This is a genomic window from Paenibacillus sp. J22FR5 (genome assembly GCF_059691975.1).
In genome coordinates this window covers 287,884-345,554 of record NZ_JCAUAN010000002.1, presented here as the reverse complement: position 1 = coordinate 345,554, position 57,671 = coordinate 287,884, and the positions used below count along the sequence as shown (strand labels likewise).

Here is a 57,671-nt window from a genome sequence, read left to right as displayed (position 1 = left end):
GCACCTCCATAATTCGCTGACCCAGCGAATCATTTTTCACAATATAATATTGCAAATGAATATGGTACTTCGCGGCCTCTATTTTGCTTATCAAATCGTTAAATTTCTCCACACCATCTGTGAAGATATGAACGTCATTATCCTGCGACAGAAATGAATCATTCGTTGCGACATTCAAGTAGATTAAATATCGGTAATCGCCCAGCATCGGATCTTGATAGGGAAAACTCCCATCCATCAACTGCTGACGCTGCTCGGTAATCACAGTCTGCATACGTTCTAGCATACGCTTATTCCATTTATACAGTTTTCTGCGACTCAAATTTTGACCCAACATCACGTAGAGTAGAAAGCCCAGAATAGGAATGAACAACAGCACCATTAACCAAGACCATGTTGCTGCCACATTACGACGCTCTAAGAACACCACGGTGAGCGCCAGTAAAATATTTACGACGAACACCACGGTCAATACATGCGATAGCCAATCCACGCCCACGACCCACCACTCCAAACCTCTAATAAATCTGCTGATCCTATTATACCTGAATTTTATAAATTACGAAAAAAACCTCCTCATTCTTTCGAATCAGGAGGCCATCTTCCTTACCTTTATGTGGTCATTTCATTGTAAATGACGATATATTGTTGAGCCGATTTCCGCCAACTAAAGTCGCCTTTTTTCATATTTTGTTGAATCTTCATCCAACTGTCACGATCATTCTTATAAAAGAACACCGCACGCCTAATGCTGTGCAGCATATCGTGAGCGTTATAATGTGTGAAGGAAAAGCCCGTGCCTTCCCCTGTAAACTCATTATACGGCTGTACCGTATCCTTTAATCCACCGGTTTCCCGCACGATTGGGACGGAACGATAGCGAAGTGCAATCAATTGCCCAATCCCACATGGCTCGAATTGCGATGGCATTAAGAAGAGATCTGATGCTGCATAGAACTGATGAGCTAACGCTTCATCGAAGTAAATATGCGCTGTTACTTTCGTAGGATGTGTGCGTGCAGCATCTCTAAACATTTGCTCATAAACAGGCTCACCCGTCCCAAGAACAACAAGCTGAATGTTCAGTGCTAGGATTTCACGAAGCACGTGCTGGATCAAATCTAATCCCTTTTGCTGTACAAGACGAGTCACAAGTACGATCATCGGGATATCGCCATCCACAGGAAGCCCTAGACGCTCCTGAAGAGCCAGTTTGTTCTGCGCCTTCTTCGGTAAAGAATCCCGGTAGTTCACAACCAGATTCTTGTCCGTCATGGGGTCGAATACGTCGTAATCAATCCCATTCACAATACCGGTTAATTGGTCTTTGCGGTGGCGCAGCAGGCTGTCCAAAAATTCACCGTAATACGGCGTTTGAATTTCCTCTGCATACGTCTGGCTTACCGTCGTAATTTGATCCGAATACAGGAGTCCGCCTTTCAAGAAACTCGCGCCCCCGTGAAGCTCTAGCGCAGTACCTGAGAAGTGATCGTCCGACAAACCGAATAAATCTTTGAACACCTGTTGGCCGAAAACACCTTGGTATTTCAAGTTATGAACTGTCGTCATGGTCTTAATCCCGCTAAAGAAAGGTAAATGCTGATAATGAGCCTTCAACAGAACAGGAATCATGCCTGCTTGCCAATCATGACAATGAATGACATCCGGTTGGAAATCTAGGTAAGGCAGCGACTCGATCACACCGCGACAGAAGAAGCCAAATCGCTCCGCCTCATCCCCATACCCATAAATACCAGGCCGCTTGTAGTAAAACTCATTATCTACGAAATAGAAGGTAACCCCTTCATACACCAACATATCAATCCCAATATATTGCTTGCGCCAGCCCAACTGCACATCAAATGCCGTCACATGCGTCATCTCGTCCCTAAACTTAGCCGGGATACCACCGTATTTTGGCAAAATAACACGAACATCAAGTCCCTGACGCGTCAGCTCCTTGGGCAAGGAGCCGATCACATCCGCTAATCCGCCAGTCTTTATAAAAGGCACGGCCTCCGAAGCCGCGAACAGTATTTTCATCTTGCCACTCCTCCAACTTCAATGAAACCTGATCTAATTTTCTAAATAATGCTTAGATCACTTTGGTTTTCGCTGCAATGAATGGTGCTTTATTATCACCCGTTAACACACGGCCGCGGCTAATGAAGACATCCTTATCCAGAATTGCATTCTCGATAATGACGTTCTCTTCGATCTCGCAGTTTTGCAGGATGATACTGTTTTTCACATAAGCACCTTTGCGGATCTTCACACCACGGAACAAAATGCTGTTCTCTACTTTCCCTTCGATCTGGCAGCCGTTTGCAATAAGCGCATTTTTGGCTGCGGCGGAATCCAAATATTTCGCAGGCGGCTCATCCTTAACCTTCGTATAGATCAGGTTGTTCTTCTGGAAGAACAATTCCCGCCAAATCACTGGATTCAGTAGTTGCATGCTGTGCTTGTAGTAGCCTTGGATGGAGTTCACAATGCCCAGATGACCTTCAAACTTATAGCCATATACACTGAGTTTATCAATGTTTTTCATAATGCCATCACGAACCAAATGATCGTGGCCTTGTGCTAGGCAGGACTCCACCATATCCAACAGTAGAGCCTTGCTCATAATATACATTTCCATGGAGATGTTGTTCGTACGCAATCTGCCTGTGTGATCTTCCATCAACGTGACTTGACCGGTATCTTTAACCGCTACGCGGCGGAATTTCCCATGAACCTCTTCATCCGTTTGTTTATATATTACGGTGATATCCGCTTGCATATCTTCGTGGTAACGCACGGCATCTTGCAAATCCAGATTGCACACCATGTGGCTGCGGGAAATAATAACGAACTCTTCTTTACCACGGTAGAAATAGTCACGGTGGCTGTAGAATTGATACAAATCACCGCGTGAGATCCCCGTCGGTTCGTCAAGCACGGACGGAAGAACGAAAAGTCCTCCACGTTTTCGGTCCAAATCCCACTCTTTTCCAGACCCAAGATGGTCCATGAGCGAGCGGTATTTGTGTTGTGTAAACACAGCCACGTTATCAATGCCTGAATTCACCATATTCGAGAGAGCAAAATCGATTAACCGATAACGACCTCCGAAAGGCACAGATGCCGGGCAGCGGAAATAAGTCAGTTCCTCCAAATCATCCGGTTCATTGACTAAATTAATGACTCCCATCACATGTTTCATCTGACATCATCCCTTCTGATTAGCGTAGCCTGTTACCCGTTCGTTACCACCGATAAGCACAATTTCACCATTTCCATCTACAACCGCACCATCTTCAACGACCGTATTTTCACCAATAATGGCTTTGATTATCGTTACGTTATTTCCAATTTTGGCATTTGGCATGATGACTGAATCCTTTATTTGGCTGCCTTCACCTACCTGAACACCGAAGAACAGAACAGAATGCTCGACATCTCCGAAAATCGCACAGCCCTCATTGACCAGGGATCGTTTGATATTGGCTGTCGGCGCTACATATTGTGCAGGCTGGTACGGATTCTGAGAATACACGCGCCAGTCTTTATCATTGAGGTTTAGTTCGTTGTTATCATCCAAAAGGTCCATATTGGCTTCCCATAGGCTGTCAATGGTACCGACGTCCTTCCAATAGCCTTGGAACGGATAAGCAAACATTCTCGCTTCATCCTTCAACATCATCGGAATGATGTCTTTACCGAAATCTTTACTGGATTCAGAATTCGCTTCATCTTCGAGCAAATATGATTTCAATACTTTCCAGTTAAAAATGTAAATCCCCATGGAAGCCAAGTTGGAGTTCGCTTCTTTCGGCTTTTCAGCGAATTCCGTAATCTCCTGCTTCTCATTCACACTCATGATGCCGAAACGGCTCGTTTCTTCCCATTTCACTTCGATAACTGCGATCGTTGCGTCCGCTTTTTTCTCTTTGTGATAGGAAAGCATGAGATCGTAATCCATTTTATAAATATGGTCACCCGAGATGACCAAGACGTATTCCGGATCATACTGCTCGATAAAACCAATATTGCGATAGATCGCATTCGCTGTACCTTTGTACCAATCGCCGCCTTTTTGTTCCATGAACGGTGGCAGCACCGTTACACCGCCATACTTGCGGTCAAGATCCCAAGAGCTTCCAATACCGATGTACGTATTAAGCACGAGTGGTTGATATTGGGTAAGAACACCCACCGTATCAATCCCTGAATTCGTACAATTGCTGAGAGTAAAATCAATGATGCGATATTTGCCGCCAAAGTGTACAGCAGGCTTAGCTAAATTGTTCGTCAGTACGCCTAATCTTCGCCCTTCTCCTCCAGCAAGGAGCATGGCAACACATTCTTTACTGCGCATATTTGATTTCCCCCTTCAACTTCATCAACCTCTGATTGGAATTCACTCACACACTTGATATAGACAGCCGCAAGCGGCGGAATACATAGAGATAAGCTATAAGCTTGGCCGTGCATGGAAATTACTCTACTTCTGATTGACAGCGAATTCCCTTGTCCGGATCCACCAAACTCAGTGGCATCGCTGTTGAAAACAACTTCGTATTCACCTAATTTCGGAACGCCGATCCGATAATCCGGATGAACAACAGGAGTAAAATTACACACCAGAATGAGTTCATCCTCCGGCAAGTTCCCTTTTCGCATATAAGTAACAACACTTTGGCTCTCGTCATGGGGATTAATCCATGCAAAACCTTCTGGATCATGATCCCGTTGCCAAAGAGCCGGTTCTTTTAAATAAAACTGATTGAGTGCTTTCACATAGTGGTGCATCTGAACATGCTTCTCATAACCATCTAATAGAAACCAGTCCAGCTCCTCAAGGTCCTTCCATTCGTCGAATTGACCAAATTCACTTCCCATGAAAAGCAGCTTTTTGCCAGGATGCCCCGACATATAGCCATACAACACCCGCAGGTTGGCAAATTTCTGCCAATAGTCTCCTGGCATTTTATGAAGGAGAGAACGTTTACCGTGCACAACCTCGTCATGCGAAAGAGGAAGTACATAATTTTCGCTCCAAGCATACATGAACGAGAACGTAATCAGCTTGTGATTGTACCTGCGGTGGATGGGATCCAGCTTCATATACTTCAGCATATCGTTCATCCAGCCCATATTCCACTTGTAGTTAAACCCAAGTCCACCTTCGTGGACCGGAGCTGTTACCAGCGGCCAATCGGTGGAGTCCTCCGCCATCATCAGCGCATCCGGGAAGTAGGAGAAAACGACTTGATTCAGCTTGCGAATAAAAGCAACCGCTTCGAGGTTTTCATCTCCCCCATGCTGATTTCGAAGGGGCTCTTCATCCCATCTGCCGAAATTGAGATGCAGCATGGAAGCTACAGCATCCACTCTTATACCATCCATATGATACATGTCCATCCAAAATACGGCATTCGAAATTAAAAAGCTCTGTACCTCCGGTCTGCCAAAATCGAAGGTTAGCGTCCCCCACTCCAGCTTTTCCGCTTTACGAGGGTCTTCGTACTCATATAATGGCTTACCATCAAATTGCCGGAGTCCATGACTGTCCTTACAGAAATGACCAGGGACCCAATCCATGATGACACCGATCCCCATCTGATGACAGCGATCCACGAATCGCATGAAATCCTTCGGCTCACCATGACGGCTTGTTACCGAGTAGTAACCTGTGGCTTGGTAACCCCATGATCGGTCAAATGGGTGCTCTGCCAGCGGCATGACCTCGATATGGGTATAACCCATTGCTACAGCATAATCTACGAGTTCGTTGGTTAATTGTTCATACGTGTACAGTTCTTCACTCAGCCGGTCTTTTTTACGCCAAGTGCCTAAGTGCACTTCGTAAATCGAGAGTGGCTTATTATACGCGGGTGTTTCTTTCTTCTTCGCCTGCCATGCCTGATCCTGCCAAACATATCCTCCCAAATCCACAACACGCGAAGCGGTACCGGGTCGCAATTCGGAATAGAAGGCATAGGGATCTGCTTTTAACAAAATTTGCCCAGTTTGGCTATGAATTTCGAACTTGTAATAATCGCCTTCACCGGCTTCCGGAATGAAGATCATCCAGAGACCTAACGAACTAACCTTCTGCATGAGGTGTTCGCCGGATTGCCAATCATTGAAATCTCCCAGTACATAAACGTTTCTTGCGTGCGGTGCCCATACGGCGAATCGAACGCCTTCATGCCCTTTTTCTTTGCTAACATGTGCCCCTAAGATACGATAACTGTGGAAAAGGGATCCTTCATGAAGCAGAAACAAATCCTCGGAGCTGGGTATACCAACATTTGCTCCCACATTATCCCCCCTATTCGACATGTCTTTCTTCTAAGATGCGTGTTGCAATTCGTCTCTACCTCTACAAATACAACAAACAGGTAATGAATTCCTTCAATTCCTACCTAATAAAAAAAGGAAATATCTTAACCTTCGGTGAATTATTGGAATGACAAGATATGAAAGGTGGATCAATCATAGTGAAAGATAAAGTAAAAGGACTTATTGTAGGATTAACCATTGGTTCTGTTTTAAGTGGAACGGTAGCTTTTGCAGCTGGCAGTCAAATTGAAGTCGCTTTCCGTAATCTGACGTATATGTTTGATGGTGTCGAGAAAGCGCCTGTCGAAGGCAAAGGCTTTATTTATGAAGGGAATACGTATGTACCTTTGCGTTTCATGACCGATGCCCTTGGCAAGAAAGTAGAGTGGGATGAAGCAACGAGCACAGTTTGGATCGGAAATAATCCCACTCATGTGGTTGCCACTTATAAAAGCGGAGCTGTGACGAAGGGTGAATTTGACGCTTTCTTTAACCTCAAAGCATTGTTCAACAGTGCACACGCATCTTCCAAAGATAACGTGGACTATCAGACGGGTATCCTAAAAGAATTAGTAACAAACCGTATTCTCTATAGCCGCGCTTCTGAAGCTGATCAAGAAGCTGCTAAGAAAAGTGCCGCTGCACAGGTTGCTGTTTGGAAGCAACAATTCGGCGAAGATAAATTTAAATCCGACCTGAAAAATGTCAATGCAACGGAAGCTGATATTCAGTACTATCTCGTTGGGAGCATGACGGCAAATAATTACATTAAATCCAGTATTACAGATGCACAGCTGAAGGCACAATATGATGCCGCGCTTGCCGCAAATAAAGATGCGTATACGATTGCATCTGTGCGTCATATTTTGATTGGATTAACAGATCCTGAAGGTAAAGCCATTCGCACGAAGGAAGAAGCGCTAGTCATCGCTAAGGATGTTCAGCTCAAGCTGAAAAATGGCGGAGACTTCGCTGCACTTGCGAAGCAATATTCCGATGATCCAGGTTCGAAGGATGCTGGCGGCCTCTACGCAGATGCAGATGTAAGCCAGTGGGTCGAAGGCTTCAAAAATGCGGCCATCTCCCAAACGGTGGGAACTGTCGGTGACCCTGTTGAGACCCAGTATGGCTATCACCTGATCAAAGTGGAATCCCGTTCCGTTAAACCTCTCGATGCGGTGAAAGATTCGCTTCGTGCTTCACTTGAACAAGGACAATACCAACAATTTACTGAAAAAGAACTGCCTAGTTTGATTGAAAAGATCGATTTAGGTCAATAAATGGTGTACAATGGATGTTTAGTCAAGCGAAACATAGACTTTCTTATATTTCAAGTTGAAGGATGGATTACAGCATGTTTTATGCAAAAGATTGGGTCGATTATGAGCTTCTCGATACAGGCGGCGGCGAAAAGCTAGAGCGCTGGGGTACGATTGTACTTCGCAGACCCGACCCACAAATTATTTGGCCCCTACAAAAAGAAACACCGGCTTGGCGTCAAGCTGATGCTCACTATCACCGCAGCTCCAGCGGTGGCGGTCAATGGCAGCAAAACGCAGAACTCCCTGAGCGTTGGACGATCACGTATGATCAGAAGCTGACGTTCTATATCAAGCCAACCAGTTTCAAGCATACCGGTCTGTTCCCTGAACAAGCGGTAAACTGGAAATGGATGATGGACAAGATTAAGGGAGCTGGCCGCCCGATTAAGGTTCTTAATCTTTTCGCTTACACTGGCGGTGCTACACTAGCGTGTGCACATGCGGGCGCTGAAGTGTGCCACGTGGATGCTTCTAAAGGGGTTGTTCAATGGGCGAAGGAGAATCTGCACTTGAGTGGCATGGGTTCCAGACCTGTTCGATTCATTACAGATGATGTTTTCAAATTCGTTCAAAGAGAACAACGCCGCGGCAGCAAGTACGATGCGATTATTATGGATCCACCGTCCTACGGACGTGGACCAAACGGTGAAACGTGGAAATTGGAGGATGACCTCTTCCCTTTCATTCAGACTTGCCAATCCATTTTGACGGACAACCCGTTGTTCCTGTTGATCAATTCCTATACAACCGGAATCTCGGCTACCGTGCTTCAGAACATTTTGACGATGGCGATGAAAGCCAAGCATGGCGGCACGATCTCCAGTGGTGAAATCGGCCTTCCGATCACGCATTCCGGTCTCATGCTCCCTTGCGGTATTCTGGGACGCTGGGAGGCGTAAGCGGTGGCAGGATTCAAGGATGATTACGGAGCATCTCAAATACCGATTCTCTTCGAAGACAACCACATTCTCGTGGTTGAGAAGCCTGTCAACATGCCGACACAAGAAGATGAGTCACGTGATCTCGACTTGCTCAACGCCTTGAAGGCCGATCTTAAGGAGCGTTATAACAAGCCCGGTAATGTCTACCTAGGGCTTGTCCATCGCTTAGATCGTCCCGTTGGCGGCGTCATGGTCTTCGCCAAAACGTCAAAAGCCGCATCCCGACTCTCGGACGCGGTAAGAACAAGGCTGCTCGACAAGACGTACGTCGCTGTCGTGCACGGCAAACCTTTACAGTCGGCCGCTACGCTGCGCCACTGGCTGTGGAAGGATACGCGGACGAATACCGTCAGCGTGGTCAAGGCAGGCCAGCCAGACGCCAAAGAGGCGGTGCTGGACTACAAGCTGCTCGGCAGCCAAGACGGTCTCAGCTTGATCCAGATCAAGCTGCACACCGGGCGGCCGCATCAGATCCGCGTGCAGCTGGCTGCCATTGGCTGCACACTGTACGGGGACCAGCGCTATGGCAGCGCTGTGAACAAACCTGGCCAACAGCTCGCGCTGTGGGCGACGGCACTTGCCTTTGAGCATCCTGTACTCAAAGAGGCGATGCACTTCCGATCGATGCCGCCGCTTACGCGGCCATGGAACGAATTTACCATCCCCGAGCTTTGAGAGATGAAGCCTTTTAATTCGCAACCTTGCCCAATAAATAAATAAGCAATTTCTGATTATGAGCGGAAACGCGATTCAGGTACGAATCCAACAGTTCTTCACGGATTCCACGACCTCTCTCGTATTCCGCTTTTCCTTTGTCCGTAACGTGGATCCAGACGATTCGGCGATCCTTCTCATCTCGCACACGTGTGATCAACTCCGCTTTTTCCATCCGGTCTAATAAGGTTGTTACGGCCGCAGGTGTCGTGGATAAATATTCGATTAAATCTGAAGGCTTCATACGTTCATGGACCTGGAGCAGTTCAAGCACATTCAACTGTCCTTCCGTTATCGTAGGGGCTAAGCCTACCTCCATCTGATTTTTCAATTCCTTCGATAATTTTAGCCATAGCTTTCCGAATTCATCGGAATACATCCTCATCAACTCGCTTCCATTTTCACCTATTTACTGCAAGTATAGCACGCCCATTCCCTAGTTTAAAGATTAATGCCATTAATATTTTCTTACAAAAATTGCAAGTTAGATGGACATGCTGTGGATTGCTGATAGCTCTTGTCGAGCCCTCTCAAAGTTTGTCATCTCCTGTGTGGATTGCCAAGCAAATCGACTTCTTTTAACATCTCGCCCATTCCGAACATATACTGATCGAAGTGGTAATGCACCCTCGTAACCATCAACAAGTCCCATTTATCTGATAGAAGCTTGATCTGCGAGGATATTAACATACTTTCAAGGAGTGATTTGAATGGAAGCTTGGAAAATGGAGCTAGGCCAGAAAGCGTTAGAAGCCGGCATACTGAAAGACCCACAGTGGCTGGATCGATTAGACGAACCAATGCCGCTGTGGGTCTTATTAGAGTTAGCTTTTTTATTGATTGAAAAATTGGATCCCCCAACGATTAGTTACGATTGAGGAAAGCGCAAAATCTCAACGATTGATTCTGTTTTACTCACTGGAATGAGTGACTTGCCTTGGGCTTTGCGGTCTTCTAACGGGGCTGTTTCCGTTGAGAAGCGCAGCTTCTCACCATTACTCATTACAGCGGTAATCAGGTAATCCATTTTCACAATAAATGTCCGGATTAAGGCTGAACCGTTAGGTCTGACACGCTTACCTTCCTTGAACTCGAAGGTAATGATCCCCTTCCCGCCGCGCCCTTGAATTGGATAATCCACAACGAGAGATCGCTTCGCATACCCGAGGTCCGAGATGACCAGTACTTCCCCTTCATCCCCATAAATCCACTCGGCTGAGACGACTTCATCGTCTTCTTTGAGCTGGATGCCGCGTACACCCGCGGCCGCACGGCCCATCGGGTTTACTTCCTCTTCACGGAATCGAATACTCATGCCATGCTTCGTAACAAGCAGAATTTCCTTCGTGTTGTCACTCATATGAACATACAGCACTTCATCCTGTTCTCCAAGCTTACATGCGACAATTGCATTAGAACGGTTCGTCATGTACTCTTTGAGCTCCGTACGTTTGACCTGCCCTTTACGTGTAACAAACACGAGTGACTTCGTTGGATCATCAAAGCCTTTCACAGGAATCACATTGACAATGCGATCTTCCTTGGCGATGGGGATAACATTCACAATGGCAGTACCGTTCTCTTTCCACTTGTACTCCGGCACTTGATGGACAGGCAATAAGTAATATTGCCCCTTCTTCGTGAAGATCAGCAAGCTTTCAATCGTGTTGACATCGAGCAAGAAGCGAAGGTAATCGCCTTCCTTCATGCCTGTATTGTCAAGCTCCCCGCCGGAACGCGTGTAGGAAAGCTTGCTTGTCCGTTTCAAGTATCCTTCGTTGGATAACGTGACGAGCACATCTTCTGCGTTCACAAGCACTTCAAGATTAACTTTCAGTTCTTCAACTTCACCTTGAATCTCTGAACGGCGGTCGATCCCGTATTTCTTACGGATTTCGCCCATCTCATCTTTAATGACGCCTAAGAGCTTCTTCAAGCTGCCGAGAATCCCGCGTAAATACGCAATTGTTTTCTCAACATCTTTTAATTCCTTCTCCAGCGTTGTAATTTCCAAATTCGTTAAACGGTATAATTGCAGGACGAGAATGGCATCAGCTTGTCGTTCCGAAAAATGAAACTTCTCTACGAGATTATTTTGTGCGTCCTGACGGTTTTTCGATGCTTTAATCGTGGCAATGACTTCATCTAAAATATTCAGCGCTTTGACGAGCCCTTCGAGGACATGTGCACGATCTTCGGCTTTCTCCAGCTCATACTGCGAACGGAACGTCACAACCTCTTTCTGATGTTCAATATAAGCTTCCAGAATCTCGCGAATACCGAGCTGACGAGGCGCTTTATTCACAATCGCAACCATGTTGAAGTTATACGTGACTTGCAAATCCGTTTTCTTCAGCAAATAAGCTAAAATCCCTTGTGCATCCGCTTCCTTCTTGAGCTCGATCACGATACGCAGCCCATTCCGTCCGCTTTCATCGCGTACTTCAGCGATACCCTCGATTTTTTTCTCCAGACGGATGTTTTCCATCGCTGTCACTAAGCGAGATTTCACGACTTGATAAGGAATTTCCGTAATAACTATTTGCTGTCTTCCACCGCGCATCTCTTCGATTGCGGTCTTGGAACGGATGTAAATACGTCCTTTGCCAGTCCGGTAAGCGTCACGAATCCCCTCTTCGCCCATGATGATGCCTGAAGTAGGGAAATCCGGTCCTTTCACAATCGCCATTAATTCGTCGACAGTTATTTCTGGTTTATCGATCATCGCTGTACAAGCGTCAATAATTTCACGTAAATTATGAGGCGGAATTTCCGTAGCGAAGCCCGCAGAGATCCCGCTAACGCCGTTAACGAGCAAATTCGGATAACGCGCAGGCAAAACAACCGGTTCTTTGGTTGAATTATCAAAGTTATCTTTGAACATAACCGTGCGCTTCTCAATATCGCGGAGCAATTCCATGGCAATTTCAGATAAGCGTGCTTCTGTGTAACGCATAGCTGCCGGTGGATCATCGTCTAACGAGCCCCAGTTCCCATGACCATCTACAAGGGTATGCCCCATTTTCCACGGCTGCGCCATACGGACCATCCCGTCATAAATAGACGCGTCACCGTGAGGATGATAATTACCCATAACATCCCCAACGGTTTTCGCGGATTTCCGATAAGGCTTATCCGGTGTGTTGCCTGAGTCGTACATCGCGTACAGCACACGACGTTGGACTGGTTTCAAACCGTCCCTCACATCGGGGATCGCGCGATCCTGAATAATATATTTGGAATACCGACCGAAGCGATCACCAACGATCTCTTCCAGAAAGGCGGGTAAAAATTCTTCTAAAATGCTCAACTTCTCGTCACCACTCTTTTTGGAAATATCAGATTAATATGTTTCACAACATATTTCGGCTATATTTTTGGATAAACGTAACCGTCCTAAGAGGACGGTGATGTCGTTTATTTTATCTACTCAACATATTCGGTAAAATCAACGTTCTCGATAATCCATCGCTTGCGAGGATCTACCTTGTCACCCATCAATGTTGTCACTCGTCGTTCTGCTTTGGCAGCATCTTCAATCTGTACTTGAAGCAGCGTTCGACTTTCTGGATTCATGGTCGTCTCCCACAGCTGATCTGGATTCATCTCGCCTAATCCTTTATATCGCTGGAGCTCGGTATTTTTGCCGAGTTCTTTAACCACAACTTGCAGCTGATCATCCGTCCAAGCGTATTTATGACCACCATTTTTACCTTTTCTCGTCACTTTATACAGCGGAGGCTGTGCAATATACACTTTGCCGGCGTCAATCAAAGGCTTCATGTAGCGGTAGAAGAAGGTTAACAGAAGGACCTGGATATGCGCCCCGTCCGTATCGGCATCCGTCATCAGAATAATCTTGCCGTAATTCGTCTCTTCAGCTTCGAACTCAGAGCCCACGCCTGCACCAATGGCAGCGATGATGGCTTTATACTCTTCATTTTTCAAAATATCCAACAGCTTGGCTTTCTCAGGATTCATCGGCTTGCCTTTGAGCGGTAAAATCGCTTGATGCTTCGAATCACGACCTTGCTTCGCTGACCCTCCAGCGGAATCACCTTCCACGATGAAAAGCTCATTCCGTTGCAAATCCTTGGATTGTGCAGGTGTTAATTTGCCATTCAGGTTCGAGCTCTCGCTCTTCCCTTTCTTGCCGCTGCGGATCTCTTCACGAGCTTTACGAGCTGCTTCTCTTGCTCTTGATGCTTGTACAGCCTTTTTCAGCATCATTTGCGCGATTTGCGGATTTTCTTCAAGGAAAACCGTCATTTTATCGGACACAACAGCGTCCACAGCACTACGTGCAATAGCACTTCCCAATTGGTCCTTGGTTTGGCCGACGAATTCGACATCGCCCATCTTGATGTTGATAACAACCATCATACCTTCTCGGAGATCCGTACCGTCGAGGTTTTTATCCTTTTCCTTGAGAATGCCCCCTTTACGGGCATATTCATTCATCACACGCGTATAAGCTGTTTTGAAACCTGTTTCATGCGTTCCCCCGCCGCGGGTAGGAATCGAGTTTACGAAGGAAGCAATCGTCTCTGTATAGCCATCATTGTATTGCAACGCCACTTCAACTTCAATTTCATCCTTCTCGGAGGCAAAATGAATGACAGGATGCAGCACAGTTTTCTCTTCATTCAGGAAAGCAACAAACTGGCTTGCTCCACCTTCGTACTGGAACGAATCGACTTTATCCGTACGCTCATCTTTTAGGTTAACTTGAAGACCTGAATTGAGGAAAGCAATTTCTTGCAAGCGTTCAGCCAGCGTATCGTAATTGATCGTTGTACCGCCTTGGAAGACTCGTTTATCAGGCTTAAATGTTACTTTGGTTCCTGTGCGGTTGGTATTCCCGATAATCTCAAGCCCTGTGACCGGCTCACCGACATGCTCAATGCCTTTATCATCGATCCAATATTCAAAACGCATTTTATGTACTTTGCCATCGCGGTTAATCTCAACTTCTAACCACTCTGAAAGGGCGTTAGTTACAGAAGCACCAACACCGTGCAAACCACCCGATTTTTTATAACCTGAACCACCGAATTTACCTCCGGCATGGAGGATCGTAAAGACAACTTGTGGCGTAGGAACACCAGTCTTATGCATACCTGTAGGAATACCGCGGCCATTATCCTGGACAGTAACCGATTGATCTTTATGTATCGTGACATTAATTTTGGAACAATGCTTCGCCAGGTGCTCATCGACTGCATTATCTACGATTTCCCAGATCAGATGATGAAGACCTGATGAGCTGGTGCTGCCGATATACATCCCTGGTCTTTTACGAACGGCAACAAGCCCTTCCAGAACTTGAATATCATCCGCTTCATAATCCGTTGTGGGTGTTGGGGCATTCCCTTTCGCAAATTCTAGCTGCTCAGCCATTGGAGCCCTCCTTTATCTCTTTAATCACTAATTTAGAATATCTTTGCGCGAAAATACCGTAAACGATACGATTAACGCCGCCAACGTCCAAACACTTAAAACGCTAAGCGAGAACGCTAAATCCATACCTTCAATGGGCGGTATACCTCCAGTCAAATACTTTGTTAGGTCCAAATTGACCATAAACAAGTATTTAGCCGTTTCCCATGATGAAACCATATTCGAAAGAATGGTCCCTGATATTAATACGGCAAGCATGACCCCCATACCTGCTGCGGTAGATCGAATTAGTACAGAAAGCATAAGCGACATGATCGCTACGACGATTGCTGTGAACCATACTAAGCCGAACTCCATCAAGAGGAAGAACCATTGATCCACGGCCCGTACACGACTAAAATCGACATCCGCCCCGGTCAACTGAATGCCTGTAAATACCGGCATGCTCCATCCGTTATAGCCGAAAACAACACCTGAAATCCCATAACAAATCAATCCTGTTGCCAATACCGTGAGTGAAGTAAAGAAGATGACAGTTATTAATTTACTCAATAGGATTTTCCAACGCCTGACCGGTCTTGTCAACAATAATTTAATAGTCCCCGTAGAATGCTCAGATGATACGATATCTGCTGAAATGACCATGATAATCAACGGAATGAATAAACCTACGGCATTTTTAACAAATTCACGCGTAAATGTAACCGCATTCGGGGAGCTTGGATTCACATCTTTTTCAAGATAGTAGTTGGCTATTTGAATTTGAACGCGAAGCTGCTGCTTCCACTCATCTGGTGTTCTAGCTGAGCTGAGGCGTTTTTCCCAGTCAGTTATTTTTTGCCGCTGATCTGCCTTCCAATCCGATGTTCCAAATTGCTTCTGTGTATGTTGAGCAACTCGCATTTGAGCATAAGTGAACATGGGAATTAAAGCAAGAAGAATAAGTAAGATGACGTAAAAACGCTTTTTCTTAATCATTTTGATCATTTCATTTTTAACTAGCGCGTATAGACCTGTCAATTCATTCACCTTCTCCTACTCTATCCGTTCCCCTTCAGTTAGACGCAAGAACAAATCTTCGAGTGTTGGATTTTTGATTTCTACAGCATAAAGGCTAATTCCTTTTTCAATGAGGAGCTGACTAAGCTTCGGAATGTTATCTTTATCCATTTGCGTCGATATCTGTTTGACGTTCGATGGCAAGCCAGGCTGATCTTCCAATTCGATTTCAAGCGCATTACTCACGAATTGTGACGCTTGGAGCAGAGCCACTGCTGCTTCACCTGGAGAAACCGTCCATACCACTTTGCCGCCTTGAGCAATCAATTCATCTACAGCACCCACTTGGATCACTTGGCCATGACTAATAATGGCTACACGATGACACATTTGCTGAAGTTCACTTAGTAAATGGCTGGAGACGAACAAACTAAGACCATCTGCTGCTAATCGTTGAATAAACTCTCTCATTTCTTTGATGCCTTGTGGATCCAGTCCGTTCGTAGGCTCGTCCAAAATAAGCAGACTTGGCCGCCCAAGCAGGGCTTGTGCAATCCCTAACCGTTGGCGCATGCCTAGCGAATAGGTGCGTACTTTATCATGAATCCGCCCGTCCATGGAAACGATTTCGACAACTTCTTGGATCCTTTGCTCGTCCACATCAGGCAGCATACGGGCAAAATGCTCGAGATTTTCCCAGCCTGTCAGATAGGCATACAGCTCAGGATTTTCAACGATACAGCCGACTTTGCTCATCGCTTCGTCATGTTCTTTATGTACTTCAAACCCGCAAATGTGGATCGTCCCTTCCGTTGGGCGGATCAAATCCACGAGCATACGAATCGTCGTCGTTTTGCCTGAACCATTGGGGCCTAAGAAGCCAAAAATTTCACCAGCATACACATCAAAGGAAATGCCCTTGATAATCTCTTTGTTTTTAATGCTTTTTTTAAGATTATTGACAGATAAAACGATCTTAGGCGTAGCTATAGCCATCCCATACCCTCCTTATTTTAAAATTTGGACAATCCGATCTGCAATACGCTCATATCCATCGCCATTAGGATGAAAATGATCAGCAGAAGATAAATATTTGATCAAATTTTGTTCAAAAAGGTCGTATGTCGGGACGATGAGCATCTGTGGATATTGATTTGTGAGCTTAAATACGCCGTTATTCCAGCGTTGTACGGTTAATGAACCCTCTCTGGACGGGTCAAGATCAAGAAAAGGGTGATATAAACCGATATATAATAACGTTGCTTTCGGGTTGGCTTTATTGATGGCGGAGATAATCTTTTCCATTTTCGACAATGCAGGGTCTACCCGCTTTTCTGCTGCTTCTGGATTGAATTCCGTTTGGTTCTCTCCTTTAAACAGCCCTTCCCCTCCTGCAAAAATATCATTTCCACCGATCGTAAGCAAAATAATATCCGCCTGAGCCAGTGCATCCTGCGTTTTTTTCAGCGCTAAATCGGCTAGAAGTTGGTCACTTTTGTAGCCGGGAATAGCTAGATTATTAAGTACAAAAACGGGCTTACCGCTTTCTTTTTCCAGTTTTTCACGAACACGTCCAACGTAGCCTTTGCCCGTGTTATCGCCAGTTCCAGCTGTCAGTGAATCTCCAAGTGCTACGATTTGGAGCTTAGAGCTGCTCTCGATTATCGATGGTTTCGTCGGTGCTGGAGTAGCCAGTTGTAAGTCTCCAGAAGCTTTGGGAAACCATATTTGATTCGCCGCGTAAGCAAAGCCAACAGCGAAAACAATCGTAGATATTGACGCAGTTAAACCAATGGCACCCCAGATGAAGCGAGATGTTTTCAAAACCTGTCCCCTCCTGCGAATCTTTGGCATATTTTCATTTTAAGAGTATAGCTTCTCGCCAAATTTTGCAAACATTGTGGAGAATAGGCGAGATTGGTGGGATAAGACTAGTACTCTGCAATGTCTAATTTGAACTTCCCTTCACAACCCCCTAAAAAATAAAAAGCTGCCCAACCACCTTACGGCGGTTAAGCAGCTTAGTTTCCCAATGCCTACACAGCATCCTGCAAAAATTTATACTGGGCTTGGATCAAGCCATAGTAGATCTTTTGTTCCTTCATGAGCTCGTCATGATTACCGATTTCCATCATACGTCCGTGATCCAACACGACGATTTTGTCAGCATTTCGAATCGTGGATAGGCGATGCGCCACAATAAAAGACGTACGACCCGCTAGTAGCGTCTTGAGCGCCTCTTGGATTTTCAGCTCCGTATCCGTGTCAATACTGGCTGTCGCTTCATCCAGAATGAGCACACGCGGATTCGCAAGCAGCGCTCTAGCAAAAGAGATCAATTGGCGTTGCCCCATTGAGAGCACATTCCCGCGCTCTTGAACCTCAGTATCGTAGCCATTCGGCAGCGTAGCGATGAAGTCATGGGCATGAACCGCTTTCGCCACTTGCTCAATCTCATCATCCGTTGCATCCAAGCGTCCGAAGCGAATATTGTCTCGAATCGTACCCGAGAAAATAAACGTATCTTGCAGCACGACACCGATTTGTGAACGCAAACTTTGAAGCGTAACTTCGCTGATGTTCTGCCCGTCAATCTCAATCCGGCCCTGATTCGGGTCATAGAATCGGCATAGTAGATTCATGATCGTACTTTTCCCTGATCCGGTATGACCGACTAAGGCAATCGATTGGCCTGCCGTTACATCCAAATTAATGCCATTCAATGCTGGACGTCCTGGCTCATACTCGAAAACGAGGTCCTTGAACTTCACATTACCTTGCACATGAGGTAAATCCTTCGCACCCTCGATTTCAGCCACAGTCGGCTTCTCATCAATAAACTCAAAGATCCGCTCAGCCGAAGCCATCGCAATCAAAAGCTGTGAATACATTTGCCCTAATCGCGTGATTGGCTCCCAGAAATATCCGATGTATGTCGCGAAGGCCACCAGTAAACCAACGGAAATTTCCTCTGTTTGAATCAAATGAGCACCTAACCAGAACAGAATACAGTAACCAATCGCACCCGTAATCTCGATAAGAGGACCAAACGACTGATTTAACATGGAAGCACGGTTCCACGACAAGCGATTGGTCATATTCATTTTCGTGAAAAACTGAATGTTCTCTTTCTCTTGAGTATAGGCTTGTGTGACTCGAATCCCTTGAATACACTCATTCAGATGGGCATTCAATCGTGACTGCTTCATCGTCACATCCTGCCAAGCGCGGCGAATTTTGGTGCGAAGTTTCGTTGAAATCATAAACATAATCGGCACCGTAACAATGATTGCAGCACCTAATTTAAAGTTAAACGATAACAAAATAATGATAATACCGACAAGCTGTACAACATCAATCAATAAGATGACGACGCCGTTCGTAAACAAATCTTGCAGCGAGTTGACATAGTTCGTAACACGAACAAGCACGGACCCCGCAGGTCTTGTATCGAAGAATCGAAATGAGAGCTTTTGAATATGACTAAACAGGTCATGTCGCAAATCATAAATGACTCGCTGCCCAATCATATTCGTATATTTGATACGGAATGTATTGGCAAGCCATTGAATCAAATATACGCCGAGCATGATGCCGACAATTAGTAAAAGCAGGTTCTTATCTTTAGGCATAATGGCATGGTCAATGGCTTCACGTATAAGTAAGGGAACCGTTAACTTCGTAATTGCGCCTACAAGCATCATGACAATGATAATCGGCAGCATTTGTTTGCGATACGGCTTCATATAGCTGAACAAGCGTTTTAATTGGCCCCAGTCAAAAGGTTTTTCGATCAGCTCATCATCCTGATAAACGAATCGATGTCCCGTTTGAGAATCTGGATTGGGTGAACCTGCCTCAGCTTGCTTCGATTGAGTACTCAATGTGCCAACCTTCTTTCTGGCTTAGAGGAATCGATTATTGGATTTACATCGGAATCTACTGAATCTAAAGAGGCTCCCTCTTCACGGGCAACGGCTGCTTGATGCTGCGCAGTTCGGTTTTGCGGCCCGTCTGCATACTGAATGTCATACGTTTGACGATACAATCCTTCTTGCTGTAGAAGCTCCTGATGCGTCCCTCTTTGGATAATCCGCCCTTTATCGAGCACAATGATTTCATCTGCATGTTTCAACGAAGAAATGCGATGTGCGATGATGAACGTCGTGCGACCTGCCATAACTTCTCCAAAACCAGCTTGAATCTCATGCTCGGTTTCCATATCCACGGCACTCGTCGCGTCATCGAGAACAAGAATTTTCGGATCCTTGATCAACGCTCTAGCGATTGCTATCCGTTGCTTCTGACCACCTGAAAGACCAAGTCCGCGTTCACCAACGACGGTATCATAGCCTTCTGGCAGCTCGGAAATGAAGTCATGTGCTTTGGCTAATTTGGCTGCTCGGATAATCTCGTCCATCGTTACATCTTTACGACCATATGCGATGTTATTGCGAATTGTGGATGAAAATAAGAACGTCTCTTGGAAAACGGTTGAAATTTGACTGCGATAGCTTTCAAGCTTTAAGGATCGAATGTCCTTGCCATCCAGCATGACCTTGCCTTCCTTCACGTTGTAGGCTCTCATCAGAAGTGAAATTACGGTCGTTTTGCCTGAACCTGTGCTTCCCAAGAGTCCAATAACAGAGCCTGGAGGCGCATCCAAAGTAAAATCGTATAAAGCCGGTTGTTTCTCTGGATAAGCGAAAGTCACGTTTTCAAATCGAACATGCCCATCAACCTTCGTTAGGGCTGCCGCGTTTTCTCCATCTTTGACATGCATGTAGTTATGAAGAACATCTAGAATTTTTTCCCCAGAAGCTTTCGTTTGTGTAAAGTTGTTAATGTGAAAGCCTAAGCCCCACATAGGACCGATTATGTACCAAATGAGACTAAAGCAAGCTACCAATTCACCCAATGAAATCGTACCATTGATGACCATGTAACCGCCAACCCCAAGCAAAATCACTACGCTCAAGTTCGCTAGAATTTCCATAATCGGAAAATACTTCGCCCAAATCCCAGAAGATCCAATATTCATAGACTTGTAATCTTCATTGCGTGCTGCAAACTTGGAAACCTCATGGGGTTCACGAGCAAATGATTTGACGGTCCGAACACCTGTGATATTTTCTTGAACAGCTGTTGTCATCGTACTTAAGGATTGGCGTACCATCCGGAATGCAGGATGAATTTTACCTTCAAAGCGAACTGCTGTAAATGCCAAGAATGGCATCGTAACCATCGTAAGTAAAGCCAATTTCCAATTGATTGAGAACATCATGGCCATTCCAAAAACGAGCATTAAAATGACATTCAGCAGTTGAGCAAAGCCGAAGCCAATAAATTGGCGAATACCTTCCAAATCGGCCGTCAACCTGGACATCAAGTCTCCTGTTCTTGCTTGATCGTAGTATTGGAACGACAAGTATTGCAGTTTGTTATAAAGCGCATTCCGTAAATGGAAAGCAACACGGTTTCCTAAGCGTCCCCCACACAATCCATGTAGAAACTGGAACATCCCTTTCATAGAAACGACAACAACTACGATGAGTGCCAATCGCGGCACAAGGTCAAATTGCTTCTTGGTGATGACTTCGTCAATCAAATACCGAAGTAAATTCGGATACACCAAGCCGAGCGCGGTAGCGATTGCAAGACATGCAATGGCTCCAAAAAACAGTTTTTTCTCTGGCCAAAAATATGGCTTCAGTTGCCTGAATACATCCACTTTGGGCCCTCCTTAAAAGGATAGATTTGAAACGCTTTGAAAGTGTGAACACTTTATGAATCTTAACACCATCACTATATGTGAGCAATTCGAGGATACTCGGATTTAAACGCTTAAATTGGCATAAATTCACAAAAACGTGTAGTAATCCCCCCTATTCTTTTAAATCATCAGGATAACCGCCAATGAAAGCCCTTACATGAGCATTGCAAAAAAAGGGCTAACCAAGTTCCTTCGAACTTTGCCGCCCTTTTGATTACTGACTAAACAAATGCCTTCAATTGATGCTGTTTGGATATGAGTTCATCCAAATCAATCTTCATTTGGAGTGCATCGCGAAGCCCTTCTGCGTGCTCTTTGACCTGTTGCTCCATGAGCGATTTCTGAGCAATTAACCAATTTTCTAATTGGATGCCATACGCATTTTCAAGCTCAGACGTTTGCTCCTCAATAAACGCGACAACCGGCGCATTGATCCGATTTTCCAAATCGGCTCTCAGCTTACTTTTGCCATCGCCTTCGAAAAATTGCTTTGCATTCTTGAAATACCCTTGCAGGAGCTTCAAGCTCACATCTGATGCTTCTAGCTTCGTCGTCACCTCTGGCGTCACAAACGTGCCTACCTCATAGGAAGCACGCTCAAAGCCCTCTAAAAGCAAGCTCAGCTCCTCACCCCAGCGATTCATCCGTTTCGAACTTATCAGATTCATCCGATTCTCTACGCGGAGCGTTGTTGCAAGAACTTCTTGGGATAAATCATGCCCAATCATCCGTAACAGCTCATTCCATGCGAATTGAAGTGCTGCTTTCGGATCTTTCGCTTCATCTCGGAACGTCGAAGGATTGAATGCAAAATTATAAAGCTCGCCAAACCGATACATCGTGCGTTGTTTGACATAGTACATCAGCTCTTGAATTTCTTTTTTCAATTCCTTGAGCTCGGCATCATATAGTGTGTCTTCAAGCAGGTCTAATCCCTGTTGCTCCGATTCATCTAGCATAATCAACTGCAGCCTGCGCTCTTCCTCACCCGATTGCGCCCGCTCCAACCATTTCTGCATGGTGGTGATCGCCCGTTGTAACTCCAAGTTAGCAGAATGAATCGCCACATCGCTGAGTTCATTCAAGGTAAACTGGACAAATTGTTGTTCAAATGGCTGTATGCCTGATTGTTCGACTAGGCTTTCATTCCCGTTTATTTTGCCTTCCGCAGCCAAATAACTGGAAATCGGATAGATCCGTGGATGGCGAATACCATGCTGTACTAAATTCGTTTCCACATGCTGGACCACGCCAGCCAGTTCTTCTGTGCTTGCTGCCAGATCAGCTGCATTCACGATGAAAAACATTTTATCCATTTCAAAACTATCTTTGACTCGTCCAAGCTGCAGTAGAAATTCACGATCGGCTTGTGAAAAGGCATGATTATAATACGTGACGAAAAGGATGGCATCTGCATTTTTAATATAGTTAAAAGCGACACCTGTATGACGGGCATTAATCGAATCTGCCCCTGGTGTATCAACAAAGATGATGCCTTGATCCGTCAATGGATTCGAATAATATAATTCAATAAATTCAACGAAGCATGACTTATGTTCCTCAGCCACGTAGCCTGAGAACTCATCTTTGGAAATTTTCAGCTCTGTGCCCAAATGGCCTGAAGCTGCATCCCAGCCTTTTTCTACGGCTTTCAGGAATGAGAAATGCGGCTTTCCTTTGGCTGTGACGTCAGCAGGTGAAAGCTGACCAATCCGCTTCAGGGCGGAAGTCATATCAGTCGCCTCAACACCTAAGATGCTCAAGGAATAGAGGACATCCTCCAGAACGGCGTCTGTCTTCTTCATCTTGACCTTGGCTGTGCCATGCGGCCAACCTTCCTGCGGCGGCATGATCTTGTTGATTGCCGCCGTCGTCGGGTTCGGCGACACCGGCAACACCCGTTCGCCAATCAACGCATTGGCGAACGACGACTTGCCGGCGCTGAACGCGCCGAACAGCGCAATCGTGAACGTCCGCTCGCGCAGACGTTCCGCTTTCTCGCGCATGGAGCGCGCGAGCGACCTCATCGACGGCAGTCCGTCGATGAGGCTGGAGGCCGCCTGCAAGTCGGCGGCCTTGCGTTCCATGCGCCGCCCGTGTTCACCTGTGGTGAACGCGGTAGACTGTGAGACAGCAGCTGCCTCCACAGGGGCAGCGTTATCAGTGCCCGCAGCCGCCGACACTGATGATGCGGCGGCCTGCAGGATCGTGCCCATGGAGGTCACGTGCAGGTTAGCCCCGCTTAACGGGGCTGCTGCCGGCTCCTCCATAGCCGTGTACTGCTGCGCATCCGGCAGCGCCGGCGCAGAAGGTCTTGCCCAGCTGGCCATAGCCAGCAGCTGGGTCTCTGCCGCCGCCTCGGCTTCCTCGAGGCGTGCGAGCTCGCGGCAGGCGCTAAGCCGGCCGCTAAGGGCTTCCAGCTCAGCCGCAAGCGCAGCGGCGGCTGGGAGCGAACCATCGCGGACCGCAGCCGCGATAATATCGATCACCGCAAACGCCTGTTTGCGGTACTGCAGTTTAAGCTCGCCAGCAAGCTGCTTCATGTAGTTCAGTGTATACTCGCCGCCAAAAGTCGCACCCGGATTTACCTGGGATGCGATCAAAGCGCTAGTCAATTCAACCTTCAGCGCTTCAATTTGCGAGATCAGCGCAGCATCATGCTGCCCTTGCTCATTCGCTGCTTTTTTCAACGCATCACGCAAATGCCAGTCCAGCTGTGCTTCCACTTGCTCTGCCAAATCCGCCTGAAACGCTGTTAGTCGTTTCTCTTGCTCCGCAGCGGTTTGTGCCGCTCGCGAGAAAAATCCGACCTTAAATCCAGGCTTACGGCTCTCCAAATAGGCATGTGCATAGTCACGGGTTAACGAGGGAGTAATGTTGGCATTTTCAATGATGGAGCCAACTTCCTTGCGAAGGACTGTTGTCAACGTTTCCGGCAAGTTCTTCAAAGCCGTAAGCTCATCTTGCTTGGCAGCAGCCAGACTTTGAACTTCCTCCACATCGCCTTCTTGGCTAATTGACTCCAGTAGCTCCGCTTTCTGCGACTCATGCTGCTCCGCCAGCCATTTGCCATGCTCTACGGCCAAATAGCGTACAGAAGCATCAATACTATAGCTGCGCAAGGTATCACCGCGCTCAATAAGGCGACTCAGTAACCATTGCAGCTTCGCATACTCATTATGCGGATGTGATGGCTCCTTCATCGTCACGTACAGCAAATCATCGGGCTCAATGCCCCAATTTAAGAAAGCTTGTTTCGTTCCATGTTGATATTGCGCGAATGGAAGCTCCCATTCCTTGTGTTTATCAATCATATTTACTATCAGATAAAGCGGTTTTCCCCATTCCTTCATTTTCTTCGTAAATGCCAGATTCACTTCGGACTGGACATGATTATAGTCCATCACATAGAAGACTACATCGGCTAGATGCAAAGCCGACTCTGTAGATTGATGATGCGCATCATCTGTAGAATCAATACCTGGCGTATCTAATAAGGCTGTATCCTCACCTAGAAAAGGAATGGCATACGTAATTTCCACCGTTTCAATATCCGTCCCATTCACACAATACGCTTCTAGTTCAGACAAAGGAATGGTTGTCGTCTTCCCTGGTTCGTTGCGTTTCCCCTCATGCGTACGATGGGTAACATGCGCAGCAGGACTCCCATTACGAATGCTCACAATATTAGCACTTGTAGGAATCGGACTCGATGGCAACAAAGCATGCCCGCAAAGTTGATTAATAAGCGTTGATTTTCCTGCAGAGAAATGCCCACAGAAGGCAATATTCATCCGACCACTATCGATTTTTTCAATCAATTGCCCCATTTTAGCGGCGTTATCTTCATCGCTTGCACGCCTAAGGACCTGCTGCATGTTCTTTAGCGCATCCGGCATGACCGCGATGCTTCTAGCTACCAATTGCGTCATTCGCTCATTCCGCTCCTCTTCGTCCCGTTCATATCTTCTCAGTCTCATGTATACAGAAAAAAAATCTCCCATAGGGAGATTCTGTACTTACGTGAGGGCAATTTTTTCTTTTTCCGGCAGGAAAATTTCAAAAACGTCACGATGTTGAAGAATCGTAATATCCGAATCCTTCACTTTCATCACAACGACCTCGGATTTCGTTTTCATTTTGTCTATGTAATTTTGAGGAACCTCACCGGATTCACTGACTGTTACACCTTCAATGACTTTTTCCTCATTATCGGCTAATGGTGTATTGATCACTTGCTCATAAATATCGGAGAACAATTCGAAGCTATTGGTATATACGGCGATGCATTTCATTTCAATCCCATCCTTTGTCTGCATTTCATTTGTTTGTAATAGTTTTCCTAGTTGGCTTTGGTTTCATACGTTTCTTACCCTCGCGACAGCTGTCCAATAACGGACATAGCGTACAATTGGGATTTTGTGCCTTACAGTGATATCGACCAAAGAAAATTAATCGATGATGTGTTTGCGTCCATTCGTCTCTTGGCACTTTCTTCATTAGCTTCTTTTCAACTTCAAGCACGGAATCATCCCAGCCGACAAGACCTAAACGCTTGGAGACTCGTTCCACATGAGTGTCTACAGCAATAGCTGGTACTCCGAAAGCGTTCGACATGACAACATTAGCTGTCTTCCGCCCCACGCCGGGTAATTCAACCAGATGCTCATGCTTCTCAGGAATTTCACCACCGAACTTGTCCAGTAGCAATTGACACAGCTTATGAATATGACTAGCCTTGTTTCGAAATAGTCCAATACGCCGAATGTCCTGCTCCAATTCTTCTAAGGGAACTGCTAAGTAGTCTTCGGGGCGTTTGTACTTCTCAAACAAGTCCTTGGTAACCTTATTCACGGTTTCATCCGTACACTGGGCTGATAGCAATACAGCAATCGTTAATTCAAATGGATTACTGTGGTTCAACTCACAATGAGCATCCGGATATAGTTCACCGATGGTATCCAGGATATATCTTACTGCCTTCTGTGTCATAGCTGATCTTCCTTAGGGTCGTAATATTCTCCAGTTTAGCGAATTGTCAGGGCAGAATCAATCCTTGAAAGCGTCAAAATGCGAACATTTTCTAAAAAATAAACATTTTTTTTTGAAATCTAGAAAAAAACCGCCTGTTTGAGAAGATTCGCTTCTCAATACTGACGGTTGTCCCTTCGTTTTTGTTCAAAATCCTACTTTTCAATTTCAACAATTTTATCATCAAGCACATAAAGGCTCAGTTGGTCACCAGCAACAAAAGAAGTTGGTAACACAATAGTAGAACTGGTATGCAAGTAAGCTCTCGGGAACAGATTATACGATGTACGCTCCCCTGCGCCAGCTGCTTTGACATACACTTGGCTCAACGAAGAACTATAATGATCAAATTCACGTTTAGAAGCTACAGCAACTTGAATGAGTAATTTATCATTGGTATCTTTCATCAATTGAACACGATCCCCTACCTTAATCGAGGAAAAGCTCCAATCTGTTCCACCATTTAGTTTCACGCTATAGTTACTTCCTGCGTTAATCACTTGACTCTTCCCTGTGAAATCTTGAACCGTCAAGCTTGAGCTTGCTGCATTCACAGCCGTTACTTTACCCCGAATCGGTGTAATTAACTCCGCTTTCGTTACAGCGAGACCTTTGAATGTCAATTTCACATAATCGTCAATGGCTAGATCTGCGAAAGAAGCACTGCTGCCATCTGCTTTCACGATTGGGACGCCATCCAAATTGATAACAGACGTCGCATTCGCACCATCCATTACCGTAGCCTGCTTCAGGTTGGGATTCGTTAACAGGGTTTTATACACCGCCGTTTTGCTTGTGACGATCTTGGTTACTGTCGTTTGATCAAAGCTTAGCAGAAGACTAACATTATCTCCCACTTTCAAATCCGCTAACGTACTATTAGGCTTATTGGCTAATTCAACCGTTGGAGCAAAATTCAGCTTAAAGGTTAAGCTTTGTCCGCTGTCCGTTTTTAATGTCACATCGTTGGTTTGCAGATTTAGCTGCGTTAAAGCACCGTCCAATTGCGAGGACATTTGAATTTGTTTTACCGAATCATTAGAAACGAGAAGATCCACGTATTTCCCAGCTGGGAAAAGGCTATTAAAGTTCGCAAATGGCAGCTTGTTTCCGCCGTACAAGATCGATACACTGTCACTCAAAATATAAGCATGCGGTTTTCCTGCATTATCAGTTACCGTTAAAATTTTGGATGAGTCCTTATAATCAATAATTTTCGCAAAATAAACATTCTCAATCGAGCGATTCGTTACCGTGATCGTCGTAACCTTATTATTCAGCACATCAAGCTTTAATTGGTCACCAGCAGCCAAATCATAAATGCTTGCATTCGATAATCCGCTAATAACCACACGTGCATTATTACTTAATTCAAAGGCATCTACCGTCTTGCCAGATGTTTTATTAATCAAAATGGTGGATTGATCATCGGTAAATTGTTTGAATGTCCCTTCAACAACAGTCCCTACATCTGCTTGCTTTTTAACAACAATCTTAACGATCTCACTGTTCTTAACGGTATATTCAACCGTATCTCCTACATGGATCGCATCCAAATTGATAAGAGTATTGTCAGCCAATGTCGCGATTAGATTACTGGAAAAGCCAAAAGTCTCTGGCTCTCCTGAAGATGACTCAAGCAGCGTCATTTGCATGGCGTCTTTATTTAGTGTTTGAACATCACCGATAGCTGTTTTATTGACAGGAATTTGCTTTACAACGATGGACGTATATTTGTCGCTGTCGACAAGCTGGCTCTTACGAATTTGGATCGTACTGCCAGTGACAATCTCACCCAAGCTAAGTCCATGTCCATCAGCGTCCGTTACGGCAACGTCCGACGCTAAGTCGTAGCTTTCATAATCATCTAGTGTCGCTTTCATGGTTGTCAGGTTTAGCTTCAACAATTGACCTTCATGCACGTCCATATGCAGCTCATCACTCAAAATTTCAACATAATAAGCTGTTCCATTCACTTGAACAAGTGAAATTTCATAAGTTTCTTGCAGTTCTTTTGGAGAAATTGAGACATCATCAACATTTCCGTAAAACGTCGTATTCGGTGATAGTTTATATGTACTTGTATTCCCGTCTTTATCCATCATACTGATGCTGCCGCTTGTCAGGCTAGTCATATAGCCCTTCTTTGCTCGCTCAGGTAATGCTGCCAATTCCTTTTGTGAGCGACTTAGAAATGCTGCCATTTGAGCACGTGTTACAGCACCTTTCGGTTGAAACGAGCCATCTTCAAAGCCATTTACGACTTTCAAAGCAACTGCTGCATTAACGAAGCCTAGTGTGGTGCTGCTGATCTGATTGTTATCTGTAAATGAGGTTGCCGCTGTCGATAAGCTAGCTGCCAATGAAGCTTTCCCGATGGCGCGAATTACGACTTCAGCCACCCATTCTCTCGTTGCTTTTTGCTGCCCCCATATACCAACTGGCTTTGTGCTCTGGCTTCTCAACTTTTCTTCCTCTGTTGAAATTAAGCCTTTTTGCAGTGCGAGAGCCACATAGTTACGTGCATATTTATCAACTAACATGAAATCAGGAAAAACGGTTTCGGACGCCATTGTATCCACGTCCGACTGAAGACCCATCATCCGTGTTGCCATAATTAATACATCTTGCTGAGTTACCGAAGTTTCCGGTGAATAGATACCATCCCCAACGCCCTCAATAATTCCCTCTAACGCTAGCTTGGAAATATGACGAATTCCCCAGTAATCACTGTTCACATCATTAAACGATAGTCGAACATTTGAATTTTGAGTCGTTGTTGACGTTGTTGGGTTCACGGATGCTGCAAGGACTGGCGTGCCTGCTAGACTAGTGATGATCAATGAGCTTACGATAGCACTCGCCAATTTTTTATTTTTCAACATGTATTAAACTCCTCTTTAATTCCCATTTAGTTAGGTCGTTTAATAGGGTATGGAAGCTCCAGATGTCCCATTAAACTATCTACTTGCTTGCCATCTTTTAGAATGTACAGTGATTTCACTTCAGGAAACTGAAACATGCTTTTCTTTAATGCCTGTAGAAATAATTCCTCACCAGGCGCACCTAATTGCGTTTTGGGGCCAAATGCCAAATCAAGCTTCATTTCACCTTTGGTAGAATCAAATTTCACACTCGTAAATTTCAAATCATCAAATAACGGGATCGCTTTCGGATCATCACTTTTTTGAAGTGCCTTTAGTGCAGCCTCATACACGTCAGAATCCTTCGCGACACTGACCGTAACGACTTTCTCAACGAGCTTCATTTCATCTTGGTCGCTGTAATAAGCTTTTACTTGAAGCTGTTTTTGAGGCGCTACGGTAGGTTTTGGTGTTACCGTTGGCACAGAAGTTGTTGCGATCGGTGTAACGGTAGTTTGCGGCTCTGTTGTTGCCGCGCCTGTTAATTGATTTTTCTGGCCACAGGCCGTAATCGTCAATGTGATGGCACTTACAAGAAGTAATCCTTGAACTAGGCGACTTGTTTTACTCATCTTCTTCACTCCTTAGCGTTATGTCTAGCCATACTAGCCTAGTAACGTTCCGCTTTATGTACTTCAATCTTTATTGGAGGTTTAAATACTCCTTAATGGCGGCAACGAGTGAAGCAGCTAATTTGTCCTGGAAAGCTTCTTTAAACATGGCGGTTTCGTCATTCTTATTGGACAAGTAACCAACTTCTAGCAAGACAGCAGGCATGGTCGTTTTGGTGATAACACGATAATCTGCTTCTCTCACTTTGCGATCTGCAAAGCCAGTTGCTGGTACAGCATACTTATGAATAACATTCGCAAAAGCTAAGCTTTCCGGCCTGTTATAATAGGTTTCTGTTCCCGAAACGGTCGCTTTGGCGCTATTCCCGTGGATTGATAGAAAGAGATCTGCTGATAGGTCATTAGCAAAGGAAACCCTGTCATCAAGCGGGATAAACGTGTCATCCGAACGCGTCATCAGGACGTGTATTCGCTTATCTTTCGCTAGTAGCGCCTCTACCTTCTTCGCTGTAGCGAGTGTAAAATCCTTCTCATGCCTTCCTGTTATAGAAAGAGCACCTGGATCGGTATCACCATGACCAGCATCGATGACAACAGTTAATTTCCGCTCACCGATGGCAGCTTTCCACTGATTAGGCAGCTTAGAAGGTTGCACCTGATAGTCCGCTTGACTGTTTAAATCCAGAATAATTCTTACAGTAGCCGGATTATCATTGAAATTTGAGAAACGCACCTTGGACACAAGCGGCTGCTTGGAAGTCAGTTCTCCGGCATTCTTAACCAGCAATTTCTGTAATGAATCATCCAGCTTCGTGTTCGGGAAATCAAAGACAAGGCGTGAAGGATTCGATAAAATTAATACTTTCGGACTTAAAGTTCCATCCTTCGCATTAACGGTTAAATCTGTTTCTGACAGCACAATAGAGGTTATCACATGCACCGAAGTGTCCGGTGTCGTCGTGCCCGGAGGCTTCGTCTCTGGGGACGACGTAGTTTCGTCAGGATCCACGACATCAATTGGCCCAGTTGCAGGCGTTGAGTCCGAATCATTATCTTTGAACATATGAACGGATGAAGTCGCTCCATCCCATTTAAATTCAATTCCCATTTCCTCTCCAATGAAGCGCAGAGGCAGCATCGTAGAGCCATTTTCAATCTTTGGTCCAACTTCTAACATTTCTTTTTTGCCATTAACGAGCGCTGTCGTATTATCAATGACTAGTTGAATATTGATATTATCTTTCTTAATCGTTACTTTCCGAGTAGCTTCCTCCCAAGTCACAAGAGCACCAATTTGTTCGACAATGATACGCAATGGAACAATGGTATTACCATTAATGATCCGCGGCTGAACATCGACGGATTCCAGCTGCTTCTCATTCATAAAAAGCTTAATCGGCTTGGGAGTTTCAGCTCCGAATGCCGTAGTTGGTATCAGCAACAAACAAACGAGTAGAAACAAACAGAATCCAGGAAATTTCATCATTCACCTCTATGTAATGTCGGATTTAGGGAGTCTATAAACAAACCCAAGTTAAATACCCTATCAATCTATCAGCTTCCTTGATATTATAGCAAAATTAACCTTTACCTGACAGCACAACCTCCGTTCCTTCGACATTCTAGTAATCTATTAGACGTAGCAATCTGCCAAAAGTTGCAAGATCGTTTGATTAAATATGCAAATAAAAGACGCATCCCACATGGGGATACGTCTTTTTAGTAAGAGCATTTATTTGTAAGCCAAACGCTTTTGGTGAGCTTGCTCGTATGCTGTGATTTTCGCTTCATGCTGAAGCGTCAAACCGATGTCATCCAAACCTTGAAGCAAGAATTGACGACGGTGCTCATCCAAATCAAATTGGATTTCAAGACCGTACTCATCGGTCAGCTTATTATTTTCAAGATCAACATTCAGCTTGTAGCCTTCATGTTTTGCCGTACGTTGGAACAGATCTTCAACTTGCTCTTCCGTCAATTTGATCGGCAAGATACTGTTTTTGAAACAATTGTTGTAGAAAATGTCCGCATAGGAAGGCGCGATGATGACGCGGAAGCCGAAATCTTGAATCGCCCAAGGCGCGTGTTCACGAGATGATCCGCAACCGAAGTTCGCTCTGGAAAGTAGAACGGAAGCTCCTTGATAACGATCTTGATTTAGAGGGAAGTTCTCAATGACGTTGCCTGCTTCGTCCCATCTCCACTCGAAGAAAAGGAATTGTCCGAAACCAGAACGCTCAATTCTTTTAAGAAATTGCTTAGGGATAATTGCATCTGTATCTACGTTTACACGATCAACAGGGCCTACTAGACCTGTATGTTGTTTAAAAGCTTCCATGTTCTCATTCTCCTTAAAGTTTTGCTTTAGCAAAACTACATCGTAAGATTTGCCTTAATCAGCCCAAATTAAGCTTGTTGGTATTCTTTAATTTCCCAATCACGTACATCGTAGAAACGACCTTTGATCGCTGCAGCAACAGCCATTGCCGGGGATACAAGATGCGTACGTCCGCCGCGGCCTTGACGACCTTCGAAGTTACGGTTAGATGTGGATGCACAACGTTGTCCTGGTTGAAGAACGTCTGGGTTCATCGCTAGACACATTGAGCAGCCAGCATCGCGCCATTCGAATCCAGCATCGGAGAAGATTTTATCCAAACCTTCCTTCTCAGCTTGAATCTTAACTCGACCTGAACCTGGAACGACGATTGCTGTAACGCTTGGATCTACCGTGTAGCCTTGTGCAATTTTAGCAGCTGCACGAAGATCTTCGATACGTCCGTTTGTACAAGAACCGATGAACACATAATCCACTTTTAGTTCTGTCATAGGTGTTCCTGGTGTTAAATCCATATATTCAAGCGCTTTTTCAGCAGCTTTGCGTTCATTTTCTGTTTCGAAGCTTTGTGGATCTGGAACCAATGCCGTGATACTTGTCCCCATGCCAGGGCTCGTTCCCCAGGTTACTTGCGGGATCAACGTATCTGCGTCGAATTCCAATACCCAATCATACGTAGCGCCTTCGTCCGTCACAAGGTTGGACCACTCTGCAACTGCTGCGTCGAAATCAGCACCTTGAGGCACATATTCACGACCACGTAGATAGTTAAATGTAGTAGCGTCTGGAGCAATTAGACCTGCACGAGCTCCACCTTCAATGGACATGTTACACACGGTCATACGCTCTTCCATGGACAGACCACGGATCGCTTCGCCTGTGTACTCAATAACATAACCCGTTGCAAAATCTGTTCCGTATTTCGCAATGACGCCAAGAATCAAATCTTTAGCTGTAACGCCTGGCTTCAAGCTGCCATTGATACGAACTTCTAAGGATTTCGCTCTGGATTGTTGCAAGGTTTGTGTTGCCATAACGTGCTCAACTTCACTTGTTCCGATACCGAAAGCAAGTGCGCCAAACGCGCCATGCGTTGATGTATGGCTATCGCCACATACGATCGTTTTGCCAGGGTGTGTAAGACCAAGCTCTGGCCCCATAACGTGAACAACACCTTGATCAAGGCTATCTAGGTCAAACAGTGTAACACCGAAGTCACGGCAGTTTTGGGAAAGTGTATCAATTTGTTGTTTGGAAATCGGATCTGTAATATTAAAACGGTCTTTCGTAGGCACGTTGTGATCCATTGTTGCGAAAGTTAAGTCAGGACGACGAACTTTACGACCGGACAAACGAAGTCCTTCGAAAGCTTGCGGTGAAGTTACTTCATGTACTAGATGCAAATCAATATAAATAACGCTAGGCTTGCCATCTTCCTGGTTAATAACGTGATTATCCCAAATCTTCTCGAACATTGTCTTTTTACTCATATCCAGTCACCTCTTGTCATTATCCGCATTAGTTTGCTAATGTCTTACCCTCATTTAGTACTTTAGCACGGATCACGTCATAGTTCCAAGATATAATAACTATAAGCTTGATAGATAATTCCTATAAATTCGATTATTGTTGACAATATAATTGATAATGATTGTCATTCTCGTAGTTGGTATTGAAATGGCCATCGATTCTACATGATTTTAAATACATATTTTTAGTGGGATGACTGTGCGAAACTTTATAAAACCACTTATTATTACACTTTCGATATTGTTACTTTTTATCACGGCTGCATGCGGAATATCTACTCCTAGCCCTGCCACATCAGTTCAACCATCTGCTACACCAGCTGCAAATGCTGTGAAATCCATTTCACACGCTCTTGGAACAACGGAATTCAAAGGCATTCCGAAACGTATTGTTACCTTGGAGTGGACATATACGGAAGATCTTCTAGCACTCGGGATTCAACCGATTGGTCAAGCTGATAATAAAGGCTACCTAACGTGGGTCAATGTGAAGCCTGCACTTGATCCTTCAGTAGTAGATGTTGGCACTCGCCAAGAGCCGCTAAGTTAACAGCCGCGAAAAAAGAAGGGGCAGAATTTGCATTAACACAAGCTTTCAGAAATCAAAATAATGCCGATCTTCGTTTGTTCACTGACAACTCCATGGTCGTTCAAATTCTACAACGAATTGGATTGAAAAACGCCTTTAAATCCAGCAAATTTGAGCTTTATGGGTTCTCAACTGCTTCAGTAGAAGCCTTACCTGCTGTTCAAAATGCGAACTTCATCTACATCGTTCAAGAGAACGATAATGTATTTGAAAATCAACTGAAAGACAATGCCGTATGGAAAGGTCTTGCTTTTGTGAAAGATAACAAAACCTTCAAGTTACCTGGCAACACTTGGACTTTCGGTGGCCCCTTATCTGCCAAAGTATTTGCTGAGCTAGCTGCTGCTCTGACCAAATGATCCAATCTGCGATGAAATCGAAAAAGAACCGTTTCGCATATATCGATTGGAAATTTCTCCTTGTGTTTGGTGGTGGTCTGCTTGCACTCTGCCTCCTCCATTTCCTCAACTTAACACATGGTGAAGCGAACATTACCGTTCTTACTGTTATCCAAGCTATGATATCTCCTCAAGATACCCCCGACCATCTAATAGTGCGGGGGCTTCGCATGCCGCGCGCTGTGATGGGCATGCTTGCAGGAGCTGCACTCGCTGTAGCAGGTGCATTATTATAAACCGTCACCCGCAATCCACTCGCTTCCGCGTCCACACTTGGCTTGAATGCGGGTGCATATTTCATAATTGTTTTGGCGGCTGTTTATTTCCCCAGCCCGAAGTCAGATCACTCCTTATTACTTGCGTTATTGGGCGCTTGTGGCGCATCGTTCATGGCGTATTTCATGTCTGGCGGCCGTAAAAGCTCACCACTTCGTATGGCGCTTGCCGGAATGATCGTGACGCTTGTGCTTTCTGCCTTCACAAGCGGTATGCAAATCATGTATGAGAATGAAACGAATGGCTTATTTATGTGGGGATCAGGTGCATTAGGTCAAAATGACTGGCAAGGCGTCCAATATGCGCTCCCTTGGATTTGTATTGGACTCCTCGTCGCTTTTCTATTTAGTCAAATGCTAGATATGCTGGCTTTGAGCGAAGAAACCGCTATTTCCTTAGGTGAAAATATTAACCTTGTTCGCTTAGTTGCTCTAACCGCAGCTATTCTATTGGCAGGTGTCACAGTGAGCGTCGTAGGCCCAATTGGCTTTATCGGCCTCATTGCTCCACATCTTGTTCGACTAATAGGCTTACAGCGTCATCGCCTGTTGATTCCAGGCAGTGCTCTCTGGGGAGCTGTCGTCTTACTTAGTGCAGATACCATTGCCAAAATGTTTCGCAGTACACTCGGCGAGCTTCCTGCTGGATCCGTAACAGCCTTACTTGGCGCGCCATGGTTAATTTGGCTTGCAATCCGCGGCTCTCGAATGAAGGCATCCGCAGAGAGCAGCTCCATGAGTGTCGGCTTTGTAGGCACAAAAATACCCTATCCAATTCTAGTTATGGTATCAGCCATTACCCTAATGATCTTACTGCTCTTTGGCTTAACAGCAGGTGCCTTACGAATACCACTATCAGATGTAGCAGCGGTATTAACCGGGCATGGCGAAGAAATGTCTCGCAATGTGATTCTGGACTTGCGTTTGCCGCGCATTCTCGTTGCTGCGCTCGCCGGCGCCTCCTTAGCCATTGCTGGCTCTATGATGCAAGGAGCGGTTCGCAACCCGCTGGCAGACCCATCCGTCGTTGGCGTTACTTCCGGCGCTGGAATGGGTGCTCTCTTGGTACTAACGATTTGGCCTTCTGCACCCGGCACTTGGGTGCCTGTCGGTGCCATCATCGGCGCACTGCTTTCCGCGTGCAGCGTTTATGCCCTAGCTTGGAAAAAGGGACTCAATCCCGTCGTCCTGATTCTTGTCGGGATCGCGGTTTCGGCACTTGGATCTGCCGTCATCCAATTTCTCGTGATCCAATCGAAACTGGGTGCCGCTCCTGCACTTACTTGGCTTGCAGGAAGTACCTATGCAAGAAGTTGGAAGGAATGCATTCAGCTCTTGATTACTATGCTCATCTTAATGCCCAGCGCTTGGCTGCTAGGTCGACGCGTAGATTTATTGGCTTTTGGTGACCACGTGTCTATCGGACTAGGTCTAAAGTTGCAAAAAACACGACTGATTTCAGCAACAATCGGTGTACTCGTTGCCGCAATCGCCGTTGCAGCTGTCGGAACTGTAAGCTTCATAGGCTTACTTGCTCCACATGCTGTACGTCTCTTCATGGGGCAGCATCACCAGAGGTCTGTCGTGCTTTCGGCCATCTTAGGCGCTATTCTTCTTACATGCGCTGATATTATAGGGAAAACGATCCTCATTCCCAAAGAGATGCCATCAGGCATCGTCGTTGCCATCATCGGCGCACCGTATTTGTTGTTCTTGATGTATCGCAGTACTATCCGGAAATAACCATTTTTAACCATAAAGGGCAGTGAAACTGGATGAAACCAGTTACCACTGCCCTTTATGGTTATTTATTCCTATATCCACCTTGTTTCAGCCCAAAAACCTTGATATGATTACCTTCAAGCCATCTATAAAGGAGACACTTCTTCGCATGGAATTACGTCAATTACAGTATGCCATCCAGATTGCCATAGAACGGAATTTCTCACGTGCAGCGGAGAAGCTTCACATTGCCCAGCCTTCATTGAGCCAGCAATTGTCCAAGCTGGAGAAGGAACTCGGTGTCCTTTTATTTCAACGCAGCACCAATTCAGTTGAGTTGACACACGCGGGTTCTCTATTTGTCGAGAAGTCACAAAAGATTCTCGATATGATTGAGGGGCTCAAAAAAGAAATGGAAGACATTTCTCAGATGAAGAAAGGCCGTCTTGTGATCGGCAGTATGCCAATTACTGGGTCAACCATTTTACCTTTCGTCGTTCCCGTCTTTCAAGCAGCCTATCCCGATATTGAAATTTCACTTGTGGAAGAAACATCCTCCAATTTAGAAACATTAACCGTGAATGGTCAAACCGATATTTCACTTCTCTCCTTGCCCTTACGTGAGGAATCGCTCGTCTATGAGACATTGCTAGATGAAGAGATTATCCTGGCTGTTCCGCCGCTGCACCCTTTAGCGACAAGTAAAGAACCCGTTCGAATCGCACAATTAGAAAAAGAATCCTTCATCGCTTTGAAAAAAGGACAAGGATTTCGCAAGTTGACGCTTGAGCTATGCCAAGATGCCGGGATCACACCTAATATTGTTTTCGAATCCAGCAATATGGAAACTGTACAGTCCCTCGTTGCTGCTGGAATGGGGATCGCTTTCGTGCCGTACTTGATCTCCAAAAGAAGTTTGAATGAACTTTCTCCTGTCAACGTCGCCTTAGAAGGCAGACCTACACGTAAACTTGTCATTGCTTATCGCAAAGGCCGATATATTTCCAAAGCAGCGGAAGCTTTTATAACTACAATGAAAGAGGTTATGCAAACGATTCGTTAATCGTAAGCATAACCTACTAATTCAAAAGGAGTGGTTCCTTTGAGTCGAACTCTAATTATCTTTTTATGTATTGCTAGTCTAATGGATGCAGGACTAACCGATATGGGCCTTCGTTTACAATTAATTGGCGAAGCGAATCCGATCATGGGGTTCCTGTATGAACATAGCTATCTAGCATTTTATGGCATTAAAATTATTCTCCCCCTCTCCCTTTTCTTTATCGCAACGAAAGTAGGCAAACGCCTGCTCATCAACAATCTTTTCCGCCTCTCGACCATTGTCTATATGGGCATTCTTCTCTTACATACGTACTGGATTTCAACGTCACTTACTCAAAGTTTGAATATCTGAATTGTGCGCTGTAATTGCGTCACCATTCGCAGCATTTGCTCGGACTGAATAACTACAGCTTTCACTGACCGTGTTTGTTGTACCATGGACGTCGAAACCTGCTCCGTGCCCGCTGCCGATTGCTGAGTAATCGCCGAAATATTTTCCATAGTGCCCGTAATGAACTGGGCCGCGTTGAGCATCTTCTGACTTTCCCCAGTAAACTCACTCATCCGTTGTGTAATGAATTTAATGCTCTCTACCATCTCACCGAAAATCTTTTCCGTTGCTTCAATGGATTCGGTCTGTCTACGAGCAATTTCCTCATTGATCTGAATATTCTTCTGAGCCATTTTAATGCTGTTCTCGATGTTATGAACCATATGGAATACACCCTTCGCCGATTTCGACGACTCTTCTGCAAGCTTACGAACTTCTTGTGCAACAACAGAGAACCCTCTACCATGCTCGCCAGCACGCGCTGCTTCAATCGAAGCATTTAAGGACAACAAATTCGTTTGTTCGGCAATCTCAGAAATCGTACGTGTAATGGAGGAGATACCAGCGGCTTCTTTCACGAGATCATCGATCGTTCCAGACACATTGCTCGTCGCAAGTACGATGTGTGATACACTTTCAGATTGGCTTTCAACCGCACTCATTCCTTTTTTCACCAATTCCAAGGTTTGACCACAGCGGGTATTCATTTCATGCGTTGAGTCTACATAGTCTGTAATTTTGGTTTCGATTTCCTTGACGACGGAGAAGCTTTTGAATACGCCCGATGAGATCTCATTGGCTCCCTCAGCAAGTGAAGTCACAGATCCCGTTGCTTCAACAATCATCGTGTTGATGCCTTCATTTTTGTGGTAAATATCACGACTTGAGTCCGCCACATGCTTGGAAATCGAGGCTGTTTCATTTAAAAGCTCCTTCAATTTCACGATCATTGCATTAAATGAGCGTCCCATATCACCCAACGCATCCTTCGAAGAAGCATCGACCGTTTGTGTGAAATCCCCTTTTGCTATATTCATCGCCACACGTGTTACATTATCGATGGGATCTGTTAATGCCTTTTCCAAGAACCTCACATACGGAAAGCTGAACACCATAAGGATGAGCGATGACGACAAAGCAAAGATAATCGAAACATCTGAAGTCAGCATCAGGATAAGAATAATGATCGTGTAAAATGCAACAATGGTATAGTAGCCGAGTTGAAGCTTAGCGCGGAACGATTGAGCTAAAAACCAGTTCATAGGAGTTCGACCTCTCTTTTGCGAAATGTAGTTTTACTGCCATAGGATGAGGTCCATGTACCACGTCATCAATGGGTCTCCGAAGCAAAAACAGATTAAACCAGCGACAGCGATGAAAGGACCATAGGGAATTGGTGAACGCCGATCCAGTTTACCTGAGGCGATTAGAGCCACACCGATGACGCTTCCAAGCAGCGCCGACAAGAAGATGCATAACAGCACAAGCTTTATTCCCATTACAAGTCCAACTAATGCCATCAATCGAATATCCCCGAAGCCCATAGCCGGCTTCCCCATCCAAGTTGCCGCAAGGGAAACGATAATCAGCGTTCCTCCACCTATCACCAAACCTAACGCATAATGCCATATGGGCAGCGGATGCACGAATAAACGCAATCCTGTAAACAGCAGCATAGCCGGATATATAATCTTGTTAGGCAGAAGCATATAAGTTAAATCACTAACCGTTAGGATGAGGAGCACAGATACGAGCGGATATGCAATCCAAAGTTCATCTAAGCTGACCAAGAAGGGGAGAGCGGCAAACAAAAGTCCTCCCGCCAACTCTCCGACAATATATACAGGGGAGATATGTGCACCGCATGAGTGACATTTCCCTCTTCGGATGAACCATCCAAATATTGGAATTAAGTCTATCGCATTTAATTGACGTTGGCAGCTCCCACAGCTGGATCGCGGAGAAACAACGGATAATCCTTTCGGGACCCGAATCCCTACCACATTAAAGAATGAACCGAACAGTGCACCAACAATAAACAATAGGACTGTGTAACTCCATGCTTCCCACCCCATCGTCAAACCCCCTCATGATGTCTTTCACTTAGAATCTCTCTACTAAAAATCTGCTTTCTTTGCATACTCACGATTACTTATTGGCGCTGTCCCTAATTGAACTTGCAGCCAGGCAGCTAATTGATTAAAACTTTCAATCGTGACTGTTATGGATTGCTTTTGCCCGCCTGCTACTGCCATTTCGATCTCAATCTTATTCTCGGCTTCTGTACAAACGACTAAGTATTGCGACATCTCGCCGTTTAACTCTTCACTCCAATTACACATCACACTGCTCGTGAAATTTTTCATTGGTCCATTCCCCCTGAATAAATTAATGATCTTGCCGCCATTCACAGCCTTAAAGCCTGCTTTATTCACATCAACTGTTTCTTGAGACTTATAAGACGAGCTTATGGGAACCTCCTCTTTGACTACTGGAACTTCATTGACTAGATCTTTCATTTCTAGGGTAGTTTCTAAGGATTCCATCTCTATTGTGAGATCATTGAGCTCATCTATGCTTAGCTCATTTGAACTAGAATCGGTAACCTCAGCTATTTCCTCGATTGGTTCCTCTGAGACAAGGATGGCTTCTGATGATGAAGATTCTTCGAACTGAGTTACAGCAGCTACTTCCTCGTGTTCCAGCTGCCATTCTTGTTCCAAATCTCCTTGCATCGCGGCAGCAAGCCTCTCCATTTCTTTGAGGCGATCCTCTTCAGACAGGGATGACTGTGTATGAGCTGGAATTTCTTCCATCTGTACAGCTTCTGAGGCATCAGTCGCAACTTTCGACTCGGCAACTTCAGCGAATGCAAGCAAAACCTCCAACGCATTAACGACCTGAGATGGTTTCGCCGCTACTTTTCTTTCCTCCGTAATGTGACTCTTCACTTCGGGTTCAACAATGGTTTGTTGAAGCTCGACTACCTCAGTCACCTGCACTTCCTCATGAACAAGCTCCCCGACGAACTCTTGGTTCGCCTCTATGCTCGCTGCAACTTCATTCAAGATTTCCTCATCTTGCTTTGTGGGAAGTAATTCCTGAGGCTCTATATAAGCTTGGTCTACTGCATTCAGGCTTGCTGTTTGGGCGGTTGCACCTTCTTCGGCTAAGATCGCCTGCAATTCCAATTCTTCTTTCTCAAACGTCGTCTCTACAACATCGATTTCTACGGAAACTGCTTCCGTGCGCTGCATATCTTGCGGTATTAAATGGCCAATGACGCGGGGAACACCATATTTACGAACAATTTCGTTCACGCGATTTGGTTTAAAAGGTTTCATCACATATCCGTTCGCTCCAGCTTTAAGTGCATCAGAGATGAGATCCTGCTGACTCATGGCCGAACAAATGAGAACGACCGCCGTGGGATTGAGCTTTCGAATTTCCTTCATCGCTTCAATACCGTCCATTTCAGGCATCGTGATGTCCATGAGAACGATATCCGGCTGAAGTTCCTCATACTTCTGCACAGCCTGTCTACCGTTCTCTGCTTCCCCGACCACCTCATGACCGTATTGCTTCAAAATATCAGTCAACATTTTCCGCATAAACTTCGTGTCGTCAACGACTAGGATTTGGAATGACATTGAAGGTACCTCCTTCCAGAATGGTTACTCTGTAGTTACTTGATGTATTGGACGTTTTTAACGAATACGTTGAAATGGTCTGTGGTAGGGATACCATCTGGCGGCATATCATAGAGATTATCATCGTAGAAAATCTGAAGCCTGGATGGTTTCGAATTATTTAATTGCACTTCGGGGACATCCTTATTCCAGTTGGAAGCGCCTTGATATCTAGTAACCGAGCTACCTGCCGCTGAGGTCAAATCTCCTCTGACTGCGTTAAGCTCAACTCCGCGAACGCCTCCGTGGATGCCACCTGTCAAATTCAACTTCGACATGACACCATACAATCGAATTCCTTCTTTGGTATAAAAGAATGCGCGTATTTCCTCGTCACCCGCGTTTGAGTTATTACCTAGCACGATTTCACCTGAAGCAATGACTATGAGCGGAATAGGTGCGGTATCACCTTCTCTCATTTTGTTAATGGATGTCATTTCCTTCAACTCCACGTTGCCATCGACATATACGGTACCTTGAAGCCGAATATCGCCAATAATTTTCAAATCACCTTTGATATACATACTGCCTTGCGGGAATTCGAAACCACTATTCAGTGTCACATTTCCGTCAACGGCTACAAATTTCCCAGCACTTAAGGAAAGCTTTCCTCTAAGATCGGCAGCAACTAAATTAGCATCAGGCGACTTTACATAAAGTGAACCATTTGCCAATGTCAACTTGGAGTCGGAATTCTCCATGGTTAGTACACCATTGTTTACGAACACATCTGCCTCTGACGTAGCTGAAGCAGCGTCTTTCACTTGTACTGCACCTTGCACCGTCAGCCATTGATCATTGTATAAAGTGCTTCTAGTCAAATCGTAAAATAGAGGAACTTCCAGCAAACTCGGATCTGGCGCTTTGTATCCGCCTAATGCAGCAAGCTTGGCTGTTAAATCAACCTGCGTTTTATTCGAAACATACCCTTGTACGTCAACTTCCACATCCGCATCTAGGGTAGGATCTTCTAACGGGAAGAACTGCGGTGAAAAATAGGAAGGCTGAACAATATCGCTTGTACCTGTCATCGGAGGTGACTCGGTCACACCATCCGATTGGGTTAGATTAAACTTCCCAGGCGGGTTCGTATCTCCATCGCCATTTACGCGAATGAACCCGCGAATCGCAGGAAGGCCTGTCTGAATACCGAACTTGCTTCGGTTCGAGCCGCTTGTGGATCCGGTGAACAACGCTTCATCCCGAATTTGTACATGATCGGCAACATAAATGTCACCCGTAATGGAAGGCGTTCCATTTAGAATCAAATCGCCGCCTGAAGAGACGGGATACCGAAACACGGGATTAATCGTACTTACATAGACTGTCATCTGTTTTGTCACGATTTTCTCAGGCTTGCCTTCAATAATGCCTCTTGACCTAATTGTAAACTTACGAACATAGGGAGAATCTGGATTCGTCAGCGGTTTGATCGGCGATTCTGGATTGCTGAGCGTCTTCGCCGAGAGAACATCGATTTGATATTTTCCCTTTTTGGCAGAAATGACTTCGCCATTCTCGTCCGCCAGTTGAACACCATTGCCCACGTCTTTATCAATAAAAGGAAGAATCAATGACAATTGACTCTCCACATTGCGTACACGACTCCGGTAATTCGTCCCTCCAATCGATTCCCCATTGGCAACCGCTCTCCGAATTTGTGCGAGCGTGTCATCCAACCCTTTCTGCGCAATTGCTTCTGCTTGTACCCCAGATTCGGTCGTAGCCGCTTGTATGGCACCCCCACGCAGAACGCCGATAAGAATGAGCCCCATCATGGTCATCAAAACGACAGCCAGCAACGCGATGACAAGCGCAGAGCCTTCTTCATTTGCTATCCTCGGTTGGAGGCCATTGTTGTCTTCTATCTCGGAGTTCAAAAAGTTTCCTCCTCCAATCCGTTACGTTTAATCATTGCGAAATAGTGGGATTTGTGAATCAATAACCAATTTGGGACTATCCGCTATCTTGTACTGATCCGAATTGCTTCTGGCATATTCTAATGTAACTTGAACACGGTCATGATTTTGACTCGCTTCACTTAAGCTGCCTTCTCGAATCGTAAATTTGCTCCCGAGCTGGAACACCTGTTCAACTACCGAACTACCTGCTCGTCTTACTTCAATCTTGCCTCCACCAGTTGGATTTGGAAATACTTCCATCTCATAGAGATCAATGTAGGCTTTCGGATCTAGCGATTTTTTCGCATACCGAATGATCTTCTTATCCAATCCCTCATCCTGAACGTATACCGCTTCTTTCAGCTCCGAGATAATCTGGCTGTATAACCCGTCTCCTTGATTACGCATCTGGGTTTCCATCGTGACTCGTTTATACATCGACACGCCCATTAGCATAAAAGAGTACAGGATGGAGGCTACCATGCCAAAGATCAACATGGCGGCCAATAGCTCAATCAAGGTCATCCCTTTCTCATTGCGCTGCATGTGGCGCTACCACCTTTTAATAAGATACGTATCGAGTGTCGTTGATGCTTTCGCTGACGGTTCGTCAAGTGACTCTTGACCTGACCAATACACGGTAACGAACATTTGAGCCAAATACGCGTCCGAATCGTTGCGAAACGGATCCGATGACTCCCAGCGCGATTCACTCTTATCCAGCTCAACCAAGTAGTGATACGTCGTGCCATTAATCTCGGTTGACGCTAATCGTCCTTTCATCAACTCGGATCCATTGCTTGACAAGTCTCCAGAGAATTTAGGGCTGCTCGTCAGCTGAGAAGCAATGGCGTCATCATAGCCCGTCTTGAAGCTGTCTCGCAGTTCCGCTGCCTTCAGACGAGCCAGATTAGCACCAATAATTTTGCGGCTCTCTTGCGCCGATTTATCAACGGCTGAGGTAAAATAGCCCATCAGCATAACGCTGATAATCGACATAATCGTCACAGCAATCAAGATTTCCACGAGTGACATACCGTCTTCGTTAGGCCCCACTTGCTTCAGACGTTCATTGCGGCGCACCGTAAATCCTCCTCACTACCTCACCGGTTTCACCAGTCTAATTGTTGTTTTGCTCGGTATCGAATTGAATGACCAATGGTTGTTGAACGATTTCAACATTTGAACTGTCAACCAGTTTTAGAAAGACATAATAGGTTCCGGATGTCGTATTCGTTTTGGTCGTTACCGTCAATCGCTTAGATGCCAATTGTTTCCATTCGCTTGCATCCGGTGCGGTGGAGGACTGTTTAATCACGTAATACATCCCTTTCAACGAGAAACCTTTCTCTTGATGGCTGCCGAACGCGCGATCAGAAACAGGTAGCTTCAAATCCTCCACATTTACACTAACAGGTTTATCAGAGATATCGCCTGCACTATAATTCACGCCTTTTAGCGTAGCGGATGGACCTGGATTAATCACAATATACTCTGGCGCTTGTGCGGTTGATGTTGTACCGCCAATGGAAGTAGCTTCGAAATAAATTTGATGCCACCCTTGGCGCTTCTCAAGCGTATCGAATCCCGTGACATCGCTTAATCTAAACGCATACGTATTACCATTCTTCGTCATCTTCGATGAGCTGGAAGAAATGGAAAGCGATTTATTGTCGAACCAGACTTTTACACTCGTTACAGGGCTTAGACTATCAGTTGCCGTAATATAAATGATGGCATCGTCCGTTGGATTGACAATATTGTTGCTCCAACTAATCATAGGTCCTGTGCTGTCCAAGGAGACATTTCCGGTTGCCACAGCCCCTGAAATAGGGATAGATGCGCTGCCGCTGATCGCATTGGTGAAGGCACGCGTCTTGAAATTCACGCTATTGCCGTCAGGAATGGCGACGCCATCCGCCGTTTGTGATTTCCAGTTACCGTTATCAACGGAATTCTCATAGCCTGCGATATAAGCGCCTTGGAAATCATCATTGGCAAACACCGTTGAGCTTGGCAGCTGTGTACTTGACCCAGAGACGGAACGAAGGGTTCCAGGGCCGATATGCCAACCATTTTCATTGATCGGCTTACCTTTTCCATCAACGAGCTCATAGGATGCTGGTGCAGTAGGCTTCAAATCAAATTGCTCTGTCGTTCCATCCTTGTAACTAACTCTCACAATCGAATGGAGATCATCAACAAAACGGATATCGGAAATCGCTACATTCTTATTTTTAATCGTCCATTGTTTTTGTTTATCACTGTATCGTAAGCGTTGAAGCTCTCCTGCACTGTTACCTATATACACATTGCCATATTTATCTACCACGCGAACACTAACGGAAAGCTGTGTATCAAAATTAATGTTAAACTGTCTATTTGCATTACACGCATCGCGATAAGTTACCTTGGCATCTTGCAACGGATAGTCACCAGCTGCTGTATCAGGTATCAATTTTATAGCTAGATCAATCTTGTCTTGTACATAAGGAAAATCAATATTTCCCACATTGACTACTACTTCATTTGTCGCAGAGTCAAAAGTAACATTCGATGCATTCTCTCCAGGCGCCAAAATGAACCCAGCAGGAATTGGTTGACGAAGCTGTACGTTTTTGAGCTGAGCAGGCGCTTCGATTGTCTTAGCAATGTTATCGAAAATGGTTGACAGCTGGCTCGCGGAGCTCGCTTGATAAGCTGTACCACCCGTCTTGTTTGCGATATATTGCAACAAATCCAGATCAATTTCGTCAGAACCTGGCGTAGCTAATGCAATCGTGAATACTTTGATTCCTAGACCGGCTAGAACATCTGCGTCAGCACGTGCTGCGTTCGCCGCACTTGTATCTCCCGTTTTCTGCTTATTGCCATCGGTCTCATCGGTCCATACCGTTGCTTTACCATCCGTTAGCAAAATAATTTGTTTTACCGGTTTTGTTCCACTCGCCGTTAACATCGTTTTCGCTTTGGCGAGTCCATCATCAATATTTGTACTGCCACCAGCAACTAATTTGTTAATTTCATTTTGAACATTCGTATAATTTGTTGACAGATCAAGCACTTTGGAAGCCGAGGTGCTAAATTTGATAAGTCCTAGGCGGTCGCCCATGTTCACTGTTTTAAATTTATTGGTTAACGTCGTTGAGGCACTTTTCAAAACATCAATACGAATCGGTGTTTTGTTATCATTTTTGTTCATATGATAGTCCATACTGCCTGATACGTCGGCTACGAAAGCAATATCAACCGCATCACGCGTTTGCGTTACGGTATGTGTACCGTTCGGGTCTAACGTGTAATTAATCGTGACTAGCTGATTGCGTTCAACGCTGGTGACAGGGATATTCCCAACACCGCTAATAGCTAAGCAACCATTGTCAGTCTCTGTACCATAAACAGGATTCGATCCCGCGATTGCAGGCAGCATACTCGTGAGCAACATCCCAGCCAACATGATTGCACTTTTCTTTTTCGCTTTTTGAAACCAATGCATGGATACAAACTCCTTTCTATAACAAATGAATGATTCTCGAGATGACCTTGAACGCTTCAGCACGAGTCAGTGAACCTTGGGGTCTAAACGAACCATCTTCATACCCGCCTACGATGCCTGCGTGAATTACATTTTGTAGTGAGGCCCTATTGCTTTCCGTCAAGCTTCCTACGTCATTGAATTCGCCTGTACCATTGCCAAGTTTTACAGCATATTTTAGTAAAATACGATCAACAAGCCCGACCATCTCAATGCGAGTGATGGGTAAATCTGGAGAAAAGTTCAGATCCACAGGTCTCAGATCAAGTAATCCCATGCTTTGAGCGGAAGCAACCGTTCCAGTCGACCAATGTTTTCCCATATCCTCATAACCCATAACAGGTGTTTTGACAGGTTCAATCCCTAATGCTTTCACAACAAGTGTTACAAACTCTGCCTTTGAAAGCGTTCGGTTCGGTCGAATCGTATGGTCTTCGTACCCGTCAATAATCGATTTCTGCATAAGATCAAGAATATCGTCCTTTGCCCAATGGGACTCAGCATCCGTAGGTACTGCACTTACCACTGTTTGTTTCCAAGTACGCAAAGTCGGTACAGTTGCTGGCATATCTGTCGATTTCTTAACCGAGCCTAGTGTTGCTGCAACAGCGCGATCCCCATCCTGAAAAACAATGCCATACACGTTCAATAATCCATTCGAAGTGACCTTGGCACTTCCAGTTTGAGCAGCTTCGACATCCGTTGGAATATTGGCCCAGGGTACCTTACCTAGATATGCTTTGACTCTGTAAAATTCTTGGGAGGCGCTTTCAAAGTACGAACGCGTCGTCTCCGATACATCAGTGGCATGAAAATCAAGTTTCCCGGTAGGGTCTACACCGATTTCATCCCAGAACACGAGCAAATCATTGTAATCCCGTGCAATCGCTCCCGTCCAAATTTTCACATGTGCGCCTGATGCATCTACACTAGTAACTACGGCATAGGGCTCTTTGGAAATAATCATGCCTACCTGCCATCCAGCAGGAGAAAGCTTCATCGTTTCGTAATGCCCATTCCGAGCTTCATAGTCAAGTCCTTGCAGGACGGCAAATGGATTGCTCGCTTGAACTGTAGTTGTCGTGTTGACCGTTGCTTCGCTTGCAAGAATGGCAGACGGTGACATGATGGATAATACGAAAAGTGCGGTAACGAGTGCATGTTTACTTCGTTTCATTTTTAATCCTCTCCTAAGCTCATCTCATATTCTTTGATCGCATCTCGGTGGATGATGCCTTCTTCTACAAGCTGCTTCAAGCTGGAAACCATCGTTTGCATCCCGATTTGCCGATTCGTTTGAATAACGGATTTGATTTGATAAATCTTTTCTTGACGAATTAAGTTGGCAACAGCAGGTGTATTGATTAATATTTCCAGCGCCATCGCTCTCCCACGTCCATCGATACGTGGAACCAATCGTTGGGACAAGACGCTAATGAGTACGGATGCGAGCTGTACGCGAATTTGTCTCTGTTGTTCTGTCGGAAATACGTCTATAATCCGATCGACGGTTTGGGGTGCATCCGGGGTATGGAGTGTCGCGAGGACAAGGTGGCCTGTTTCAGCGGCTGTAATCGCTGTCTTAATGGTTTCTAAATCCCGCATCTCACCAACAAGAATAACATCTGGATCTTGACGAAGTGCAGCACGCAAACCATTTGAAAATGTTAACGTATCGATGCCGATTTCTCGCTGTGCAACGAGACAGTTTTTACTCGGATGAATATACTCAATCGGATCTTCCAGGGTAATGATATGCTTTTTCTGGGTTTCATTAATAAAATCGATGATAGAAGCAAGTGTCGTCGATTTCCCGCTTCCTGTAGGACCTGTAACTAACACAAGGCCTTGATGCTTATGTGCAAATTCCTGCACCAGATCAGGTAGATGTAAGCTGAAAAGAGAGGGTACGGTCGTTGACAAAACACGAAACACCATGTTAATACAACGCTTCTGTTTGAACACATTGCCCCGATAACGAGATAAACCGGGAAGTTCGAAAGAGAAGTCAACTTCCCCCTTTTTGGATAACGTTTCGTACTGTTCTTTCGTCAAAATTTCTTTCGCCATACGTAAGGTATCCTCAGGCGAAAGCACAGAATCAACCACCTTCATCAACTTCCCATGTAGCCGCATAAGTGGTTCCGTACCTGCATTGATGTGCAAGTCAGAAGCCTTCGATTCGTAAGAAACACGCAGCAGATCTTTCAGTGATAACGTGTCAGACGTAGTTGGTGCTATCATACTCATCGTATTTCCTCCTATATGTACATGGTTTTAATTAATAGAGTGGATTCGTCTTTCCGGCAGGTTTACTATAAGGTACCGGCAGCGGTGCTTTGAAAAACTTCTGCAAACCAGGCGCGTAATACGAGACTAAGGATACATTGAGGGTAATTTCTCGTTTCACTGCATTTAACTTCACAGGCGCTGCACCTTTCACAGCAAAAGTCAACTTATCCACCTGCATCAAGCGATTCGTCGTTTGCAGCTCGTCCAAAAAGCGATGAATCTGCGCATAATCCCCTTTGGCTGTTGTGTTGAGCTTGATGGGGATCGCTAATGATGGCAGCGGTGGTGCAGCCGGTGTGGCGGTCGCACTTCCGTTCGCAGGTGCTGGACTGCTCTGTGGTGAGCTTGCAGAAGCTGGAATCACAGGTTCCGCTGCTTTACCAATTTCAAAATTATAGCTAGCTAATGGCATTTTCGTGATGATCTCCAGCATGCGAACCTCACGAATGAGACCTTCCACATCCGGCACTTCAGGAACACGTATGCGGGTTTTCGAGAGGCTTACTTGCTCCGCTGCACCAAACGCACTACCTCCAGTAGCCCGCTTATTCAAGGCATCAAGCTCTTGCTTCTTTTGAATCAATAAATTTGCTTTAGATTCTTTTTCACTCTGCAGCGGAGAAACGAAGTTTATATACACCATCACGAGCGCCAGTGTGAGGATGATAGCCACGATGATTTGATTTCTAGTGGAGCTGAGCATACTCATTCGTTCGATCAACCTTTCTTGTTGGCATCAGACTTGTATTGAAGTTCGAAAGTCGCTTGAATGACGGGCAGTGGTGGATCTGTCACCACTGGTGCATTTTTATCCTCTGGCGCTGAGGCCACTTTGTTCATCCCGCTTGTAGAAAGTAATGTAAACGAGGTGGAAGCTTTCGTCGCCTGCATGAACGTGATGACATCTTCACTAGTTGCAAAGTTGCCCGTCACCTTAAGCTTATTACCGTCCCCAAAGGAGAGAGCGGTTAAATTCGATGTTAGAGGCATTAAGGCTGAGAGCTTATCTAGTACATCAGTAGCTAGTGGTTTGCTTGCAATCAATTGCTTCGGCAGCGCAACGAAATCGGCAACTGCCCCTGCTGTTGGGGAACTGGCAAGCTTCGATTGACCTTCCTTTATTTGAAGATTTACTTGCTCCAATGCAACATTCGTCTTTTTGATTTCAGACTTAGCGCTCATATACATCCAACCTATACCTCCAACCACCAACACAATCGCAGTCATGAAAACATAACGGAGAATAGGACTCGTTCCTGCTTGTTCTTCTTGCCGCATCTGCAGCAGGTTAATTTCGATGGACTGTAGCTTCTGTACGGCTGTGCTCATCGCACTCTAAGCCCCTTTCATCGCCAGCCCGACGGGAACCGCAAAGGCATGACAGGTTGTATCTTCATCTTTCAGAATGGCTTGTAATGGAAACGAAGTAATTTCACCAGTGAAGGCACTTTCAAGATGCTCTGGGAGCGCTGTAATCCAATCATGTGCCCCAACCAAATAAACAAGCTCAACATGCTTCTGATCTGTAGAAACGGTATATTGGAAATAATTGAGGACTCGGCCCAGCTCCATGGATAAGTTTCGACCATATGCAGCAAGCTGATCCGTTCCCGTGTCTAAAAAGAAACTCGTATTTATTTGAATGGAACGGAAAAATACAGGTATACCATCCACGAATATGCTGACATCCGCATGATCTGGCTCGACATGCAGCAGCATGAATCGATCCTTCATCGCGGAACTAGTTAACCGAGTATGACGTACCAACATGCGATGAAGGGCCAGCGGTGCCAAATCAACGGACACCGGTACCAAGCCTGATTGCTTGACGACGTGCGCATAGCTTTCAACTACCTCACCAGGCGTTGCAAAAATAAGAACTTCCTCTTGTGCTGAAGTTTTAGAGGATTTCGGCCCACCTTCCGTTGAGGCAGCGGCCTCATCTTTCGGTGCCCCTAGTCTGACAAAGTCAAAAACGGGATTCTTGAATGGAAGCTGTTGCCCCCCATGCAATTCAACGTCAATCATGTTGCGTAATGCTTTATCTTTTAAGGCCGAAAAGACCGATTTACGCAGCACCACATTAGATAGCGGTACCGTTACATTGATGTGTGCACCTTGCAGCCCGATTTGCTTCACTAAGGTTGAGATGCGACCAATGACCGAGTCCTCGTCCACGAATTTTCCGTGTTTAATACTGCCTCTATCCAGCGCAATCGAGTGCCGCTGTGTCAGGGTAACCTGCCCATTCACGTTCATAATTTCAACTAGCTTCGCTTCTGTATCCGAAATTTGCATGCCGTATGTGTACTTGCTTGTTTTCTTAGCGAACATTGCGGTAACCCCTCTCGGTTATGCATGACTGGAAATGGGCGCGCCGCCCGAAGACGGCGCGCTTGCTTGTTTACTCTTGAACGTCTGCTGCAGTTGTACCGAATTTCAATGCATCAATACCGGCTTCAGCGATATTTGTGATGTGAGTAACGGCTCCACCTTTTTTAACAAGTGTGATGCTGTACGTATAGTTACCTGTAGTTGCATCTTGTGTTACGACAACCTTTGAAGCAGTTTCATCGTAAGCATTCGGTTTATCAGATGGGTTTTTTGGAATAGTTTCTAAAAATCCGCCTTTAAATAATTGATCCAGGGACCAGCCAGCAGCTACTGTTGCTTCAGCAGGACTTAAGCCTTGTCCTGTAATCATTAATCGCGTTGCATCAACGACCATATGCGCATTTGATTTATGAGCACTTACTCGTGTATTTTTAATAATTCCGCCAACGGAAGGAATCGCAATTGCCGCAATAATGGCGATAATGACGATAACGGCTAGTAACTCAATCAAAGTCAAACCTTTTTGGTTTTTGTTCAACTCTTTCAAAGAAAATTTCGAAAATTTCGGTAAACGGAAACTCATCTTTTGGTTGTTGTTAATAGTCAATTCGTTCATTGCATTCCCACCTCTAGGTTTATTTTGGTTATGTACCTGATCTTGCCAATCTGCTCTTACGTTATGTTGTATTGCAGTTAAAACCGGCGACACGTGTCTATATCACCTCCCTTCATGCTAGTCTGCATTTAGTTCAAGAAATTATCGTACATTTTGAACATCGGACTCATGATCGCTGCTACAATCACACCAACAATGCTGGAAACAAACAGCAACATGAGAGGTTCAATCACCGCCTTTAATCGATCTACACTTTGATCTACATCGGCTTCAAAAAAATCCGCAATCTTCGAGAGCATATTATCGACTTGCCCGGTTTCCTCACCGATGATAAGCATTTGTACAACCATCTTCGGGAAAATACCACTTTTCTGGATCGGTTCGGAGAGCATCTTACCTTGCTGCAAACTGTCTTTCGCCTCTCTCAGCACCTTCGATATAACACGATTGCCAACGACCTTCTCAGTCACATCCAGCGCCTGCAGCACAGGCACCGCACTGACGAACAGCGAGGACATTGTACGCGCCATACGGGCGACAGCCGCTTTTTTGAGAATGATACCAAAAACAGGAATCTTAAACTTGATGGTATCGATCCAGAACTTCCCTTCCTCCCCGGCAGCAAAACTCCGATATAAGAGAATAACGCCGAGCAGTCCAGCCAAGAACATCCACCAATAATGAACGATGGCATCACTAGAACTCATCACAAAACGCGTAATCAGCGGTAATTGTGAACCCTGCTCAAGAAACATATCTGCGAAGGTTGGCACAATTTTCAGGAGAAGGAAAATGACGACGCCGATTGCGATTACCAAGACAACGATTGGATACGTCATGGCTGATTTCACCTTTTGAACCGTTTTGTGCTCCTTCTCGTAATGGTCAGCCATTCGTTCAAGAACTTCATCCAAATTACCGCCAGTTTCACCCGAAGCCATCATATTGACGAACATATCGGGAAATACTTTCGGATGCTCACCCATTCCTTTGGATAAGGGGTGCCCACTACGAATTTGCTCCGAAATATCGCCTAAGGCGGCTTTCAAATATTTCGAAGTGGATTGATCTTCCAGGATCGAAACTGCTTGATCAATTTGAATCCCTGCTCGGATCAAGGTGGCGAATTGACGACAGAAGATTACGAAGTCTTCCAACTTCACCGCCCGTCCAATATGGACCTCCAGATCCATCGTGGTTGCCCTTTTCTCCTGAATGCTGCGGATGGTGATTCCACGCCCTCGCAACTCCGTAATGGCCAGCTGCTTATTCTGGGCTTTCACCATTCCTTTCACCTTCTTGCCGCTTTCGTTGACCGCTTCATACGTAAAGTTCGCCAAGTTATTGTTCACCCCCATTCACGGCTTACTTTATTACTGCTATTATTCGTCCGCTACAGCTTTCAACACTTCTTCGATTGTTGTGTGGCCTTGGCGAATCTTGAGCAAACCATCATAGAGCATATTCTTAAAGCCATGCTTAACCAAATGCTGCTCCAGCTCACTAACCGGGCGATTCTGCACGATTAGACTGCGCAGCGGTTCATCAACAACGAGCAGCTCATGAACGGCAATACGTCCTCTATAACCTGTTTTGTTACATGTACCGCAGCCTTTACCTCTTGTAACCATTAAAGGTTTTTCTGTCGCCCTCGGAGATGTCATCGGAACTACAACGCCTGTTCCTGTACCAGCCAGTTGTTGCTCATTGCCATTCAGCAGCCCATGCGTTTCCAGCAGCTTAATTTCATCTTCTCTCGCCGGTACCTGCGCTGCGCATTCCCGACATACACGTCGGACTAAACGCTGTGCGACGATACAAGAAAGCGAAGAAGCAATTAAATAGGAATCGATCCCCATATCGACAAGTCGGCTAATTGTACTTACCGCACTATTCGTATGGATTGTACTTAGTACCAAGTGCCCCGTGAGGGAAGCACGTACCGCAATTTCTGCCGTTTCCGCATCCCGAACCTCCCCGACCATGACAATGTTTGGATCCTGTCGAAGGATAGACCGCAAGCCTGATGCAAAGGTCAGACCAATTTGCGAGTTCACCTGTACTTGTGTCACACCGTTCATCCGATACTCAACTGGATCCTCAACCGTGATGATTTTGACATCGTCTCCGTTTAATTGTCCGAGTGCTGAGTATAGGGTTGACGTTTTCCCGCTTCCCGTAGGTCCTGAGATCAACATAATCCCATTTGGTTTCTGAATCATTTTGTCGAATTTCACCAGATTAGCTTCGCTAAGTCCTAATTCGGCAATTTTTTTAACACCCGCTGATTGGTCCAAAATCCGGAGTACGATACTTTCGCCATGCACCGTCGGTAAGGTTGACACCCGAATATCAATTCTTCGGTTATCCACTTGCATCTGGATTCGACCATCCTGCGGCAGCCTGCGTTCCGCAATGTTCAACTTCGAAATAATTTTCAATCTTGCGGTCAGCACGCCTTGCATATGTTTCGGCAGCGCTTTCTCCGTACGCAGCACACCATCAATTCTGTACTTCACGATCAGTTGTTTCTCTTGAGGATCAACATGAATGTCGGACGCCCTCTGCTGCACGGCGGATTGAATGATTTGATTGACCAGCTTTACAATCGGCGAGCCTTGATCGTTGGCCTCCGACTCTTCGTCTTTGATCTCGATTTTATCTAAGTCGACCATCAGCTCATCGACGGATTCTTTCATACCGTAGTTTTTCGTGATCGCCTGCTCGACTTCCGAGCGTATCGCAATCACAGGCTGCACACTCATATTCGTCGCCATACGAATTTCTTCAATGGCACCATAGTTTAGCGGATCAACCATCGCTACCTTAATTTTGCCATTCTTTCGTTCGATTGGAATGACGCAGTGCTTGCGAGCAAGCGATTCTGGAATTAATTGAACCGTTTGCATATCGAGATGCGTCTCAAACATGTTGACGACTGGAAAGCCTAGCTGAAACTCTAGAACTTCGACCAGTTGTCTTTCCGTGATCAATCCTTTATCAATGAGAATCTCACCGATTTTCTTTCGGGTGTGCACTTGCTGCTTCAGCCCTTCTTCGAGCTGATCCTCCGTGATGAGTCCGTTCATGACAAATAGTTCACCTATGCGCATTGGGGGGTCCTCCCTTCTGTTGATAGAGTACGTAACGGATCTGTGCAACCTACTGACTTACGGCGCTTTGAGCTCTTCCGCTGTCGGCGCCTTCGCAATAACAACGGGATGTGGTGCGTAGAAATCTTTATATATCAGCTGGTTCTTGCCATCATTCTTCTCATCAGCAAACACCTTGACCAGAAGTCCTGATTGACCTTCACTCCGTTTAGCATCACCTTGACCCGTCAGCGTAAAATCCGTAAGAACCATGCTTTCTGGTGCGAATACTTCTTTACTAATCGTAATTTTCGGAGCTTTCCAATCCGCCTTTGGTTTCCCATTGAGTGTAACGACTGGTGTTTCTCCGTTGTAAATCACGCCTACTGTAACGGGAACGCCTAGCGAATTATAGAAAGTTAAATCTTTCTGTTCAGTTTGAAAATCAACATCAAATCCTGCTGCTGCATAGGTTGGATTATCCGGATGAGCATAACGCTCACCAACTTGCATCCCTGTACGCAGTGCGGCTTCATACAATAACGATGCCACATGTGACAGCTCATCGGCCTTCTTCTCAGGCACCTTGCCCTTGCTCACCTCGGTTAACCACGCTTGAAAGGAAAATAACTTCCCCGCATCAAGCTTAATCAAACCAGCCAGCTCCAACCACGCTTTCTCATTCGCATTCACGGTTACAATACTTTGTGCTTGCGAGAGGAGCTGCAATCCTGCTGTAGAAGTCTTGTCTGTCGCTACCGCTGCAGGCGTGCTTAATGGCGTGCTTGCAGGTGTAGCTGTCGGTGTTGCAGTTGCTGTTACTCCAGCAGTTGGTGTTGGAATTACTGTTGGCTGAGGTGTATCCAATCCAGCCGCTTGTGCTATTCCTTTCGTTGAAACATTGTCCGTTGTTTTCCAGAACATAAGACTTTCCAATTTGTGCTCGGAATTCCACTCGATGAACCCTGCCGCCGATAATCCATATACACTTCCAGAACCGACGACGCCTAGAAGAAGAATCCATTTAATAGGCTGCAGGATCAAGGCCTTTCTTCTTTGTCTCATAGCCTACCGTCCCTCAAAGCTCGACATTTTCCCTCCCGTTTCGGTGGGATGCCTCAAATATAGACGGTAAATTCTGTAGAGCAAATCATACATATTTATTAATTCGAATGACCTAATGCATTTACTATAATTCTTAAGCCACGCTAGTTGTTAAAACGCCATTTTATAGGGATTTCAAGCTATTTGTACGCATAGTCAGGGGTCTGAAGTCAGGACAAGAATCAGGAAGTCGTGCTAACGAATCTGCCCTAAGTAGTTCTTTCGGAGCGTATGCAAACGGAAGTGATGATAAGCCTTGTATATACCACTTGCATATATAGGCGATGGAACGTGTTATTTCCTCATTTTCTTCAAAAAATGGGTCTTCCGCGTATGCTGCTCGACAAAAATTGCATGGTTTAGACCAACGAAATGTCACCGCTTCTGCCTCATCTAGACGAAATCCCGATCATACTCGGGCTTATTCTGACTGTTCAACTAGCTTGATAAGAGCCGATCATACAAAAAAGCTCCCATCCCCACTAACACAGTGTGAGATAGAAGCTTTTTCCTTACAAAATTGAACTTTTTCTTAACTCGATTCGTCCTTATGTATATAGCAAGTGTATGTACTGCTTGATTCCATGTAATGCATATGTATAGCTACTGGTTCGTATGTCTATATCGCGCCAAGAACACTTAAAATCAATGAAGCTTTGGAATTCACCTTCAGCTTGCGATTGATCTTCGTTACATAAACGCGTACAGTGTTCTCACTAATGCCCAAAACCTTGCCAATTTGCTTATAATCGTAATCCAGTAGCCAATACGTCGCGACTTCTTTCTCACGCAGCGTCAGTTTGAAAGCTTTCAATCTCTCCTCCAGCATTTCCTCCACGAACCATGTTTTACTTT

46 protein-coding genes and 2 pseudogenes (2 of these 48 only partly in view) are annotated in these 57,671 nt (G+C 45.3%); 10 read left to right on the top strand and 38 right to left on the bottom strand.

What is annotated here, in order from left to right; translation table 11 throughout:
* The 5 genes from cls to glgB form a co-directional block, all read right to left on the bottom strand.
* Window positions 1-493 carry the beginning of a cardiolipin synthase gene (cls, locus tag AC58P7_RS04890; protein WP_497340393.1) on the bottom strand. 962 nt of this gene lie to the left of the window's left edge, so 493 of the gene's 1,455 nt are visible here — the first part of the coding sequence; the start codon lies at window positions 491-493; its stop codon lies off the left edge, out of view.
* A 119-nt stretch (window positions 494-612) separates the two neighbouring features.
* Complete coding sequence (gene glgA, locus AC58P7_RS04885; RefSeq protein WP_497340391.1) at window positions 613-2,043, bottom strand: glycogen synthase GlgA; 1,431 nt, start codon at window positions 2,041-2,043, stop codon at window positions 613-615.
* Window positions 2,044-2,095: 52 nt separating this feature from the next.
* Window positions 2,096-3,208 carry a glucose-1-phosphate adenylyltransferase subunit GlgD gene (gene glgD, locus AC58P7_RS04880; RefSeq protein ID WP_497340389.1) on the bottom strand — a complete coding sequence of 371 codons (1,113 nt, stop codon included), beginning with the start codon at window positions 3,206-3,208 and terminating at the stop codon, window positions 2,096-2,098.
* 6 nt (window positions 3,209-3,214) lie between these two features.
* The gene (locus AC58P7_RS04875; RefSeq protein ID WP_497340387.1) at window positions 3,215-4,363 is read right to left on the bottom strand and encodes a glucose-1-phosphate adenylyltransferase; all 1,149 of its coding nucleotides are present in this window, start codon (window positions 4,361-4,363) and stop codon (window positions 3,215-3,217) included.
* Entirely contained in the window at window positions 4,306-6,333 is a 2,028-nt protein-coding gene (glgB, locus tag AC58P7_RS04870) for a 1,4-alpha-glucan branching protein GlgB (RefSeq protein ID WP_497340385.1), read from the bottom strand. Before glgB ends, AC58P7_RS04875 begins: the two co-directional genes overlap by 58 nt.
* A 158-nt stretch (window positions 6,334-6,491) precedes the next feature.
* Between glgB and AC58P7_RS04865 the strand changes: the two genes are divergently transcribed.
* The 3 genes from AC58P7_RS04865 to AC58P7_RS04855 all read left to right on the top strand — a co-directional run bounded on the left by AC58P7_RS04865 (window position 6,492) and on the right by AC58P7_RS04855 (window position 9,271).
* Entirely contained in the window at window positions 6,492-7,613 is a 1,122-nt protein-coding gene (locus AC58P7_RS04865) for a peptidylprolyl isomerase (RefSeq protein ID WP_497340383.1), read from the top strand.
* Window positions 7,614-7,687: 74 nt separating this feature from the next.
* Window positions 7,688-8,554 carry a class I SAM-dependent methyltransferase gene (locus tag AC58P7_RS04860; RefSeq protein WP_497340381.1) on the top strand — a complete coding sequence of 289 codons (867 nt, stop codon included), beginning with the start codon at window positions 7,688-7,690 and terminating at the stop codon, window positions 8,552-8,554.
* A 3-nt stretch (window positions 8,555-8,557) separates the two neighbouring features.
* Window positions 8,558-9,271: an RluA family pseudouridine synthase gene (locus tag AC58P7_RS04855; protein ID WP_497340380.1), complete on the top strand. Its 714-nt coding sequence runs from the start codon at window positions 8,558-8,560 to the stop codon at window positions 9,269-9,271.
* A gap of 13 nt (window positions 9,272-9,284) precedes the next feature.
* On the opposite strand, the gene AC58P7_RS04850 is transcribed toward AC58P7_RS04855, so the two are convergent.
* Complete coding sequence (locus tag AC58P7_RS04850; protein ID WP_497340907.1) at window positions 9,285-9,689, bottom strand: MarR family winged helix-turn-helix transcriptional regulator; 405 nt, start codon at window positions 9,687-9,689, stop codon at window positions 9,285-9,287.
* A gap of 331 nt (window positions 9,690-10,020) precedes the next feature.
* On the opposite strand from AC58P7_RS04850, the gene AC58P7_RS04845 reads away from it, so the two are divergent.
* Window positions 10,021-10,188 carry a hypothetical protein gene (locus tag AC58P7_RS04845; RefSeq protein ID WP_497340378.1) on the top strand — a complete coding sequence of 56 codons (168 nt, stop codon included), beginning with the start codon at window positions 10,021-10,023 and terminating at the stop codon, window positions 10,186-10,188.
* On the opposite strand, the gene gyrA is transcribed toward AC58P7_RS04845, so the two are convergent.
* The 15 genes from gyrA to leuC all read right to left on the bottom strand — a co-directional run bounded on the left by gyrA (window position 10,179) and on the right by leuC (window position 33,837).
* The gene (gene gyrA / locus AC58P7_RS04840) at window positions 10,179-12,620 is read right to left on the bottom strand and encodes a DNA gyrase subunit A (protein WP_497340376.1); all 2,442 of its coding nucleotides are present in this window, start codon (window positions 12,618-12,620) and stop codon (window positions 10,179-10,181) included. The two genes, AC58P7_RS04845 and gyrA, sit on opposite strands and share 10 nt — an antisense overlap.
* 116 nt (window positions 12,621-12,736) lie before the next feature.
* The gene (parE, locus tag AC58P7_RS04835) at window positions 12,737-14,710 is read right to left on the bottom strand and encodes a DNA topoisomerase IV subunit B (protein ID WP_497340374.1); all 1,974 of its coding nucleotides are present in this window, start codon (window positions 14,708-14,710) and stop codon (window positions 12,737-12,739) included.
* Between the two features lie 27 nt (window positions 14,711-14,737).
* On the bottom strand, window positions 14,738-15,730 hold the full coding sequence (locus AC58P7_RS04830) for a DUF2705 family protein (RefSeq protein WP_497340905.1): 993 nt from the start codon (window positions 15,728-15,730) through the stop codon (window positions 14,738-14,740).
* 15 nt (window positions 15,731-15,745) lie between these two features.
* Window positions 15,746-16,705: an ABC transporter ATP-binding protein gene (locus AC58P7_RS04825; RefSeq protein ID WP_497340372.1), complete on the bottom strand. Its 960-nt coding sequence runs from the start codon at window positions 16,703-16,705 to the stop codon at window positions 15,746-15,748.
* A gap of 12 nt (window positions 16,706-16,717) precedes the next feature.
* Window positions 16,718-17,533, bottom strand: coding sequence for a GDSL-type esterase/lipase family protein (locus tag AC58P7_RS04820; protein ID WP_497340370.1), 816 nt, complete (start codon window positions 17,531-17,533; stop codon window positions 16,718-16,720).
* Between the two features lie 212 nt (window positions 17,534-17,745).
* Window positions 17,746-19,593: an ABC transporter ATP-binding protein gene (locus AC58P7_RS04815; protein ID WP_497340368.1), complete on the bottom strand. Its 1,848-nt coding sequence runs from the start codon at window positions 19,591-19,593 to the stop codon at window positions 17,746-17,748.
* Window positions 19,590-21,440 (bottom strand): ABC transporter ATP-binding protein, encoded by a 1,851-nt coding sequence (locus AC58P7_RS04810; RefSeq protein ID WP_497340366.1) that lies wholly within the window; start codon window positions 21,438-21,440, stop codon window positions 19,590-19,592. The genes AC58P7_RS04815 and AC58P7_RS04810 overlap by 4 nt, the downstream gene beginning before the upstream one ends.
* 263 nt (window positions 21,441-21,703) lie before the next feature.
* Complete coding sequence (locus AC58P7_RS04805; protein ID WP_497340364.1) at window positions 21,704-25,462, bottom strand: dynamin family protein; 3,759 nt, start codon at window positions 25,460-25,462, stop codon at window positions 21,704-21,706.
* 39 nt (window positions 25,463-25,501) lie between these two features.
* Entirely contained in the window at window positions 25,502-25,777 is a 276-nt protein-coding gene (locus AC58P7_RS04800) for a hypothetical protein (protein ID WP_028554377.1), read from the bottom strand.
* Window positions 25,778-25,802: 25 nt separating this feature from the next.
* Complete coding sequence (gene nth / locus AC58P7_RS04795; protein WP_497340362.1) at window positions 25,803-26,474, bottom strand: endonuclease III; 672 nt, start codon at window positions 26,472-26,474, stop codon at window positions 25,803-25,805.
* Between the two features lie 194 nt (window positions 26,475-26,668).
* Window positions 26,669-29,398 carry an S-layer homology domain-containing protein gene (locus AC58P7_RS04790; RefSeq protein WP_497340360.1) on the bottom strand — a complete coding sequence of 910 codons (2,730 nt, stop codon included), beginning with the start codon at window positions 29,396-29,398 and terminating at the stop codon, window positions 26,669-26,671.
* 26 nt (window positions 29,399-29,424) lie between these two features.
* Window positions 29,425-30,009, bottom strand: a complete 585-nt coding sequence (locus tag AC58P7_RS04785) for a GerMN domain-containing protein (protein ID WP_497340358.1) — start codon at window positions 30,007-30,009, stop codon at window positions 29,425-29,427.
* A gap of 70 nt (window positions 30,010-30,079) precedes the next feature.
* On the bottom strand, window positions 30,080-31,492 hold the full coding sequence (locus AC58P7_RS04780) for an N-acetylmuramoyl-L-alanine amidase family protein (protein ID WP_497340356.1): 1,413 nt from the start codon (window positions 31,490-31,492) through the stop codon (window positions 30,080-30,082).
* A gap of 249 nt (window positions 31,493-31,741) precedes the next feature.
* Window positions 31,742-32,347, bottom strand: coding sequence for a 3-isopropylmalate dehydratase small subunit (gene leuD / locus AC58P7_RS04775; protein WP_497340354.1), 606 nt, complete (start codon window positions 32,345-32,347; stop codon window positions 31,742-31,744).
* A 68-nt stretch (window positions 32,348-32,415) separates the two neighbouring features.
* Window positions 32,416-33,837 carry a 3-isopropylmalate dehydratase large subunit gene (leuC, locus tag AC58P7_RS04770; protein ID WP_497340352.1) on the bottom strand — a complete coding sequence of 474 codons (1,422 nt, stop codon included), beginning with the start codon at window positions 33,835-33,837 and terminating at the stop codon, window positions 32,416-32,418.
* Between the two features lie 238 nt (window positions 33,838-34,075).
* Here leuC and AC58P7_RS04765 point away from each other — a divergent pair, with 238 nt between their 5' ends.
* From AC58P7_RS04765 to AC58P7_RS04740, 6 genes and pseudogenes are all read left to right on the top strand, one after another.
* The gene (locus AC58P7_RS04765; protein ID WP_497340350.1) at window positions 34,076-34,426 is read left to right on the top strand and encodes a hypothetical protein; all 351 of its coding nucleotides are present in this window, start codon (window positions 34,076-34,078) and stop codon (window positions 34,424-34,426) included.
* 92 nt (window positions 34,427-34,518) lie between these two features.
* The gene (locus AC58P7_RS04760; protein WP_497340348.1) at window positions 34,519-34,824 is read left to right on the top strand and encodes a hypothetical protein; all 306 of its coding nucleotides are present in this window, start codon (window positions 34,519-34,521) and stop codon (window positions 34,822-34,824) included.
* Window positions 34,821-35,825 (top strand): annotated as a pseudogene (locus tag AC58P7_RS04755) (iron chelate uptake ABC transporter family permease subunit); the annotation flags it as partial. The gene AC58P7_RS04760 and the pseudogene AC58P7_RS04755, both read left to right, overlap by 4 nt.
* Before the next feature lie 21 nt (window positions 35,826-35,846).
* Window positions 35,847-36,881: a FecCD family ABC transporter permease gene (locus AC58P7_RS04750; protein WP_497340903.1), complete on the top strand. Its 1,035-nt coding sequence runs from the start codon at window positions 35,847-35,849 to the stop codon at window positions 36,879-36,881.
* A 148-nt stretch (window positions 36,882-37,029) separates the two neighbouring features.
* Window positions 37,030-37,923: a LysR family transcriptional regulator gene (locus AC58P7_RS04745; RefSeq protein WP_497340346.1), complete on the top strand. Its 894-nt coding sequence runs from the start codon at window positions 37,030-37,032 to the stop codon at window positions 37,921-37,923.
* Between the two features lie 39 nt (window positions 37,924-37,962).
* Window positions 37,963-38,274, top strand: coding sequence for a DUF5658 family protein (locus AC58P7_RS04740; RefSeq protein ID WP_497340344.1), 312 nt, complete (start codon window positions 37,963-37,965; stop codon window positions 38,272-38,274).
* Here AC58P7_RS04740 and AC58P7_RS04735 read toward each other — a convergent pair.
* The 17 genes and pseudogenes from AC58P7_RS04735 to AC58P7_RS04655 form a co-directional block, all read right to left on the bottom strand.
* Window positions 38,256-39,515, bottom strand: a complete 1,260-nt coding sequence (locus tag AC58P7_RS04735; protein WP_497340342.1) for a methyl-accepting chemotaxis protein — start codon at window positions 39,513-39,515, stop codon at window positions 38,256-38,258. The genes AC58P7_RS04740 and AC58P7_RS04735 overlap by 19 nt on opposite strands.
* 33 nt (window positions 39,516-39,548) lie before the next feature.
* Window positions 39,549-40,328, bottom strand: coding sequence for a prepilin peptidase (locus AC58P7_RS04730; protein WP_497340340.1), 780 nt, complete (start codon window positions 40,326-40,328; stop codon window positions 39,549-39,551).
* Between the two features lie 1,224 nt (window positions 40,329-41,552).
* Window positions 41,553-41,903: pseudogene (locus AC58P7_RS04725) on the bottom strand (response regulator); the annotation flags it as partial.
* Between the two features lie 35 nt (window positions 41,904-41,938).
* Window positions 41,939-43,822, bottom strand: coding sequence for a hypothetical protein (locus AC58P7_RS04720; protein WP_497340338.1), 1,884 nt, complete (start codon window positions 43,820-43,822; stop codon window positions 41,939-41,941).
* Between the two features lie 27 nt (window positions 43,823-43,849).
* Complete coding sequence (locus AC58P7_RS04715; protein ID WP_497340336.1) at window positions 43,850-44,389, bottom strand: PulJ/GspJ family protein; 540 nt, start codon at window positions 44,387-44,389, stop codon at window positions 43,850-43,852.
* A 6-nt stretch (window positions 44,390-44,395) separates the two neighbouring features.
* Window positions 44,396-44,926, bottom strand: coding sequence for a type IV pilus modification PilV family protein (locus AC58P7_RS04710; protein ID WP_497340334.1), 531 nt, complete (start codon window positions 44,924-44,926; stop codon window positions 44,396-44,398).
* A gap of 37 nt (window positions 44,927-44,963) precedes the next feature.
* On the bottom strand, window positions 44,964-47,339 hold the full coding sequence (locus AC58P7_RS04705) for a vWA domain-containing protein (protein WP_497340332.1): 2,376 nt from the start codon (window positions 47,337-47,339) through the stop codon (window positions 44,964-44,966).
* Between the two features lie 16 nt (window positions 47,340-47,355).
* On the bottom strand, window positions 47,356-48,555 hold the full coding sequence (locus AC58P7_RS04700) for an S-layer homology domain-containing protein (protein ID WP_497340330.1): 1,200 nt from the start codon (window positions 48,553-48,555) through the stop codon (window positions 47,356-47,358).
* A gap of 2 nt (window positions 48,556-48,557) precedes the next feature.
* Window positions 48,558-49,628 (bottom strand): type IV pilus twitching motility protein PilT, encoded by a 1,071-nt coding sequence (locus AC58P7_RS04695; RefSeq protein WP_497340328.1) that lies wholly within the window; start codon window positions 49,626-49,628, stop codon window positions 48,558-48,560.
* A gap of 31 nt (window positions 49,629-49,659) precedes the next feature.
* Window positions 49,660-50,379 (bottom strand): hypothetical protein, encoded by a 720-nt coding sequence (locus tag AC58P7_RS04690; protein WP_497340326.1) that lies wholly within the window; start codon window positions 50,377-50,379, stop codon window positions 49,660-49,662.
* Between the two features lie 8 nt (window positions 50,380-50,387).
* Window positions 50,388-50,999, bottom strand: coding sequence for a PilN domain-containing protein (locus tag AC58P7_RS04685; RefSeq protein ID WP_497340324.1), 612 nt, complete (start codon window positions 50,997-50,999; stop codon window positions 50,388-50,390).
* Window positions 51,000-51,005: 6 nt separating this feature from the next.
* Window positions 51,006-52,004: a type IV pilus biogenesis protein PilM gene (gene pilM / locus AC58P7_RS04680; protein ID WP_497340322.1), complete on the bottom strand. Its 999-nt coding sequence runs from the start codon at window positions 52,002-52,004 to the stop codon at window positions 51,006-51,008.
* 70 nt (window positions 52,005-52,074) lie between these two features.
* Window positions 52,075-52,713, bottom strand: coding sequence for a prepilin-type N-terminal cleavage/methylation domain-containing protein (locus AC58P7_RS04675; RefSeq protein WP_497340320.1), 639 nt, complete (start codon window positions 52,711-52,713; stop codon window positions 52,075-52,077).
* A 35-nt stretch (window positions 52,714-52,748) separates the two neighbouring features.
* Window positions 52,749-53,960: a type II secretion system F family protein gene (locus AC58P7_RS04670; RefSeq protein ID WP_497340318.1), complete on the bottom strand. Its 1,212-nt coding sequence runs from the start codon at window positions 53,958-53,960 to the stop codon at window positions 52,749-52,751.
* 42 nt (window positions 53,961-54,002) lie between these two features.
* Window positions 54,003-55,733, bottom strand: a complete 1,731-nt coding sequence (locus tag AC58P7_RS04665) for a GspE/PulE family protein (protein ID WP_497340316.1) — start codon at window positions 55,731-55,733, stop codon at window positions 54,003-54,005.
* A 57-nt stretch (window positions 55,734-55,790) separates the two neighbouring features.
* Complete coding sequence (locus tag AC58P7_RS04660; protein WP_497340314.1) at window positions 55,791-56,777, bottom strand: VanW family protein; 987 nt, start codon at window positions 56,775-56,777, stop codon at window positions 55,791-55,793.
* 658 nt (window positions 56,778-57,435) lie between these two features.
* On the bottom strand, window positions 57,436-57,671 hold the final stretch of the coding sequence (locus AC58P7_RS04655; RefSeq protein WP_497340312.1) for a helix-turn-helix transcriptional regulator. It continues 610 nt past the right edge of the window; the window shows 236 of its 846 coding nt (coding positions 611-846); its start codon lies off the right edge, out of view; its stop codon occupies window positions 57,436-57,438.

What these genes read in the sequence shown, in the direction of transcription:
- glgA (WP_497340391.1), bottom strand. Translation starts at nt 2,043, where the DNA reads ATGAAAATACTGTTCGCGGCTTCGGAGGCCGTGCCTTTTATAAAGACT.
- glgD (WP_497340389.1), bottom strand. Translation starts at nt 3,208, where the DNA reads ATGAAACATGTGATGGGAGTCATTAATTTAGTCAATGAACCGGATGAT.
- AC58P7_RS04875 (WP_497340387.1), bottom strand. Translation starts at nt 4,363, where the DNA reads ATGCGCAGTAAAGAATGTGTTGCCATGCTCCTTGCTGGAGGAGAAGGG.
- glgB (WP_497340385.1), bottom strand. Translation starts at nt 6,333, where the DNA reads ATGTCGAATAGGGGGGATAATGTGGGAGCAAATGTTGGTATACCCAGC.
- AC58P7_RS04860 (WP_497340381.1), top strand. Translation starts at nt 7,688, where the DNA reads ATGTTTTATGCAAAAGATTGGGTCGATTATGAGCTTCTCGATACAGGC.
- AC58P7_RS04850 (WP_497340907.1), bottom strand. Translation starts at nt 9,689, where the DNA reads ATGTATTCCGATGAATTCGGAAAGCTATGGCTAAAATTATCGAAGGAA.
- AC58P7_RS04845 (WP_497340378.1), top strand. Translation starts at nt 10,021, where the DNA reads ATGGAAGCTTGGAAAATGGAGCTAGGCCAGAAAGCGTTAGAAGCCGGC.
- parE (WP_497340374.1), bottom strand. Translation starts at nt 14,710, where the DNA reads ATGGCTGAGCAGCTAGAATTTGCGAAAGGGAATGCCCCAACACCCACA.
- AC58P7_RS04825 (WP_497340372.1), bottom strand. Translation starts at nt 16,705, where the DNA reads ATGGCTATAGCTACGCCTAAGATCGTTTTATCTGTCAATAATCTTAAA.
- AC58P7_RS04805 (WP_497340364.1), bottom strand. Translation starts at nt 25,462, where the DNA reads ATGAGACTGAGAAGATATGAACGGGACGAAGAGGAGCGGAATGAGCGA.
- AC58P7_RS04800 (WP_028554377.1), bottom strand. Translation starts at nt 25,777, where the DNA reads ATGAAATGCATCGCCGTATATACCAATAGCTTCGAATTGTTCTCCGAT.
- nth (WP_497340362.1), bottom strand. Translation starts at nt 26,474, where the DNA reads ATGACACAGAAGGCAGTAAGATATATCCTGGATACCATCGGTGAACTA.
- AC58P7_RS04790 (WP_497340360.1), bottom strand. Translation starts at nt 29,398, where the DNA reads ATGTTGAAAAATAAAAAATTGGCGAGTGCTATCGTAAGCTCATTGATC.
- AC58P7_RS04785 (WP_497340358.1), bottom strand. Translation starts at nt 30,009, where the DNA reads ATGAGTAAAACAAGTCGCCTAGTTCAAGGATTACTTCTTGTAAGTGCC.
- AC58P7_RS04780 (WP_497340356.1), bottom strand. Translation starts at nt 31,492, where the DNA reads ATGAAATTTCCTGGATTCTGTTTGTTTCTACTCGTTTGTTTGTTGCTG.
- leuD (WP_497340354.1), bottom strand. Translation starts at nt 32,347, where the DNA reads ATGGAAGCTTTTAAACAACATACAGGTCTAGTAGGCCCTGTTGATCGT.
- leuC (WP_497340352.1), bottom strand. Translation starts at nt 33,837, where the DNA reads ATGAGTAAAAAGACAATGTTCGAGAAGATTTGGGATAATCACGTTATT.
- AC58P7_RS04760 (WP_497340348.1), top strand. Translation starts at nt 34,519, where the DNA reads ATGGTCGTTCAAATTCTACAACGAATTGGATTGAAAAACGCCTTTAAA.
- AC58P7_RS04750 (WP_497340903.1), top strand. Translation starts at nt 35,847, where the DNA reads ATGAAGGCATCCGCAGAGAGCAGCTCCATGAGTGTCGGCTTTGTAGGC.
- AC58P7_RS04745 (WP_497340346.1), top strand. Translation starts at nt 37,030, where the DNA reads ATGGAATTACGTCAATTACAGTATGCCATCCAGATTGCCATAGAACGG.
- AC58P7_RS04735 (WP_497340342.1), bottom strand. Translation starts at nt 39,515, where the DNA reads ATGAACTGGTTTTTAGCTCAATCGTTCCGCGCTAAGCTTCAACTCGGC.
- AC58P7_RS04730 (WP_497340340.1), bottom strand. Translation starts at nt 40,328, where the DNA reads ATGGGGTGGGAAGCATGGAGTTACACAGTCCTATTGTTTATTGTTGGT.
- AC58P7_RS04715 (WP_497340336.1), bottom strand. Translation starts at nt 44,389, where the DNA reads ATGCAGCGCAATGAGAAAGGGATGACCTTGATTGAGCTATTGGCCGCC.
- AC58P7_RS04705 (WP_497340332.1), bottom strand. Translation starts at nt 47,339, where the DNA reads ATGCATTGGTTTCAAAAAGCGAAAAAGAAAAGTGCAATCATGTTGGCT.
- AC58P7_RS04700 (WP_497340330.1), bottom strand. Translation starts at nt 48,555, where the DNA reads ATGAAACGAAGTAAACATGCACTCGTTACCGCACTTTTCGTATTATCC.
- AC58P7_RS04695 (WP_497340328.1), bottom strand. Translation starts at nt 49,628, where the DNA reads ATGAGTATGATAGCACCAACTACGTCTGACACGTTATCACTGAAAGAT.
- AC58P7_RS04690 (WP_497340326.1), bottom strand. Translation starts at nt 50,379, where the DNA reads ATGAGTATGCTCAGCTCCACTAGAAATCAAATCATCGTGGCTATCATC.
- AC58P7_RS04685 (WP_497340324.1), bottom strand. Translation starts at nt 50,999, where the DNA reads ATGAGCACAGCCGTACAGAAGCTACAGTCCATCGAAATTAACCTGCTG.
- pilM (WP_497340322.1), bottom strand. Translation starts at nt 52,004, where the DNA reads ATGTTCGCTAAGAAAACAAGCAAGTACACATACGGCATGCAAATTTCG.
- AC58P7_RS04665 (WP_497340316.1), bottom strand. Translation starts at nt 55,733, where the DNA reads ATGCGCATAGGTGAACTATTTGTCATGAACGGACTCATCACGGAGGAT.
- AC58P7_RS04660 (WP_497340314.1), bottom strand. Translation starts at nt 56,777, where the DNA reads ATGAGACAAAGAAGAAAGGCCTTGATCCTGCAGCCTATTAAATGGATT.